At 45.7% G+C, this 57671-nt stretch carries 50 protein-coding genes and 3 pseudogenes (1 of these 53 running past the window's edge); 34 read left to right on the top strand and 19 right to left on the bottom strand.

Features of this window, described 5'->3' with window-relative positions; translation table 11 throughout:
* Positions 1 to 500 carry the 5' portion of a phospholipid ABC transporter ATP-binding protein MlaF gene (gene mlaF, locus FM037_RS02760; protein WP_144044748.1) on the bottom strand. The gene continues 319 nt to the left of window position 1, outside the view, so only the first 500 of its 819 coding nucleotides appear in the window; its start codon is at positions 498 to 500; its stop codon lies off the left edge, out of view.
* A 181-nt stretch (positions 501 to 681) separates the two neighbouring features.
* Between mlaF and FM037_RS02755 the strand changes: the two genes are divergently transcribed.
* The 13 genes and pseudogenes from FM037_RS02755 to FM037_RS02695 all read left to right on the top strand — a co-directional run bounded on the left by FM037_RS02755 (position 682) and on the right by FM037_RS02695 (position 11372).
* Positions 682 to 1641: a calcium/sodium antiporter gene (locus tag FM037_RS02755; protein ID WP_144044747.1), complete on the top strand. Its 960-nt coding sequence runs from the start codon at positions 682 to 684 to the stop codon at positions 1639 to 1641.
* Positions 1642 to 1679: 38 nt separating this feature from the next.
* Positions 1680 to 2657: a KpsF/GutQ family sugar-phosphate isomerase gene (locus FM037_RS02750; RefSeq protein ID WP_144044746.1), complete on the top strand. Its 978-nt coding sequence runs from the start codon at positions 1680 to 1682 to the stop codon at positions 2655 to 2657.
* Positions 2658 to 3215 carry a 3-deoxy-manno-octulosonate-8-phosphatase KdsC gene (kdsC, locus tag FM037_RS02745; RefSeq protein ID WP_144044745.1) on the top strand — a complete coding sequence of 186 codons (558 nt, stop codon included), beginning with the start codon at positions 2658 to 2660 and terminating at the stop codon, positions 3213 to 3215. It begins immediately after the preceding gene.
* Complete coding sequence (gene lptC, locus FM037_RS02740) at positions 3212 to 3769, top strand: LPS export ABC transporter periplasmic protein LptC (protein ID WP_144044744.1); 558 nt, start codon at positions 3212 to 3214, stop codon at positions 3767 to 3769. Before kdsC ends, lptC begins: the two co-directional genes overlap by 4 nt.
* A 111-nt stretch (positions 3770 to 3880) precedes the next feature.
* Entirely contained in the window at positions 3881 to 4525 is a 645-nt protein-coding gene (gene lptA / locus FM037_RS02735) for a lipopolysaccharide transport periplasmic protein LptA (protein ID WP_144044743.1), read from the top strand.
* Positions 4522 to 5253 carry an LPS export ABC transporter ATP-binding protein gene (gene lptB, locus FM037_RS02730; protein WP_144044742.1) on the top strand — a complete coding sequence of 244 codons (732 nt, stop codon included), beginning with the start codon at positions 4522 to 4524 and terminating at the stop codon, positions 5251 to 5253. Before lptA ends, lptB begins: the two co-directional genes overlap by 4 nt.
* Before the next feature lie 153 nt (positions 5254 to 5406).
* Positions 5407 to 6890, top strand: a pseudogene (locus tag FM037_RS02725) (RNA polymerase factor sigma-54).
* Positions 6891 to 7104: 214 nt separating this feature from the next.
* Positions 7105 to 7392, top strand: coding sequence for a ribosome hibernation promoting factor (hpf, locus tag FM037_RS02720; RefSeq protein ID WP_144044741.1), 288 nt, complete (start codon positions 7105 to 7107; stop codon positions 7390 to 7392).
* Positions 7393 to 7394: 2 nt separating this feature from the next.
* Positions 7395 to 7838: a PTS IIA-like nitrogen regulatory protein PtsN gene (gene ptsN / locus FM037_RS02715; protein ID WP_144044740.1), complete on the top strand. Its 444-nt coding sequence runs from the start codon at positions 7395 to 7397 to the stop codon at positions 7836 to 7838.
* Positions 7835 to 8683: an RNase adapter RapZ gene (rapZ, locus tag FM037_RS02710; RefSeq protein WP_144044739.1), complete on the top strand. Its 849-nt coding sequence runs from the start codon at positions 7835 to 7837 to the stop codon at positions 8681 to 8683. Before ptsN ends, rapZ begins: the two co-directional genes overlap by 4 nt.
* The gene (locus FM037_RS02705; RefSeq protein WP_144044738.1) at positions 8676 to 8951 is read left to right on the top strand and encodes an HPr family phosphocarrier protein; all 276 of its coding nucleotides are present in this window, start codon (positions 8676 to 8678) and stop codon (positions 8949 to 8951) included. The genes rapZ and FM037_RS02705 overlap by 8 nt, the downstream gene beginning before the upstream one ends.
* 99 nt (positions 8952 to 9050) lie before the next feature.
* The gene (gene mgtE / locus FM037_RS02700; RefSeq protein ID WP_144044737.1) at positions 9051 to 10412 is read left to right on the top strand and encodes a magnesium transporter; all 1362 of its coding nucleotides are present in this window, start codon (positions 9051 to 9053) and stop codon (positions 10410 to 10412) included.
* 117 nt (positions 10413 to 10529) lie between these two features.
* Positions 10530 to 11372: a hypothetical protein gene (locus tag FM037_RS02695; protein ID WP_144044736.1), complete on the top strand. Its 843-nt coding sequence runs from the start codon at positions 10530 to 10532 to the stop codon at positions 11370 to 11372.
* 80 nt (positions 11373 to 11452) lie between these two features.
* Here FM037_RS02695 and FM037_RS02690 read toward each other — a convergent pair whose 3' ends face one another.
* A complete protein-coding gene (locus FM037_RS02690; protein ID WP_144048792.1) occupies positions 11453 to 12121 on the bottom strand; it encodes an OmpA family protein in 669 nt (222 codons plus the stop codon).
* Between the two features lie 261 nt (positions 12122 to 12382).
* Between FM037_RS02690 and FM037_RS02685 the strand changes: the two genes are divergently transcribed.
* Both FM037_RS02685 and FM037_RS02680 read left to right on the top strand, forming a co-directional pair.
* A complete protein-coding gene (locus FM037_RS02685; protein WP_144044735.1) occupies positions 12383 to 13096 on the top strand; it encodes a response regulator transcription factor in 714 nt (237 codons plus the stop codon).
* Positions 13074 to 14366, top strand: a complete 1293-nt coding sequence (locus FM037_RS02680) for a sensor histidine kinase (protein WP_144044734.1) — start codon at positions 13074 to 13076, stop codon at positions 14364 to 14366. Before FM037_RS02685 ends, FM037_RS02680 begins: the two co-directional genes overlap by 23 nt.
* A 47-nt stretch (positions 14367 to 14413) precedes the next feature.
* Here FM037_RS02680 and FM037_RS02675 read toward each other — a convergent pair whose 3' ends face one another.
* The 3 genes from FM037_RS02675 to FM037_RS02665 all read right to left on the bottom strand — a co-directional run bounded on the left by FM037_RS02675 (position 14414) and on the right by FM037_RS02665 (position 18436).
* Positions 14414 to 14776, bottom strand: a complete 363-nt coding sequence (locus FM037_RS02675; protein ID WP_144044733.1) for a hypothetical protein — start codon at positions 14774 to 14776, stop codon at positions 14414 to 14416.
* A 385-nt stretch (positions 14777 to 15161) separates the two neighbouring features.
* Positions 15162 to 17345, bottom strand: coding sequence for an OmcA/MtrC family decaheme c-type cytochrome (locus tag FM037_RS02670; protein WP_144044732.1), 2184 nt, complete (start codon positions 17343 to 17345; stop codon positions 15162 to 15164).
* A gap of 281 nt (positions 17346 to 17626) precedes the next feature.
* Positions 17627 to 18436 carry a glycine zipper domain-containing protein gene (locus FM037_RS02665; RefSeq protein WP_227993130.1) on the bottom strand — a complete coding sequence of 270 codons (810 nt, stop codon included), beginning with the start codon at positions 18434 to 18436 and terminating at the stop codon, positions 17627 to 17629.
* A gap of 219 nt (positions 18437 to 18655) precedes the next feature.
* Between FM037_RS02665 and FM037_RS02660 the strand changes: the two genes are divergently transcribed.
* Positions 18656 to 19612 carry a helix-turn-helix domain-containing protein gene (locus FM037_RS02660; RefSeq protein WP_144044730.1) on the top strand — a complete coding sequence of 319 codons (957 nt, stop codon included), beginning with the start codon at positions 18656 to 18658 and terminating at the stop codon, positions 19610 to 19612.
* A gap of 67 nt (positions 19613 to 19679) precedes the next feature.
* Here the strand turns inward: FM037_RS02660 and FM037_RS02655 are convergent, their stop codons facing one another.
* On the bottom strand, positions 19680 to 21044 hold the full coding sequence (locus tag FM037_RS02655; RefSeq protein ID WP_144044729.1) for a DUF4397 domain-containing protein: 1365 nt from the start codon (positions 21042 to 21044) through the stop codon (positions 19680 to 19682).
* A 288-nt stretch (positions 21045 to 21332) separates the two neighbouring features.
* Positions 21333 to 22919, bottom strand: a complete 1587-nt coding sequence (locus tag FM037_RS02650) for an FG-GAP repeat domain-containing protein (RefSeq protein WP_144044728.1) — start codon at positions 22917 to 22919, stop codon at positions 21333 to 21335.
* Between the two features lie 363 nt (positions 22920 to 23282).
* On the opposite strand from FM037_RS02650, the gene FM037_RS02645 reads away from it, so the two are divergent.
* Both FM037_RS02645 and rarD read left to right on the top strand, forming a co-directional pair.
* A complete protein-coding gene (locus FM037_RS02645) occupies positions 23283 to 25169 on the top strand; it encodes a DUF885 domain-containing protein (RefSeq protein WP_144044727.1) in 1887 nt (628 codons plus the stop codon).
* Between the two features lie 227 nt (positions 25170 to 25396).
* Positions 25397 to 26335, top strand: coding sequence for an EamA family transporter RarD (rarD, locus tag FM037_RS02640; protein WP_144044726.1), 939 nt, complete (start codon positions 25397 to 25399; stop codon positions 26333 to 26335).
* Between the two features lie 8 nt (positions 26336 to 26343).
* Here rarD and FM037_RS02635 read toward each other — a convergent pair whose 3' ends face one another.
* Positions 26344 to 26940: a lipase family alpha/beta hydrolase gene (locus FM037_RS02635; RefSeq protein WP_144044725.1), complete on the bottom strand. Its 597-nt coding sequence runs from the start codon at positions 26938 to 26940 to the stop codon at positions 26344 to 26346.
* A 119-nt stretch (positions 26941 to 27059) separates the two neighbouring features.
* On the opposite strand from FM037_RS02635, the gene FM037_RS02630 reads away from it, so the two are divergent.
* Entirely contained in the window at positions 27060 to 28067 is a 1008-nt protein-coding gene (locus FM037_RS02630) for a class I SAM-dependent rRNA methyltransferase (protein ID WP_144044724.1), read from the top strand.
* Positions 28068 to 28471: 404 nt separating this feature from the next.
* Complete coding sequence (locus FM037_RS02625) at positions 28472 to 29296, top strand: phosphatase PAP2 family protein (RefSeq protein WP_144044723.1); 825 nt, start codon at positions 28472 to 28474, stop codon at positions 29294 to 29296.
* A gap of 85 nt (positions 29297 to 29381) precedes the next feature.
* Here FM037_RS02625 and FM037_RS02620 read toward each other — a convergent pair whose 3' ends face one another.
* The 4 genes and pseudogenes from FM037_RS02620 to FM037_RS02605 form a co-directional block, all read right to left on the bottom strand.
* The gene (locus tag FM037_RS02620) at positions 29382 to 30758 is read right to left on the bottom strand and encodes a class II fumarate hydratase (protein ID WP_144044722.1); all 1377 of its coding nucleotides are present in this window, start codon (positions 30756 to 30758) and stop codon (positions 29382 to 29384) included.
* Between the two features lie 212 nt (positions 30759 to 30970).
* Positions 30971 to 31345 carry a hypothetical protein gene (locus FM037_RS02615; protein ID WP_144044721.1) on the bottom strand — a complete coding sequence of 125 codons (375 nt, stop codon included), beginning with the start codon at positions 31343 to 31345 and terminating at the stop codon, positions 30971 to 30973.
* A gap of 171 nt (positions 31346 to 31516) precedes the next feature.
* Positions 31517 to 33444 (bottom strand): annotated as a pseudogene (locus tag FM037_RS30515) (alkyl/aryl-sulfatase).
* A 334-nt stretch (positions 33445 to 33778) separates the two neighbouring features.
* Complete coding sequence (locus FM037_RS02605) at positions 33779 to 34795, bottom strand: AraC family transcriptional regulator (protein ID WP_144044720.1); 1017 nt, start codon at positions 34793 to 34795, stop codon at positions 33779 to 33781.
* A gap of 411 nt (positions 34796 to 35206) precedes the next feature.
* On the opposite strand from FM037_RS02605, the gene FM037_RS02600 reads away from it, so the two are divergent.
* A complete protein-coding gene (locus tag FM037_RS02600; RefSeq protein WP_144044719.1) occupies positions 35207 to 36379 on the top strand; it encodes an MFS transporter in 1173 nt (390 codons plus the stop codon).
* Between the two features lie 106 nt (positions 36380 to 36485).
* Here the strand turns inward: FM037_RS02600 and FM037_RS02595 are convergent, their stop codons facing one another.
* The 5 genes from FM037_RS02595 to FM037_RS02575 form a co-directional block, all read right to left on the bottom strand.
* Complete coding sequence (locus tag FM037_RS02595) at positions 36486 to 38123, bottom strand: M56 family metallopeptidase (RefSeq protein WP_144044718.1); 1638 nt, start codon at positions 38121 to 38123, stop codon at positions 36486 to 36488.
* Positions 38123 to 38515: a BlaI/MecI/CopY family transcriptional regulator gene (locus FM037_RS02590; RefSeq protein WP_144044717.1), complete on the bottom strand. Its 393-nt coding sequence runs from the start codon at positions 38513 to 38515 to the stop codon at positions 38123 to 38125. Before FM037_RS02590 ends, FM037_RS02595 begins: the two co-directional genes overlap by 1 nt.
* 241 nt (positions 38516 to 38756) lie before the next feature.
* Complete coding sequence (locus FM037_RS02585) at positions 38757 to 39968, bottom strand: cation:proton antiporter (protein WP_144044716.1); 1212 nt, start codon at positions 39966 to 39968, stop codon at positions 38757 to 38759.
* A 153-nt stretch (positions 39969 to 40121) separates the two neighbouring features.
* On the bottom strand, positions 40122 to 41882 hold the full coding sequence (locus tag FM037_RS02580; protein WP_144044715.1) for a GNAT family N-acyltransferase: 1761 nt from the start codon (positions 41880 to 41882) through the stop codon (positions 40122 to 40124).
* A gap of 12 nt (positions 41883 to 41894) precedes the next feature.
* On the bottom strand, positions 41895 to 42848 hold the full coding sequence (locus FM037_RS02575) for a UDP-2,3-diacylglucosamine diphosphatase (RefSeq protein WP_229381059.1): 954 nt from the start codon (positions 42846 to 42848) through the stop codon (positions 41895 to 41897).
* Between the two features lie 82 nt (positions 42849 to 42930).
* On the opposite strand from FM037_RS02575, the gene FM037_RS02570 reads away from it, so the two are divergent.
* Entirely contained in the window at positions 42931 to 43557 is a 627-nt protein-coding gene (locus tag FM037_RS02570; protein WP_144044714.1) for a DUF1326 domain-containing protein, read from the top strand.
* Between the two features lie 115 nt (positions 43558 to 43672).
* Complete coding sequence (locus FM037_RS02565) at positions 43673 to 44413, top strand: DUF2182 domain-containing protein (RefSeq protein ID WP_221937455.1); 741 nt, start codon at positions 43673 to 43675, stop codon at positions 44411 to 44413.
* A gap of 3 nt (positions 44414 to 44416) precedes the next feature.
* Here the strand turns inward: FM037_RS02565 and FM037_RS02560 are convergent, their stop codons facing one another.
* Entirely contained in the window at positions 44417 to 44902 is a 486-nt protein-coding gene (locus FM037_RS02560; protein WP_144044713.1) for a MarR family winged helix-turn-helix transcriptional regulator, read from the bottom strand.
* A gap of 228 nt (positions 44903 to 45130) precedes the next feature.
* On the opposite strand from FM037_RS02560, the pseudogene FM037_RS02555 reads away from it, so the two are divergent.
* A pseudogene (locus FM037_RS02555) lies at positions 45131 to 46044 on the top strand (DMT family transporter).
* Positions 46045 to 46133: 89 nt separating this feature from the next.
* Here the strand turns inward: FM037_RS02555 and ppnP are convergent.
* Entirely contained in the window at positions 46134 to 46415 is a 282-nt protein-coding gene (ppnP, locus tag FM037_RS02550) for a pyrimidine/purine nucleoside phosphorylase (RefSeq protein ID WP_144044712.1), read from the bottom strand.
* 572 nt (positions 46416 to 46987) lie between these two features.
* Here ppnP and FM037_RS02545 point away from each other — a divergent pair.
* From FM037_RS02545 to FM037_RS02500, 10 genes are all read left to right on the top strand, one after another.
* A complete protein-coding gene (locus tag FM037_RS02545) occupies positions 46988 to 47638 on the top strand; it encodes a c-type cytochrome (RefSeq protein WP_144044711.1) in 651 nt (216 codons plus the stop codon).
* A gap of 10 nt (positions 47639 to 47648) precedes the next feature.
* Positions 47649 to 50357 (top strand): molybdopterin-dependent oxidoreductase, encoded by a 2709-nt coding sequence (locus FM037_RS02540; protein ID WP_144044710.1) that lies wholly within the window; start codon positions 47649 to 47651, stop codon positions 50355 to 50357.
* Positions 50358 to 50435: 78 nt separating this feature from the next.
* A complete protein-coding gene (locus tag FM037_RS02535; protein WP_144044709.1) occupies positions 50436 to 51041 on the top strand; it encodes a 4Fe-4S dicluster domain-containing protein in 606 nt (201 codons plus the stop codon).
* Positions 51038 to 52099: a 4Fe-4S binding protein gene (locus FM037_RS02530; RefSeq protein ID WP_221937454.1), complete on the top strand. Its 1062-nt coding sequence runs from the start codon at positions 51038 to 51040 to the stop codon at positions 52097 to 52099. Before FM037_RS02535 ends, FM037_RS02530 begins: the two co-directional genes overlap by 4 nt.
* A 61-nt stretch (positions 52100 to 52160) precedes the next feature.
* A complete protein-coding gene (locus FM037_RS02525; RefSeq protein WP_221937453.1) occupies positions 52161 to 52778 on the top strand; it encodes a hypothetical protein in 618 nt (205 codons plus the stop codon).
* Positions 52775 to 54316: a 4Fe-4S binding protein gene (locus tag FM037_RS02520; RefSeq protein ID WP_144044708.1), complete on the top strand. Its 1542-nt coding sequence runs from the start codon at positions 52775 to 52777 to the stop codon at positions 54314 to 54316. Before FM037_RS02525 ends, FM037_RS02520 begins: the two co-directional genes overlap by 4 nt.
* Before the next feature lie 3 nt (positions 54317 to 54319).
* Positions 54320 to 55039, top strand: coding sequence for a 4Fe-4S dicluster domain-containing protein (locus FM037_RS02515; protein WP_144044707.1), 720 nt, complete (start codon positions 54320 to 54322; stop codon positions 55037 to 55039).
* A 23-nt stretch (positions 55040 to 55062) separates the two neighbouring features.
* A complete protein-coding gene (locus FM037_RS02510; protein ID WP_185976944.1) occupies positions 55063 to 55659 on the top strand; it encodes a bacteriohemerythrin in 597 nt (198 codons plus the stop codon).
* On the top strand, positions 55640 to 56317 hold the full coding sequence (locus tag FM037_RS02505) for a NapC/NirT family cytochrome c (protein WP_229381058.1): 678 nt from the start codon (positions 55640 to 55642) through the stop codon (positions 56315 to 56317). The genes FM037_RS02510 and FM037_RS02505 overlap by 20 nt, the downstream gene beginning before the upstream one ends.
* A 996-nt stretch (positions 56318 to 57313) precedes the next feature.
* Positions 57314 to 57577, top strand: a complete 264-nt coding sequence (locus FM037_RS02500; protein WP_185976943.1) for a hypothetical protein — start codon at positions 57314 to 57316, stop codon at positions 57575 to 57577.
* Positions 57578 to 57671 lie beyond the last annotated feature (94 nt).

The following is a 57671-nucleotide window of genomic DNA, read 5'->3' as shown; positions in this document are numbered from 1 at the left end:
GGCTCGAGCGCAATCGCTCTGGCAAGCGCCACCCGACGCTGCATCCCCCCGGAAAGCTCGCTAGGCATCATTTTAGCTGCGCCCCGTAAACCAACCGCTTCTAGTTTCATCAATACGATGCGGGTGATAATCTCTTCGGCGAGTCCTGAATGCTCACGCAGAGCGAATGCCACATTGTCGAACACATTCATGTCGGTAAACAGGGCCCCACTTTGGAATAGCATGCTCATTCGCTTACGCAGTGTAAATAACTCCTTGCGGCTGCATCTATGCACATCTTTGCCATCGAACAATACCGAACCTGAGTCAGGAATTAGCTGGCCGCCAATCAACTTAAGCAAGGTCGTCTTACCTATTCCACTCGGGCCCATGATGGCCGTGATCTTACCTTTGGGAATAGATAGGCTAATATCATCAAAAATGACGTGGTCACCGCGACTAAATTTTAAGTTGCGGATCTCGACCAATGAGTTGGGTTTTGGTGACACTTCTATGTTCATACCGCATCCATTTACGTACAAGCACCAGGGGAAGGCAGACGAGTCTGACAGAAACTGAGCAGCAAATTGTACGTAATTGCGCTAATAGGCACAACTGAATCGACACTATCTTGCCTCAATACTTTCATTTTCATTCAAATCCAGCGAAAATGCTCGTTGACTCATTTTAGAATTGAATTAAATGTTATTTAATATCTTCATGCTTATTGCAGGATTGGGCGTTTTAGTCTGGAGCGCCGACAAATTTGTCTATGGTGCGGCGGCTTTTGCCCGCAACCTCGGACTCCCACCGATGTTGATCGGATTGACCATAGTGGCAATGGGCAGCTCAGCTCCCGAAATGTTCGTCGCGGCCACCGCATCCATGGAAGGCATGACAGATACGGCCATCGGCAACGTATTGGGCTCAAATATCGCCAACATCACCTTGATATTGGGTATCACAGCGCTATTAGGGGCCATTTCAGTACGCTCCCAAACCCTGATGCGAGAAATACCTTTGATGTTGGCCGCCACAGCAATCGCGGGGTATTTTCTCTATGATGGCCTGCTGACACGCATGGAAGGCGTCATGTTAATGGGGCTTTTCTTCATCCTCATGGGTTACCTTATCTGGCATGGCTTAACCAACAAGCAAGCTGACACACTCGAAGATGAAGCCGATGAGGAAATACCGACTGGAGTTCCGACTCACAAGGCGGTTCTCTGGTTAGTCGTGGGTATTATTTTACTACCTCTGTCTGCCGACTGGATGGTTCAGGGTGCGGTAGGTATCGCCAAAGCCTATCATTTATCGGATCTGGTCATAGGCTTGACCATCATAGCCATAGGCACCAGCCTACCTGAGCTTGCAGCTTGTGTTGCCGGCGTGCTGAAAAAAGAAGACGATCTGGCCATTGGCAATATTGTCGGTTCAAATTTGTTCAATATTCTCGCCGTACTCGCCCTCCCCGCGTTAATTGCGCCAGGGGAAGTCGACGCGGCGGCCAGTACCCGGGATTTCTATATGGTAATGGCCACAAGCAGCGCCCTTGCCGTACTCATTTTACTGAGTGGCCGTGCAAGAGCATTAAAGCCTTGGCATGGAGGCGTGTTACTGTTGACCTTTATCTCGTATCAACTAGTCCTTTTTCTTGCTTAACAAGACTTACATCAGACTGAATAAACAGAGAGATCAAAATGCTAGATGTAAATAAATTACGCCAATGGGGCAAAAACGTTATCGATGTCGAGCGAAAAGCTCTCGATAACTTATACCAGTATGTAGATTCAGCTGAGTTTGCTACAGCGTGTAAATTGATCTTTGAGTGCACCGGCAAGGTCATCGTCATGGGGATGGGCAAGTCTGGCCATATAGGCAATAAAATTTCAGCCACCTTTGCCAGCACAGGCACCCCCGCATTTTTTGTGCATCCAGGTGAAGCCAGTCATGGCGATCTCGGTGTGCTCAGTGAGAACGATATCATCTTAGCCATCTCCAATTCGGGAGAAGCCTCAGAAATCTTAACCTTGATGCCGGTCATTAAACGTATGGGCCTGCCTATTATAGCGGTAACGGGTAAGCCAAAATCCACCATGGCTAAACATGCTATCGTGCATCTGTGCATCGAAGTACCCGAAGAAGCTTGCCCCCTAGGGCTTGCTCCCACATCCAGCACCACGGCGACCTTAGTCATGGGCGATGCACTCGCCGTAGCACTGTTACAAGCGAGGGGGTTTACCAAAGATGATTTCGCCCTGTCACACCCAGGTGGTATGTTAGGCCGGAAATTACTGCTCAAAGTCAGTGATGTCATGCATAAAGGTCATGACCTGCCTCTGGTAAGGCAGAATATCTGCGTCACAGATGCCCTCTATGAAATATCGAACAAAGGCCTGGGCATGACGGCGGTTACCGATGATTCCAACAAGTTAGTGGGTATTTTTACCGACGGCGATCTACGCCGGGTCATAGATGCCCAAGTCAACCTGAGAGAAACATCAATCTCAGATGTGATGAGTAAAGGCTGCATCACCATCTCTGAAGGAATTTTGGCCGCCGAAGCACTAAAAGTGATGGACGAAAACGATATCAATGGTCTCATCATAGTAGATGATAACAACACCCCAATAGGTGCATTAAACATGCTCGACATGGTTAAGGCAGGAGTAATATAAATGAATGAATCCCATCAGAGTTTTTATGGTCCTGTAGCTGACAAGGTTTGGCAGAAGGCTAAGCAGATAAAACTACTCATCTGTGATGTAGATGGCGTGTTTTCCGACGGTCTGGTCTATATGAGTAATGCCGGTGAAGAACTAAAGACCTTCCACACCCGAGACGGATACGGAGTGAGATCTCTACTCACCAGTGATATCCCCGTGGCGATCATCACTGGACGTAAGTCTCAGATAGTTGAAGACCGTATGACAGCACTAGGCATCAAGCATATATACCAAGGTGTAGACAACAAATTAGAGCCATATCAAGCGCTACTCTCCTTGTATGATGTGACCCCTGAGCAGGTGGCTTATATAGGCGATGATATGGTTGACCTGCCAGTCATGAAACAGGTTGGGCTTTCAGTCTGTGTCGCCGATGGTCACCCCTATGTAAAACAAGCTGCCGACTTCGTCACTAGCATCCAAGGCGGACATGGTGCCTTACGAGAGTTAACGGATCTCATACTTCTCAGCCAAAAGAAATTCGATACCGCACACGGTATGAGTATATGAATAGAGTGACTCTGGCCATCATAGCTTTCTTCGGCACGGCCTTGCTGCTTTATTGGCAGGTGCAATCCAAGAAAAGCGATGAAGAGGTGGCTATCGATGTCAGTTTAAGACCAGATTATATTGCCGATAACCTACGTAGTGTCGATTATAATGACAAGGGGTTAGTCAACAGCCGAGTCACAGCTACCCATATGGAGCACTTTGATGAGGCCAATATGACCTATTTCACTCAGCCCATATACCTAATCTATCCCGACGGAGGCCAAGCTAAATGGCGCCTTCAATCGACGATGGGGACACTCAATAAGAAATCAGGCAAAGTCGTTCTCGAGAACAATGTTATTATCGATTCCATAAGCCCTGAAGAACCGATTCAAACCATGAAAACCAGTTACTTGGAATTAGATCTCAATACCATGGTCATGACCTCAGATCGTGAGGTTTACATCACAGGTACTGATTTTATTATCCAAGGTGTGGGTTTGTTCGGTGATCTTAACGCCCAAAAAGTACAATTATTGAGTAAGGTTAAAGGGATATATGAGGTCAATTAGCTTGGCTTTTTGCTAGCCCAAAGCCATATTTTAGAAAAACAGACTCAGACCAACAATACCTATGATCCATATGTGTTGTGAACAAGACAAGTACGCCATTTGAAGGACGATATGAACAAACATAACTTAATCATCGCTGCTCTACTGTGTATCACAAGTTTTAGTGGCATGACAAAGCAAGATGATCTCATGCAAGAAGTTAAGATCTCGGCAGCGAGTCAGGAAGCCGATATCAAGAATAATCAGATGATCTTTCATGGTCCAGTGGAAGTGACTCAGGGATCGATCAAGATTTTAGCCGACGAACTCAGAGCCTCCTCTAAAGAAGATGGCGGCGGAAAAACACTTGTCGCCATCGGAAATCCCGCGACATACTCCCAGATAATGGAAGATGGACGCCCGGCTTCTGCCAGTGCCAAAGAAATTAGGTATGAGCTATCGAGCAGAACCTTAACCTTGGTAGGTAATGCCACGCTGGAGCAAGATGGTAGCCGAGTAACAGGTAATATGATTCGCTACAACATAGCTAAGCAACAGTTGATAGCAGAAAGCAAAGGCAATGATAGGGTTATCACCATTATTCAGCCAGAAAGCTATCAGGATACCAGTCAAGATAAGGCCAAAGAACAAGAGCCAGCTACGGAGCCGCTGCCGACTCAATTACCAGAAGTCGAGCCAGCTGAAACGAACAATCAAACCAGCAAGCAAGATATTATACCTACTCAGTTACCAGTCATAGGGCAGGAGAAACAATGAGCCAGATGACGCTAAAGGCAGTCAACCTTGCCAAGAGTTATAAGAATAGAGCCGTAGTTCAAGATGTCAGTATCACAGTCAAAACCGGACAGATAGTCGGTCTGTTAGGCCCTAATGGCGCGGGAAAAACCACCACTTTCTACATGATCGTAGGCTTAGTACAGAGTGATAAAGGTAGGATCTTAATCGATGATGATGATCTGACCTTAGATCCTATGCACTTGAGGGCAAGAAAAGGCATAGGTTACCTACCTCAAGAGGCGAGCATCTTTAGGAAGTTATCGGTTAGGGATAACATAATGGCGGTACTACAGACACGTTCAGATATAGATAACAACACCCGGGAAGAACAACTCGAGAGCCTTCTGGAAGAGTTTCATATTACCCATATTCGTGACAGCCAAGGCATGGCACTCTCGGGCGGTGAACGCAGACGCGTCGAGATAGCCAGAGCCTTGGCAGCTAACCCTAAGTTTATTCTCCTCGATGAGCCCTTTGCAGGGGTGGATCCTATTTCGGTTATCGACATTAAAAAAATCATCGAGCAGCTTAAGAGTCGCGGCTTAGGTGTACTGATCACTGACCATAATGTGCGTGAAACTTTAGACGTATGTGAGCGAGCTTACATAGTCAGTCACGGAAATTTAATCGCTGAAGGTACACCCGCCGAGATCTTGGACAATAAGCAAGTACGAGCTGTGTACTTAGGTGAACAATTCAAGCTATAGTTAATCAAGAGACTCATTCTTAACGCGCATTAAGGGATGAGTATTTATCGACACTCGGCTTACTCAGCCTAAGGTCCAGGGGCTCAGAGAAACCCCAAACAAGTCAAAGCAGGCTTTCTCATTTTATAATTACAATGAAGGGAATAGCGGTAAATGAAAGCGTCACTCCAGCTTAAAATGGGTCAGCAGTTAACCATGACACCACAACTGCAGCAGGCTATACGTCTATTGCAACTATCGTCGCTGGAACTGCAACAAGAAATCCAACAAGCGTTAGACTCCAACCCCCTTCTCGAACTAGATGAAGAACAGGTTGACCCCCAGTCAATGGTGAAGATAAGACCATAGACGCAGAAGACTTTAACGCCACGGGTGATGGCGAAGGTGATGGTCCAATCGACAGCTCTGCGGTTGAAACCTCAGAGGCAATAACCCAAGATTCCATGCCAGAAGAGCTCCCCATGGACACCACTTGGGATGAAGTCTATACCGCGTCTCCGAACTCGAGTTCTGGTGCCATGCGCGACGATGATATGCCCTTCCAAGGCGAGACCAGCGAAGGTTTGTATGAGCATCTCGAATGGCAGAAGAACCTGACACCGTTTTCTGATAATGATCTCGCCATAGCGACCGCCATCATAGATGCCATTGATGAGAGGGGCTATCTCACCCAAAGTGTTGAAGATATTCTCGAGGCCATGGGTGATCCAGAAATTGAACAGGATGAAGTTGAAGCCGTCCTCAAACGTATCCAACACTTCGATCCTATCGGCATAGCAGCCAGGGACCTCAGCGAATGTCTCTTGATTCAACTGGCACAATACGCAGATACAACCCCCCACATAGATAATGCCAGGCTCCTTATCAAAGATCATCTGGATCTGATCGCAGGACGTGATTTCCGCCAGTTAATGCGTAAGACTAAGCTTAAGGAAGATGATCTCAGAGTCGCCATTGAGTTAATCCAAACGCTTAATCCCCGCCCAGGACTCGCCATTACTCCAGGTAAAGATGAGTATGTCATCCCAGATGTCACTGTGACCAAGAAGAAAGGTCGTTGGATGGTTGAGTTAAATCCAGACAATATGCCGAAGATCAACGTCAACCAACATTATGCATCCATGGTGAAAAGTACCAAGAATCAATCAGATAGTCAGTTTATTCGTGGTCACCTGCAAGAGGCTAAGTGGTTTATCAAGAGCTTAGAGAGCCGCAACGAGACCTTACTGAAAGTCTCAAACTGCATAGTTAAATTCCAACAGGGCTTCTTCGAATTCGGTGAAGAAGCCATGAAACCTATGGTATTGAACGACATAGCCGAAGCCGTAGAGATGCACGAATCCACCATATCCCGTGTCACCACACAAAAATATATGCATACCCCGAGGGGCATATTTGAGCTGAAATACTTTTTCTCCAGCCATGTGGGGACCGATGATGGCGGCGAGTGTTCATCTACCGCCATTCGTGCTTTCATAAAGAAGCTGGTTGCAGCCGAAAATCAACAGAAACCACTCAGCGACAGTAAGATGGCTTTGCTATTAGCAGAGCAGGGAATTCAGGTCGCGAGGCGCACCATAGCTAAGTATCGTGAAGCCATGTTGATTCCACCATCGAATCAACGTAAGAGTTTATAAAGAAGGAAGTAAGGTCGTCACCTAAATAGAAAAATCTACTTAGCCACGACCTGATTAGCGCTCATGTTGAGCGCTAATCACCAGAAGCAGCCTGTAGTCGATAACCCTTAGGCTCAACTCCTGGTATAACAGGGAATTATGTTGTGAGTTAAATCCCGAAAGATTTTTCTACAACCTACCTAAGAGTTAAATTGGACACTGGAGGAGTATTTCTATGCAAATAAACCTAACTGGACACCATATAGAGATCACTACATCGCTAAGGCAATATGTCGAAGAAAAGTTCACTAAGCTTGAACGACATTTCGATCAGATCAATAATGTACACGTTATTTTAAATGTTCAGAAAATGCAGCAAAAAGCCGAAGCTAAACTCCACCTTGCCGGTGGTGAGGTTTTTGCTATGTCAGAGAACGCTGACATGTACGCCGCTATCGACTCCCTGATTGATAAGCTCGACCGTCAGGTTATTAAACACAAAGAGAAGCTAACAAAGCATTAATAATGGAATTAAGCACCATCCTGCAGCCGGAATGTACAACTTGCGCCACTCCGGGCAGTAAGAAAAAGGTACTGGAACTCATCAGCGATCTTGCCGCTGTCCAGTACCCAACCCTATCTTCACAAGAGATTTTTGAAAGTCTCTTGGCGAGGGAAAAAATGGGAAGCACAGGTATAGGTAATGGTATTGCGATTCCTCATGGTAGGTTGAGCAATATAAGTCAACCGGTTGCTGTATTAATCAAGTGCGAAGAGCCTATCTCCTTCGACGCCATTGATAAGCAACCTGTAGATATACTATTTGCACTTTTAGTCCCTGCGGATCAATGTGAGCAGCACTTGAGTACTCTGTCATCCATGGCTGAGAAACTCAATAACAAGCATATTGTGAAACAGTTACGAAAAACTCAAGATGAGTCAGAACTCTATCAGGTGATAACACAATGAAACTGGTGATGGTGTCCGGTCGTTCCGGTTCGGGAAAATCTGTCGTACTCAGGGTCTTAGAAGATCTTGGCTACTACTGTGTCGATAACCTTCCTCTGCCACTAATGGATACCTTGCTCGAACAACTCAAAGGCAGTACAGAACTCGTAGCCATTAGTGTCGACGTGCGTAATATATCAGAGCAAGACAAAGAGCTAGAGAAGCAGTTTGCTAACCTCCCCGAAGGCACAGAATTACTCAGTTTCTTCTTGAACTCGAGCGATGAGGTACTGCTGAAACGTTACAGTGAAACCCGAAGATTACACCCACTATCCCGCACTAAGACGTCTCTTAAAGAGGCGATAGAGCATGAAAGAGAACTGCTCGAACCCGTGTCTAAGATGGTCGATCATTACATAGACACATCAAACCTCAATATCTACGACCTGAGTGACAAGATCCGTGAAATTCTCCTAGGCAGTATCGATAAAGAGTTGGTCATTAACTTCGAATCTTTTGGCTTCAAATACGGGATGCCAGCCGAGGCAGACTTCATGTTTGACGTTCGTTTCTTGCCAAACCCCCATTGGGAACCGGAGCTAAGATCCATGACAGGGCTAGATGAGCCGGTTCAACTTTTTTTGAGCCAACAACCCACAGTCAATAAATTTATCTGGCAAATAGAAAACTTACTGGCAACCTGGTTACCTCATCTTGAAAGAAATAACCGTAGCTACCTTACCATCGCCATAGGTTGTACTGGCGGACAACATAGATCTGTTTATGTCACAGAGCAATTAGCTAAGCTATTTAGTAACAGTAAGCATAAGATTCAGGCGCGTCATCGCGAATTGAGTAATGACTAAATTAGAACGCCAGGTCACCATATGTAATAAACTCGGCCTCCATGCCCGAGCCGCAACTAAACTCGCCATCCTGGCGTCCGAGTTTGACGCCGAGATAACCATAGTGCAGGGAAAGAAGGAGGCCTCTGCTGCCAGTGTGTTAGGCTTATTGATGCTAGAAACTGGCATGGGAAAAACCATCACACTGCTCGGTGAAGGTCAGGATGCCGATGCTGCGCTAGATGCAATATGTGCACTTGTCGATGCAAAATTCGATGAAGCAAGTTAACCCTAACCTTTTACTCTCACTATATTCGCCCTTTCTTTTACAAATTAGCTAACCCTAATCTAAAGCAAACTATCAAACACAACCAAAGGAGGGTCCACTATGCCGAAAGAAGTGCTAGACAGTGAAACAACCGATCAACGTCTAAATCAGCTTACCCAAGCCCTTGGTAATGGTATGTTTGTTCATGTCAGAAACATGCTCCATGATATGGCAGCATCGGATGTGGCCTTTATTTTAGAATCATCTCCGCCAAGAACGCGTCAGGTCTTATGGCAACTTATCGATCTGGATCATACCGGGGAGATCTTAGACGAGTTAGGGGAGGAACTAAAAGATAGCCTCATCAAACAGATGACACCAGAGCGAGTCGCGAAAGCCGCGGAAGGCATGGATACCGACGATCTTGCCTATATCCTGCGTAGTTTGCCCGACAGTGTCTTCAATAAAGTACTCCAGTCCATGAGCAGCCAAGATAGGACGAGAGTCGAGCAGGCGCTATCTTACCCGGACGACACCGCTGGCAGTATCATGAATACCGATACCGTCACCCTACGTCCCGACGTCAACATAGATGTGATACTGCGTTACCTTAGAATTCGTGGAAAGCTACCGGAAGCGACTGACACCCTCTATGTCGTCGATAAACGTGATAATTTACTCGGCGGTGTGCGGATTTCAGATCTGCTCACCTGCAACCCGGACGCATCAGTCAGAGACATTATGGCCTCGGATCTAGAAGGTATTCCTGTTGGCATGAATGACAGCGAAGTCGCACAACTATTTGAACGACACGATTGGATCTCGGCACCTGTTATCGGCGAAGATAATCAGCTGCTTGGCAGGATCACCATAGATGATGTCGTTGATATCATCAGGGAAGATGCCGAGCACTCCATGATGGGCATGGCGGGTATGGATGAAGATAGCGATACCTTTGGCCCGGTCTTAAAGAGTACTTTACAGCGCTCTCTATGGCTGACCATCAACCTATTTGCCGCGCTCTTGGCAGCGTCTGTCAGTAATATGTTTGAAGGCACGCTGGAGCAATTTGCCACCATAGCGATTCTTATGACCATAGTGCCGAGCATGGGAGGCGTCGCCGGTAATCAGACCTTAGCCCTGGTGATTCGAGGAATTGCACTGGGCCAGATAGGACAGAGTAACTCTCGTTGGCTGATAGGCAAGGAGTTGGCCATCGGTTTCCTCAATGGCTTGTTATGGTCAGTATTGGTATTCGCAGCCGTGTGGCTCTGGAAAGGTGATATAGCCTTAGGTGCACTCATAGGCGGAGCCATGCTAATCAATATGACAGTGGCAGGGTTTGCCGGTGCAAGTATTCCATTACTACTTAAAAAAATGAACATCGACCCGGCCCTCGCCGGTGGCATGGTGTTAACCACAGTCACTGATGTGATTGGTTTGTTCGCCTTCCTCGGACTGGCCACCTTCTTCCTGCTGTGATCTAATAAAAAACCGGTAACAAGTATTAGCCCCTAAAAGGGGCTTAAGCAAGGCCTCCAGTCCAGCAGTCTTGCCTTTTAACGCTATACTTGTAAAAAGCACTCTGCGGGCCCTTGTTTGAAACCTTTTAACCCACTCATACTTATCCCAATAATCCTGTGTATCATATTGAGCATAGGCATTAGTGAGATCTACCTACATAGACTCGCTCAGCTTAACCAATGTAAAGAGATCAGTTTAGAACTCTCCATAAAAAAGCTCAGCCTTCGCCGTCATGAGAAAGATTTCTTTTTTAGGAAGCAGGATAAATACTTAAAGAAGTGGCAACAAACACTCAAGGAGCTAAAGAGAGAGTTTGCTCTCTCAAATACGTGTTTCTCGATATGGGACATACAGACAGATCTCATTACACAGATGAAGCTTAATTTAAAAAGTTATGAAGCAAATTTCATCGTACTCACTTCCGAACTAGACAAGTCAGACAAACAATCTTTGAGTATGTTGAATAGTTTGATGGCCCTACAAGAAAGATTAGAGAAACTCGCCAAGATTGAGGATAATAATGTTTATGCTCAGACATTAGCGATACGCCAACACTTGTTCGAATATATCACCTCGAAACAAGCCATATCACTGCAACTCTTGGGTAATAATGTCATGGCAATCAGTCAATGGCAAGATGTGTCCAAAAAGCTCAAACTAGAGCTTGAGGGATACCTGAAAAAGGTCAATACACTGAAGCAGTTTATTGAAAGCCATCAGTATTCCCATGAAGCCGGGACCATGGGACAGATGCGCTCTGATATACATAAAATAGAAGAGATTCTTCCAAAACTAACCCAAGCGATAGATGTAAAAATCAGTAACCACCATACCATCAGGTGGGTTATTTACCTTGTTATTCTGTTATTGATATATGTGACTTACCGTATTATTAATCGAATGCAGATTAATAGATGAACCTAGTGTCCAACATTGGCACTCAAGAAGAGAAAAGGCTTCCCAAGGGAAGCCTTTTTAGAAACTGTAATAAACAAGAATTAACTTTGAGGCAATGGACTCAAGATAATCTCCACACGGCGGTTCTGCGCCCTGCCTTCTGCCGAAGAATTACTCGCAATAGGTCTAGCTTCACCTATGCCTTCAGACTTTACTCTGGCATATTCCACTTTCTGAGCCACAAGATAATTACCCACTTCAATGGCGCGAATTTTCGATAAACGCAGGTTGTATGACTCAGAACCTGAACTGTCCGTATAACCCAATATATTGAGTTGAGTTTGATCATACTCTTTAGCCACTAAGGCCACGCTATTAAGCACCTTTTTAGCTCCAGAATTGAGATGAACCTCATCGACTCCGAAGGTGACTTCATTCGGCATATTCAGCACAATATTGTCACCGGAGCGAGTCACACTCACTCCTGTTGACTTAAGTTGCTTCCTCAATTCGGCTTCTTGGGTATCCATGTAATAACCAATACCACCACCTAAAGCCGCCCCCGAGGCTGCACCGATCAGGGCTCCCTTACCACGATCGCTCTTGCTCGAAGATACAACTCCGATAGCAGCGCCCGCAATCGCGCCGATAAGGGCACCATTGGTGGCTTTGGCGTTTTGACTTTCGTTAGTATAGGGATTTGTCGTCTGGCAACCTGCAACTAAGATACTAGTAGCAAGAACTGCAACACTCAGTGCTGACTTATTAATTTTTTTGATCACATAGAACTCCAGAATATCTTGATAAGTTTACACTCAAGATATACAACAGGGTAAATACAGTTTACATTTTGTAAATTGAATGATGTTCAGTATATAAACTCCTTATGAATAAACAAATGTTCATCGGCTAACCGTTCATTATTTCAGCTTAATATTTATTCATGATGCATCGAGTTGTTACCAAGTCGACATTTTTTACACATTTAAATGAGATAATTCTCGACTCTAAAAAACAATAGGTAAGGTACATTGAGGTCAAAACTATTAATCGTTGAAGATAATCAAGATGTCGCAGGCATTCTTGCCGATTATTTTGAAGTGCAAGGAACAGAAGTCGATTTCGCGACCAATGGCGAGCTCGGATTTAAGCTCGCTCTTGAGTCCAACTTCGACGCCATCATACTGGATCTAATGCTGCCTAAGATGGATGGCCTCAGTGTCGCTAAAGAACTCAGAAAGCAAGGCTGTACCACTCCGATCCTCATGTTAACGGCCCTCGATGATAAGCAAGATCTGCTCAACGGATTTGAATCAGGGGCTGACGACTATCTAGCCAAACCTTTCGACTTAGATGTACTCAATGCCCGAGTCACAGCATTGATCAAACGCCAGCAAGGAAGAGTAGCCTTAGGCATATTAAAATACGGCAGCCTCGAATTAAACACGGCTGAACATCAAGTCTATCGCAACGGAACTAAGCTCATTCTGACGCCTGCTTGCTATCAAATATTGCAATTATTAATGAAGCGAGCGCCGAACGTGGTCAAACGTGAAGAGCTTATCGAGGAGTTATGGGGTGATATGCCACCGGGTAGCGACATATTACGTAGCCACATGTACCAACTTCGCAATCAATTAGATAAGCCATTTTCTGAGTCAATGCTGGTCACGGTGCCAAAAATAGGCTTTAAACTTCAACAGGAAACGTTAAATAATAGTAATGAAAACCCCTCAACCTCCTAGCTCCACGGCCCAGAGCTTAACCAAGAAATTAAGCCTCTATTTCAATGCCATCGCTCTGCTTATTGGTATATTGGTTTTTGCTCTGAGTCAGGCGGGCCTCTACTGGCTCGAAGATGAGATAAACAAGCGTAACTTACAGCAGACAGCTGATTTTTCTGTCGACCAATTTCAGCAAGGGGCAAGCTCCCCCCTCATCATAGGTCCTAATATTTTAGCCTATGATTCTGTCCAAACGTTACCTAAGCAATTCCAACAACTCAGCCAATACCCCATTGGCTACAATGATGAAATCACCGATGACATAGCCCACGACCTCTTTTTCCATCACTCCAGCTTTATTCTCGAAGGTGAGACTAGACCTCTCTTCTTAACCATGGAAGCAGAAAAAGTCGAACTCAGCTCTGATGAATGGCGATATATCAATTTTGCCTCTCTCGCTATCATGATACTCCTCTATCTGGCATTCGATTTCGCCATTTCAAAATTATCTAAACGTCTGGTGCAGCCTGTCAATCAGCTCAGCCAGCAACTGAAATCCGCCCAAAGAGAAACCAGCTTCTCAGTCCCGGAAGGTTCGGCATTAGAGTTCACAGAGCTATCTAATAGCCTGAATAAATATCGCAATCAAAATGAACTCCTAATAAAACAAGAGCAGTCATTCGCCAAGTATGCCAGCCATGAGCTAAGAACTCCTTTAACCGTTATTCTGGGAGCCACCAAGCTGCTCGACAAGAGTGATAAGCCTGAGTTTCAACTTCGACAGAGAGCAAGAATCGCTAAGGCTACGGCCGACATGCAACACACGATTGAAGCCCTGCTGAGTCTGGTCAAACAGGAACAGACAAGAGAGAATTCCACCAGTAGGAAACTGGTTGAAAAAGAGATAAAGCAGATCTTGGATGAGGTGTCCCCTCTGGCTAAATATAAGCATCTCAAGGTCGAGCTCAAGATATTTGCTGAACCAGACATTCAGCCAAGCCCTCCCGTACTGAGGATGTTATTGATCAACTTGTTACAGAACGCCATCAATGCCAGTGATTCAGGAATTATCACCCTGGAAGTTTGGCAGTCTTGTATCAAAGTCCTAGACCAGGGCCGGGGATTGAATGATTCAGAACAGAGCAAAGACGGTCACGGCTTAGGCCTACTAATCGTAGATGCACTCTGCGAACGCTATGGCTGGCAACTGATGTTAACGTCTGGAGAAGAATCAGGTTGCATTGCTAAGCTGACCTTTCCCAATACCAGTGAGACAAGGGCTAGTGATTAGCCCATCTCATCTAGTTTATGATTAAAGTTAGCTATTAGTTGGCGACGCTATCTCATCACCTTAGTCTGTAATTTTTGAGCATGAATCAGCTCTCGATCAAACACGCCGGTACTGACGGCGTGAAGTAATTTTAATTTCATCTCTTCTACTTTAAGCCTAGGTACGCGTAGCCTGCTGCAGCCAGGATGTATCTGCTCCATGGCTAGCACTTTCTTACCAAGCTTTAAGGTTAAAATCCGAAAGTTATCATCATCATCTTTTGCATCATGCACTTTAGCGCGCGCCCTGCACTCCTCTAGTGTCAACTCCCATATCCGTTTTCTGACTTTATTTCCGATACCATTATTTACCATGGCATACTCCTGAAAACAGTCAAGCGAGCTCACAGCACCTTTGGCATTACTCATCATTATCCCCCTGCATTGAATAATTGATTGTTAGCCATCTTGATTTTTGTTGTTTTATTTATAAATAGATAAATTAATATCTGCTTAGATAGTTATATTATTTTTGCTAGATACTTGTCTACACCATTAATTTTCTTGTGTGACCAAGCTCAACACAGGAATAAACAAATAGTGATCTGCAACAATTAATCATCTAACAACAGCTACATATTCTCATAGCGATACCCTAGCTCGTAGCCAGGATTCTGTATTGAACATGCATAGCATGCAGTATAAAAAAGTAAGAAATAAAAAAAGGCACCCTAAGGTGCCTTTGACTTTGCAGGAAAACATTCTGGAGCTTAAACCCCTAGAGCTAACCTTGATGGCCTCTCTAGGAACTTAATCATTACAGAGTAAAACCATGGTGCTCCATAACCTTCTCTGGGCTGTGACAAGTGGCACAAGCTTCTTTTGCGTCTTTGGCATTACCAGCGTCATTCACATCAACAATATGGTCGGCATCTTTATTAGCACCAAAGTAACCACCGTTGCTTCTGATATGAGACATAGCAGCATCAGACAAGTACTTCTGATGACAACTTATGCAGGCTGCCGCATCAGAAGAGGCGTACCAAGTTTCAACCACTTCATCAGCAGCAGGGCTTTGAGTGCTTGGAATTGTATGAGCTTGACCCGCATTACGGCCTAACTCGAAACCATACTTAAGACCACCATAACCCTCTACAGCTGAGTGACACGTTGTACAATCTGTCTTCAGAATAGTACCGCTACCACCGTGGCCATTATCATGTCCCTTAGCTTTGTGGGCCTTGTACATAAAGCTTGTAGATTTAAGTAGTGCTACGCCATTGCTGGCTTCACCATTACCTTTAAGGCTCTTATCGTTAGTATGACAAGCCATACAGTTCACACCATTAGAATCATGATAGAACTCAAAGCTATGACAACCATGACAAGATGCAGTATCGACAATCGAACGACGCTCGCCTACTACAGCCTCAGCATTGTCTAACACGCTGCGATAAGCGGGTGTTTGTACATAAGCTGGATAAGCATTTTCAGCATCACATGCTGCACGCCTATCAGTACCTTCTTCAAAACACACTTTTAATACTGATAACACTTCAAGTGAACGCGTTGTAATATCGGCAGGGAAGTTAATAGTGACTGCAACACTTACTGTGTTATCGGCATTCCAAGTCGCTTTAGTTTCATCTTTAATATCGATGCGGCGCTTGCTATATGGTGCTTGATTATAATCGGGATAATCTTTCTCTACATCCCAGCTTACTACCATGTACGGCTTGCTATAGCCTTCTTTATAGATTTCATCTTTAGCAACTAGCTCACCATTGGCATCCATAACCTTCATATCAAACTTAATCAAGTTAGCAGCGTCGATAGTCACATTACTGACTTCAACACTGTATTCTTTAGCAGCTTGATAAGGCTTGGCAGCTTCTGAATGCACTTCAACACTATGACAATCGGTACAGGTAAACTCAGGGTTCTTATCTGACTTATGCTGAGCCGGAGAGTCTGTGTGACAACCTGTACACGCGTTGGCATTTGCGTTGGCAAGCCATAGATCTTTATCGGCTAACTCTTCATCTTGAACATGACAAACTGCACAGTCCATAAATGGCTTAGTTGGGAAAGCCGGGTAATCGAATGCATGGTCGCCACCGTAACCCGCTATGGTATAAGGCATAGGCACAACATTGCCCTCTGTATCTTTACCTTCACGCTCAGGCCCCATATGAATCGCATGTATCATATGACCTAGTTCGACTGAAACTGCATTAGGATCTGAAACTATGCCGTTATGACAAGATTGGCAGTTCTCCAGATCGAGACGACGACCACCATGAGCCTTTAAACTATCTGGCTGATGACAGGTATAACATGTCTCAAGAGTAACCAGCTCACGAGTCTCAACACCTTCAGTGGCATTGGTTGCAGGGATCCAGTCATAGTGTGCGTTTTCTGCCAGCTCATGACCCGAGGCATATTCAAACTGCATCTCAATGGCAATGCGTTGAGTCAGCGCAGGAGAAAATTCCACACCAGCGGGATCGACAGCAGTCGTTAGATTAGTGTCGAAAGTGTAGGTATAAGTACCGTCTTTATGATCGACCAGACATTCGGCACAGTTTTTTAACTGCTCAAAACCTTGTTCAAACGTTGTTCCTGCGCCATTTGTTGTCTCATTTAACAATGAAATCCACTGTTTTAGCTCTGAGCCTTCATTGGTTTTCAATTGAGCTAATGAGAAGCGGAAATCATGGAACTCATTCTCTGCACTTAAGCCGTGCAAACCTACGCCTTGCTTATTTTCTAGGTCGAAATCAACTGTGATAATGCCATCGGCATAAGTTGCGTTACTGATATTGGCAACGGCTTCAGCGGCCATATCGATATGAAGACCTGATTGACCAGGCTCACCACCGCCACCTGGTTGTCCATCTTCACCATTTTTACCATCTTCGCCGTCACTACAACCGACTACTCCCATAGTCATTGCTGCTGCAAGCAGTAACCAGAGTTTACTTTTTTTAGTATTTAACATTGCTCATCATCTCCGTGGAGTTGTTCAATATAATTATTTTGTGAACACTCGGAGGTTACTCCTAAAGGAGTACTGTTGAGTTGAGCCGCGTCAAAGAAAGATTAACAACTCATTCACCAATGATTTATTAATTTAACACTAGGGGTATTTAAAAAAGTTCAATAGAGATCATCAAGAAAGTCATCTGTAAAACATGTCATAAATTATTCCTACAATCATTTAAAACACAAAATCATCAAAGGCTTAAAAAGGGAGCCATTAACTCCCTTTTTCGCCGCATATTAACCTTGACGAGTAAAACGATATGATTGTATCAGCTGTTCTTCACCTTTAACTTGGGTAAAGGTGTCGACTAAGAACACGTCTTTTCCGGCAAACCTTAACTCTAAACGCATATTGTTTCTTTCGTCACCATTTAACGTCTGGCCTTGTACGTCCACTGGATAGTAGCTATATCTTTGGTTTGTCACATTTAACTCACCGGAGAAACGCATCAGCTCATTATTGCTAAAGTCTGTTTCCAGACTATAGCCATCACTTGGAGTGTAGGCTAGTTGCACTTTGCCATTCAGGTTGTGTGGCTCACCATTAACCTGAAGTTCATCGAAATGCAGTTCGACGGCCGTCGTTTTTGCTAAGCTCCCCCTCGCCATACCACTTGCTTCGATGCGATCCCCTTGTGCATCTAATGCCCAAATATCAACACGCCAGTTACCGTTAAAACTATCTAGTTTATCCCAGTTTTGTGGCACCATTGACGCAGTACCAGCCGTCATAGGTGCGCTGGCTAAACCATTAATATTGATGTTCTTAGTGCCATTTTCATTGCGATAGTCTTCTCTGTCATTATGATAATCTGCAGCTGCTCCTGCAGCTGCACCCGTTGCCGCACCAAGCATAGCGCCTTTTGCCGCTAAGCTTGCATCCCCCATAGCCGCGCCCATGACTAAGCCAATTAAAGCACCACCAGCAGCTCCTGTTTTTAAGCCGCGATTCTGATCACGTTCACCGTCTTCATCACTGGTACTGGCACAACCGCTCAATGCTGCAAAGCACAATGCTGCTAGTAAGGTCTTTTTCATGTTGGTCATAGTGTATTTCTCGACATAAAGCGGTACATTGGTACCCATAAGATAGTGTGATTATTTAACCAGATAGCATGCCCTAACATCAGGGCAGGCGTTAAGAAAAAAAACTGCCTAATGCCTAGAGGTTTTCTCTCTGTTGGGTCAGCGAGCGTTCAGATTTAATCGATTGTGACTTAACGAAATTAATACCGATTGGTATAACTTGTGGTTTAAAGAGGAACAATGAACCAGAGACAATACAAGGGCATAGACGAATACTTGTTCCAGAAACGTACTCAACAAGATCTGTCTCAAGAGGGGCTCGCACTGGCACTCCAGCAGTTTGACCCACTATTTTCTGAACTTGACTCCCTCACGATCAGCCGTTGGGAACGAGGCAGAGTCAGTCCCAATATTCGCAGACAAGTGGCACTTATGGAGTTTTTTGGCGATGAACCACACTTGTTACTCGCTAATCCTGATTTTGAGTTGAAACAACTGCCCTCCATGTCAGCATTTCAACAGATGTTAGAGCAGCAAACGAATTACAATCACGTCATGGGTGCCCATCCTTATATTCCTCAAGATGAACTTAACTTTGAAAAATTAAATAAGCGGAGCGATAATCTATTACAAAAATTACGCTGGGTATGTAATGCCCACAATAATTTAACTAGGCAGCGAGAATCTTGGGATGCGGAGTCTTTAGCTCAACTGGTTTTATTTCCTTCTACCGAAGTGATCTTCTACCAGATAGATGACATTTTAATGGGACACTCCCTTTATATACGCATCGATGAAGACACATTATCCGCTCTACTCAGCGGTAAGATGCAAGAAACCCAACTAAGCACTGACGATCTCATCGAGAAGGACAAACCTGCTTGCCTATATATGTTAAGTGCATATATCGGCGGACGCCATGTGGCCGAAGACTCTTTGCTACACATGTTATTTACCTTACTTGAAAACCCACTCAATTTGTCATTGGGCTATAAGGCCCGCAGTGATATTGGCATCAAGTTAATGGATTTTTTGTCCGGCAAACGTGTTGGGCAAGGAGAGGTACTTAAGGAGCGACTCGATGGCGCTAAATATCTAGGAAAACGCTATAGCTATATTTCATTTTATCTTCCAAGAGCAGACCTTCTAGCCAGCCCGCTGATGCTAAATGTAATGCGCAAACAAGGAAGAAGTTAAAAGAGTACTTTTAGAAGCATAAGTACTCTTTATCGATTAAGTTAGCTGTTGATGACTATGACTCTATTCAATGAATAGCCAACTTAAAGCCTAAGGGTTGCGTGTCATCGGCATACAATACTAAGGTATATTGACTCGCTTCGAAACCGAAGTTCTCAGACTGATACAACAAGGTCAAATCGCCATTATCATCTTCATACACCACGCTCACCTCATAATCACCTGTGGCTAAGTCCAGTGATTTAATTTCGGTAAAATCTATCCCTTCAATGTAATACTCTGCCGACTCGATCGTTTCACTTTGAGACACAAAATAGATATTGAGATCATCATATTCATGAGCAAGATTAGCGAAGCTTACCTCACTCTCATAGGCTCTGGGTCTCAAGTCATGTAATAAGGTTAACCCTTTGATTTTCTCGTCTGCATCTTGGTACAACAACATGGACTTGGTCTCATCTTGGTTAAATGTCACCAAGAGGTTATTTGCTAGCACCGCTTGAGATTCAACCTGAATTATCGTCACGCCATAGTCATCGAAATCAACCAATTGAAACTCTGTACTCTGACCAAGTTCGATGTCCTTTATCGCTATATCATTGCCATTGTTCGTAACCAGAACCTCTACCGTTCCCTGTTCCTTCAAACCATTAAACAGACGAAACTCGGCTGCTGCGTCGATATTGGCATGGTTATCAGCTCCCGAAGTCGAATCCACATTGTCTATGGTGATATTAGGAGTCCCCGGCCCAAAACTGTCCCTAATAATGAGTTTGTAGACAGTTTCAGCAGTTAACGAGAGTGATGCCGTAGTATAAACAGGCTCTAACGAGCCAGTGCCCGTCAGATAGATAACGTAATCTCCAGTATCTAAGGTCACACCTAAGGTACTTCCCTTGTAGCTCAAACTGTCGAGAAGGGTGGCATCAATGAACTCTCGTCCATCGACCCCGATATAAACATCGTAAGCACCAGCATCCATAGCGGTGTGGGCCACAAGAACCTGCATCTTGCTATAATCTACATCTTCATCGTCATTCAGCTCATCCATCTCTGTGGTCAAATAGCTAACATCCAAAAACTCAGGCGAGTGATAGTCTCCCACTAGCATAAACAGATGATGCTCACCATAATTTAGATTAAGTGTCTCCTGATATTTAACCAAGTCTTCACCAATCTCATCTTCACCAGTAATTTCAAGTTCAACCTCCCCGGTAACATAAGCATATTTAGGCATGGCATTGGCGTATTCCACAGCCGTGTACTGATAATCATCCAATGACAAGCTTAAGCTAGTGCTGTTAGCCGATGCATTATAAAACTGAATATAGCTCTCATCTGTGGAACTCTCTTCATCATCAGAACTACAAGCTGTAGTCCCGATAAGCAAACCAGAAAATAGAACAGCATATCCCAATAGTTGTTTCTTCAAAACTCACTCCCTTTGATATTAATTTGTTATAGCCATTTACATGGCTGTTACTTACGACAACAAAAGAAGGTCAAGAAACGTCAAGCTAGGTAATTAAAAATAATGCTCCCTATAGTTTTGTAAGTTATTGCATACAAAAGTAAACGAACAAAAAAACGGCGCCAAAATGGCACCGTTTTTTTAGCGAGAAAGAGAATATGTTAATGAACAAAAGAAACCTTACTCTCAATGTTAATCAGGCTTAGCTCAGTCTTGCCCTGCTCAATAAATCATAAAGTAGTAACATCTCTATCCAGCTAAAATCACCTTAAATTTACTTTGTAGTGATTCATCATCTTGCTGACCGTACTTGATCAGCAGGTCATCCTTACCATCACCATTGAGGTCTTCGCTAGATACCATGCCACCGTCTTGAGGCAGCTGAACTCGGATTTTTTCACTCCTCTTAACAAAAAGCCTGTCACTGTCACTGCCTAGAAAAATCTGCAAGGTATCATCCCCGTCTGACAACAACAGATCTTGTAGCCCATCACCATTAATATCCGCCAGCTTGACCACAGGGGTGCCACTTTGACCCGAGGTGAGGCTGAAGCTTAACTCCACCTCTTTACTGATATTGGCATCATCGGAGAACTGGCTATTTTCATCCATCTTAAATAGATACACATCCTGATCGATACTGCCCGAAATCAAGGCGCCGATGATCTGCGATAAGCCGATGTCGAAACCCGCCACCAACACCTCATCTTTTTTATCGCCGTCGATATCGATAAATTCTAACCCCGTTAAGGTGCCATCGGCTCGAATCACGCTATTGGGCTTCTTCGGAAACGTCAGCTGTCCCTTGATGTTTTCACCCAGATAAATCTCATAATCATTAACCCTATCCAGTACACCTGAGCTCTTGGTGTAACGCACCACCATATCGGTCAAGCCATCGTTATTGATATCTTTGAGCTGCTCCACTTTACGGTAAATCAAATCACTCTGATCTAACTGCTCACCGAAAGCATCTCGCTTGTTCCACCAATCCAAACCGCTGATAGCCAGACGAACCGAGCTGTATTTAGCGATAGGATTGAAATGTCCCGACTCCTCTTGTCTATACACCTCTAGTTCCCCCTCCCCTATCTTGACGACATCCGGTTTACCATCGAGATTGATGTCGGCACTATAGATTTTTGACTGAGTGTAGCGGACACCATCGTTATAGAGTCTGACTTGAGGCTTAATCGGCAGTGGCTGTCTGTGATAACTGCCATCGGTTTGTGCGATAAAAAGCTCTACCTGATCGAAGTCGCTAATGATGATGTCATCCAGGCCGTCATCGTTAAGATCACGAATAAAATCACTGTCACTAATGTAGTCGGGGCTATGCTTGAGCGACATTGAGTTGATATCGGCAACAATTTGAAAGGGGTTTAACTTATCGCTGGGAACGAATCTAATTAAATGCTTACTCGATAAAAACATCAATTGCTGCATTTCATTAGCTGACGAGCCCTCGTTATCACGTCGGGTCAAATCGAAGCTGGCAAGCTCACGAGGAAGTTTAACTTTTAAAGACTCGGTATACTTGCCCTTCGCCTTATCGAAAGCAAAAACGGCTAACCACTTCTGCCCGAAATCATCCACTCCGAAGGTAACTAGCTCTTTGCCACTATTCGCTAGCAAATTAGCCGGCAATATGGGATGAGTCAGCTTGAAGCTGGTTTCAACGCTGTGGGACTCGAGTGTTACAGCTGAATTTTGAGAAGCCGCATTAGCGCCAACCGATGCCAGAGCCAGCATAGGCAAGAGCAATACAGGTAATGCATGTACGGGGGACGCCGCAAGCATTGATAAAAAAGGTGAACCGTTTCTGATTTTTTCCATTTGCAACTAACTCCAATCTCGCAATAAGCGCCTGACTTAATCTTTCAAATCGCGCTAAAACCTATGGACTTAATCTATCGACTCTGAAAAAAAAAGAAAGTTCAGTTAATCAGATGTTACAAACTAATGGGGCAGGAGCCTAATTAGATACAATTTTCGCTGAAACTGACCTGAATATAGACATGCTCAGATTCACTCATTGCGCCGTTATGAGCATGATAACTATCATCGAACAGTGAAATATCAAGATTCCCACTTGGCCAACTGCAGAGGATGTCACAATATTTTTTAACCAATGTCGACCACCAAAAATCAGGGTATAGTTCACAAAAATATAAAAAACGTGATAAATAAGGGTAATCCATGTTTAGTAAAAGTCTTATCAGCCTAAGTGTTTTAGTGGCCTTATTTGGATGCACTAATGAACGGACTGAATCTGCAAACAATACGACGGTAACCGCTGCCCAAATAGCACAAACAACTAAGGTCGACACAGATAAACGAGCGAGTATTGACGCTAGAGTGGCTCAGTTCACTCAAGACTTCATCAAGTCTCAGCCAGCATTAGCCACCTCGTTAAATCTCGGTTCTGACATGGCGGGAGACTTTCAACGCCGGCTCCCCGATTACTCTCCGACTGGCATGAAAACCTTGCAACAAAAAATGCTGCACGCGGCATCACAGCTAGCCAGTATAGATACCCAAAATCTATCCGATAACGACAAACGTCACGTAATCGTTAACCAAGTAATCGCTAATTACTACGCCGGAGATGCTCAATTTAACGCAGGTTATATCGATACCTGGGCCGGACATCTGCCTTACATCGTCAACCAAATTAATGGGCCACTGATCGACATTCCTGCCATCTTAACCGATCAGCAACCCATCTCAGACTTAGGCGATGCTGAAGATTATCTGCGCCGCTTAAATGCCTTAGCTGAAATGACTAATCAGGTTAGGGCCAAAGTGGAAGCCGATGCCGCTAACGGTGTCATTCTTCCTAAGCCACTATTTGCCAACACACTTAAGTTCCTCGCCAACTTTACGGCACAACCTGCTATTGAACACAGCCTGGTCACTAGCTTCCAAGAAAAGCTCAATGCCACAGATAAAGTTGATGCAGAGCACACAGAAGCTTTCATTGCACAAGCCAGTAAACTCGTCGATGAGAAGATTTATCCCGCTTACCGTGATGTTAGCTCTCTGATGACCAGCTTAGCGCGCAAAGCACCGACTGACGTGGGAATTTGGGCCCAGCCCAATGGTGAGTCTTTCTACCAACATGGTATCACCTACCTGGCTGACTCTGATTTGAGTGCCGACGAGATCCATCAACTGGGCGTCGAAGAAGTTAACCGCATCACCAGCGAGATGGACAGCATCTTAAAAGCTAACGGCTATAACAAGGAAAGTGTTGGCGAGCGCATGATCCAGCTCAGCACTGAGCCACGCTTCCTATACGAGAACTCAGATGCTGGCCGTCAGCAATTGCTCAAGGATCTCAGCAAAGATATCGATCTGGTGATGACTAAGGCGCCGCAGTTATTCTCGACTTTGCCTCCACAAGAGGTGATCGTTAAGCGTGTTCCTGTTGAGACTGAGGCTGGGGCTGCTGGTGGCTCCTATATACCACCAGCGCTCGATGCTAGTCGACCCGGCGTCTTCTTTATTAACCTTAAAGATATGACTTCTATCTCCAAATACGGTCTCAAGACGCTCACTTATCATGAAGCAGTCCCGGGACATCATTTTCAGATAGCCCTTAACATGTTACAAACTGACATTGGCTTGATGCGTCAGAACGCTTCATTCAATGCCTATATCGAAGGCTGGGCCCTTTATTCTGAGTTGCTTGCCTTTGAGATGGGCATGTATGAAAACGATCCTTGGGGTAACTTGGGCCGTCTCAAAGCCGAGGCTTATCGCGCCGCGAGACTCGTAGTCGATACCGGACTTCATCATAAAAAGTGGACTCGCCAGCAGGCCATAGAATATTTTGCCGAGGCGACAGGGTCCACCCAAAAAGAGGTGACTTCTGCCATCGACCGCTATATCGCCTGGCCGGGTCAAGCCCTAGGCTACAAGCTTGGCATGTTGAAGCTAGTCAAGCTCAGAGCCAAAGCGCAACAGACTCTTGGGGACAAGTTTGATATCCGTGCCTTCCATGATCTCATCTTACTGCCAGGCGCCAGACCTATGTCAGTGGTTCAGTCAGATGTAGAGCAATGGATAGAGGCTCAGATATAGGGGGATGAGTCGTAATTAATCTAGCCCCTATCGCTAGGCCGAACCTTCGACCTAGCGATAGGGGCCTACCTTAATTTACTGTCATCGAGACAAAAAATTTTCCTTGATATATCCAAGCGTATTGATAGTATCGGCCACCTCTATATACCAAATATCACTTGCTCATCCGATAGCATTCCATAAGCATATTTTTCTTATCGTCCTCTGTCATTTTTGGATTATGTAAAATGCCACACACTAGCCGTACCACATTTCAGGGTAATGCCCTTGCCGCTTTCGCTTTCTTGCTTTGGGGCTTGATGCCACTGTATTTTCAGATGTTACCTGGGGCCGATACCAATGAACTACAAGCCTTTAGGATCACATTCTCGGTGCCCTTTATGCTGCTGGTTATTCTTGTCATGGGTAAGAAACTCCCCTCTTTGGCGGCACTCAAGGCCGACAAGCGTTCGGTAGCACTATGCGGACTCGCGGCAGTGATCATGTGTGTATCTTGGTATAACTTTACCTGGGCTATCACCCATGGGCAGGTGCTAGCCGCTAGCTTAGGATTTTTCATCAATCCCTTGTTCGCTATCGCCCTCGGCGTAATGTTTCTAGGGGATAAGCTGTCCAGAGCTCAGAGCCTAGCCGTCATTTTAGGAAGCTGTGGTATCGGCTACATGGTATACAGCTATGGAGAGCTGCCCTGGAGTTCTCTGCTTATGGGAGGATGCTTCGCTCTCTATGGTTTATGTAAGAAATTTATCCGTTTCGATTCGTTAACTTCGGTAACTCTGGAGTCAGCCCTCTTGATGCCTTTCGCCCTAAGTTATCTCTTTTGGCTAGGGATCACAGATCAGAGCATGGCTCTGGCTCAGTTCTCAATCTCTGACACAGATACCTGGTCACAACTGCTGCTCTACATGGGCGCAGCACCTATCACCTTAATGCCGCTTATCTTTTTTGCCCTTGCCATCAGCCGTACCAGCTTGTCTATGATAGGCCTGATGCAATATATCGAGCCTAGCATGCACTTTCTGCTCGCTGTGATACTGTTTAACGAGTATTTCGATCAAGTCAAAGCGATCAGTTTCGCCTTGATCTGGACGGGCCTTTTACTCTGCACACTCGAAGCCTTACCAGCACTGAGACAGAAACGAACTAACTTGAAGCTAGGAAGCTAGGAACACAGTTACTCATTCAATCTAGCGAGAATTTCGTTAGTGATCTTACTGCTGAAGACCATAGAAAGATGCAAAGCGACGAAGAATTTCTTATTCTCAGCCAACTCCCAATGTGAACTGGTACTCGGCACTATCGTGTAGTCGATAGATGTTCTGTAGGAATAGAGCTTAAGCCCATCGAGCCGGTCTGTAGATTCATCTAAGGACTTGAGCAGCTCACTATCGGGCCTAAGCTGTTTCATCGCTTTCGATGGGTAAGGGAGATAGGCCATGTAGCTGCCACTATGGGGAGTAGAGATGGTAAATAAATGGCTAGATCGTGAACATCCTTCGAGATGCTGCAGGTAATATCTAGCGACTATTCCCCCCATACTGAAGCCGATAAGCACTAAAGTTTGATTCTCACCGTATCGATTATCTATCTGCTCCTTTAGGTTATTGGCGGCATACTCGACGCCATGACTTCCATCAAACGGCTTTAGCGTTGGAGTGAAGCACTCGAATCCCTGAGACTCAAATTGTCTCCTCATCCAGTTCATCACAGATCCCGTATTGAAAATACCATGCACTAAAACCAGTTTTGGCTTTCTCTGTGTTGTGGTCATAGGCCTGTACATCTCACCTTTTATCATGTCTAACGCCGATTTTGGCGTTCAATTTTGCTATCATTGCGCGGCAACGACTACCTAGTATCAATATTAGCCATTTAAACGAGTTATTTACCATGTCTATCTCCGAATTATTAGCCACAGCTCTAAAAAAGCGTCAAGACTTGCTTACCCAAGCTAAAATAAACAACACAGATTGTTATCGGGTATTTCATGGCACCGTCGAAGGTATAAATGGCTTGAACATAGATAGATACGGCGAAGCCTGGTTAATTCAAAGCTTTCATCAGACATTGAATGCAGATGAGCTCAAAGAGATTAGTGACTCCCTGACTCGAATCGAAGACCTGCCCATTACCTACAACGACCGCTCCGATAAAAATTCACGCGTGATGAATCAGCTAGATGTCATTAGCCAAGACTTTGCTGACCTAGATCAGGTCATACATGAGAATGGCATCAAGTTCACCTCTAAGCTCAGACATGAGGGGCAAGATCCCTTGCTGTTTCTGGATATGCGAGCGGGTCGTGAATTCGTCAAGGCAAACAGCCTGAATAAAACCGTACTCAACCTGTTTTCATATACCTGCGGCATAGGCACTGCTGCCGCGGTAGGCGGAGCCACTCGCGTGATGAATGTGGATTTCTCATCGTTTGCATTAACTGCAGGTAAAAAGAATGCCGAGCTCAATGATGTCAGCGATGTGTGTGAGTTTGTTCAGAGTGATGCCTTCCCGGCGCTGCGCCAGCTAGCCGGACTTAACGTCGGTGGACGTCGTAACCAGAAGCTACCTAAATACCCTAAATTGCCGATGACTCAATTTGATCTGGTGTTTCTCGACCCACCTAGATTCGCCAAGAGCCCTTTCGGTACTGTCGATCTTATCAATGACTACCAGAGCCTGTTTAAGCCTGCGCTACTGACAACGAAATCGGGCGGCACCATAGTCTGCTGTAACAATGTGGCTAAAGTTGAAAGAGAAGCCTGGTTCAATGCTCTGGTTCGCTGTGTCGAAAAGCAGGGCCGCTTAGTTACCAGGCATACCTGGCTAGAGTGTCATCATGACTTCCCGTCATTTGATGGTAATCACCCACTTAAGATGGTCTCTCTGGTCATAAGTTAACAGTCTTAATCTTTTCTAGTCACTAGTGTAAAAATAGAATTCATTGCACTAGTGACATAAGCTAACAATACGACATACTCTATATTTTCTCCGCCTGTTTTCGCCTTAATAAATATTAACTTTGGCATTTAACTCAAACGCTGGAGCTTCTCGCCCTTCACTCCACAAATGTAACGTTCGCGATACATTAACTTCATTGACATTGCATCCTCAGTGTTTGAATATGAGGTCGTTTTAAAAGATCATTTTTAAAACAAAACGTTCAATGACTGAAACGGATTTCAACATATGACAGATAATTCCATGTCTATGTTAACAATTTGCTTCAGGCCTACATTTCTCGCAAGAGTCCGGTCGAACCTGTCGCTTTAAACTAAAAATACTAAAAATAAGAGTATCAGTTTATGTTACCGACCCTCGAACTCAGTCGAATAGTGGCTGTAAAGCAGCCACTAGACTCAGGGATTAACAGCAGCTTCCTATCAGTTTTACTGCTGTTATTTGTCTTCCATATTCTCACCTTGAATACGCAAACTAATTTAGAGACCTTCAACTGGTTCAATGAACTTGGCGCTAGCCTACCTAGCTGGTTACTACTCAGTGTGACCGACCTAGGCGACGGCATTACCGCCGGAGCCTTAATCTTAATTTGTCTCACTTATAAGCCCCAGTGGCTATATCGAGTCCTAGTCACCACACTGCTCTGTGCATTATGCGTGCACTTTTTTAAACAATATTTCGATGCCCCCAGGCCTGCTGCCGTACTCGAAGTCATCAATATAATAGGCAAGGCTCGCTATGAGCATGCATTCCCATCGGGACACACAACGACAGCCTTCGCATTAGCCGGAATCATCTGGCTATTAGCCGACAAACTATGGTGTAAACTAAGCGTATTGATACTGGCAGTTGCGGTGGGGATTTCTCGTATTGCGGTGGGAGCACACTGGCCAGAAGACATCGCCTTTGGCGCGATATTGGGCTGGTTATTGGCTTACCTGGCTTGCAGTGCAGTGCCATTATCGGCACTCAAACTCAAGCATCAATATTGGATTATCTTTGCCCTCTCCATGATAGTGCTAGTGAGTGAATTAAAGAATTTAGGTGAAGATCCTTTCTCTGTGCTCCTGTTTAACCGCTACCTAATCATCACAGCCCTTATCTCACTGACCGTCTACATGTGCAGCAAGTTTCAGCGGGATGATAAGCCAAACCCCAAAAATGCCTAAGCAATACCGGTTGGCATTAACCCACTGAAGGGAGAGCCAGCTCTCCCTTAGATATCTACTCCCATTATTCTTTGAATTAAAGGGATTAAAGCCCACCTAAGGTGAGTTTGGCTGGGTCTAAAAGCTTCTCAAGCTCCTCACGAGAAATGTCGGTTTCCTCCTCGGCGACATCCAGTACGGCTCGACCTTCTTTGTAAGACTTCTTAGCAATTTCAGCGGCCTTAGCATAGCCAATAATTGGATTTAGCGCGGTCACTAGAATGGGATTTCGAGCTAAGGCTTTCTGCAATTGCGCCTCGTTAACCTTGAATGTCGCTATGGCCTTATCCGCCAATAGATAACTGACATTGGCCAGCAAGCTTATGCTCGAAAGTAAGTTATCGGCAATCATGGGCAACATAACATTTAATTCAAAATTACCCGCCTGACCACCCACTGTAATCGCGCTATCGTTACCTATTACCTGAGCCGCGACCATAGTGGCCGCCTCAGGGATCACGGGATTGACTTTGCCCGGCATGATAGATGATCCGGGTTGTAGTGCTTGCAGCTCGATCTCCCCCAACCCGGCTAAGGGTCCCGAATTCATCCAACGTAGGTCGTTAGCTATCTTCATCATAGATACGGCCACAGTTTTCAGCTGTCCCGACAATGAAACTGCAATGTCTTGTGTGCCAATATGGCTGAAAAAATTACTCGCCGGAGTAAACGTGAGGCCGGTGGCCTCACTGAGCTGATGGTTAAACTCCGCGGCAAAATCTGCATGGGCATTAATCCCGGTGCCCACAGCTGTCCCTCCCTGAGCCAGGCTCTGTAATCTCGGCTTAATCCCATCGATCAGGTCAATATTTAGCTCTATTTGGCTCGCCCAACTCAGCAGACTCTGACTCATACGCACAGGCATGGCATCCATAAGATGAGTTCGACCCGTCTTGATATGATGATCGACTTCAGCGGCTTTGTGCTTAATCACCTTCAACAGATGTTCCAGTGCCGGTAATAAACGATTCTCCAGCTCCATGGCGGCACTGATATGAATACAGGAAGGGATGATATCGTTACTGCTCTGACCATAATTAACATGATCATTAGCACCTACTGTTTGATTAGCAATTCTAGACGCCAGAGTGGCTAATACCTCGTTAGCATTCATGTTCGAGCTAGTACCCGAGCCGGTTTGAAACACATCAACCGGAAAATGCTGCATCATGGCCTTATCATCGAGTAGTTGAGACACTGCATCTGAGATACCATCAGCCATATCTTGTGGCAGCAAGGCTAGCTTTGCATTAGCCTGAGCAGCAGCCGATTTAGCCAGAAGTAAAGCACGAATAAATGCCTCAGGCATTCTCTTGCCACTGATGGGAAAGTTATTCACCGCTCGTTGTGTTTGGGCTCCATATAGCGCCGAAGCTGGCACCTCTAGCTCTCCCATGCTGTCTCTTTCAATACGTGTAGTCATGATCTTCCTTTCCATTATTACTTACTAATTAATTCAATCAGTGCGCCAAACCTGCTTTGAAAAACTGGCTAGTGGCTCTCAGCTCATAGAAAAGCTTCTCAAGTTCCTGCTTCTGAACATCAACCTAGAAAGTGCACTAAGCGGCTTATAGATGTTATCCAGACACCCATAAACTAACCAATGTCCTTTCTTAGCGAACTAAGTAATCAAATTCAGTGCGCTAAACCAGATTTGAAAAACTGGCTCGTCACTCTCAGTTCATAGAACAGCTTCTCGAGTTCCTGCTTTTGAGAGTCACTATCCACGAGTCTCGACAAAGCACTTAAGGGCTTATAGATATTGTCTAAACACCACAACCGCCAATGTCCTTCGAGCATGTCATCAGCTAAAGTATCGAGCAATAATCGATACTCTGCCACATGGAGGGACCAGGCAGCATGTTTACAGGCTCCCATAAGGGCTAACTCCATGGAAAACCAGATCAACACCAGGCTAGGATTATCGACCTCTTCGCCGTGGCGTATCTTATGACGAAGCACATTGATCGCAGGATCTTGACTATCGAACTGTGGAAAACATTGGCACATACAAACCACTTGATGAGAATGACAATTAATATCATTAAGCGTTTTTATGCTAAATATGTCAATCGTATTTACTCTGCGAGGCTCAAACTATGAAAAGAGTGGTAAATGATAAGCGGTTAGCAGTCAGATAGAAGCAGTTCCTAGTTGAACCTAGGAACTGCTTGGCCTAATTTAAGGTGTAACGATATCGAACACGCCCTTAGGCTTATCTAGTAGCCTAAAGAAACTCACCAGATCCAACTTGCTACCCTCAATATTGAGATCATCGGAGAACATGAGATCCGATGCCCCGGCATTACCTATGATCAAATCGATGAAGAGCTCGTGACTGATATTTAACGTCGCATCGGCATCGGGATTCTTATCCCCTCGTTTATGATGTAGCACCGAATTGTTCAGCTCCAATACATAGTTTTCACCGAGATCGATGAAGTTTATGTTGAGCAAATAATGTTTACCGAATGCCTCGGGGCCGATCACACGCGATGCCATAGATTGCAGGAAGTTCTCTATCGGCGAGCGCAGCAATATCTGCTTCATAGAGACCAGGTCTATGCCCTTATCCGGAGCGCCGTGGCGTAATTCAAATGCAGCTGATAGGTACACATCACGCCAGGCGGCAGACTCGGCCTGATAACCAAGTTGATCGTAGCTCTTGGCCAGTAATTCTTTAGCCGATGTATTAGCCCCATCAGCAAAGACCAGACGATTGAGCAGCTCGGCGGCCCAACGATATTCTCCGGCTGCGAAGGCTGTCTTGCCATGAATTAACACGGCATCGGCGCCTCCCATCAATTCAACATATTTATGCGCCGATTGAGAGTCAGGCAAAGGATCTAAGTTAGCCGGATTAGCATCATACCAGCCAAGGTATGCCTGATAGACCGCCTTAGCATTATGCTTAGCGGTACCGTAATACCCCGACTGGCGAAGGTATTCGCCAGAGAAGGTGGCATCTCAATCTCTTCGGCTATTTCAGCCGGAGTCAGACCCTGGTTGAGCATGCGCACAGATTGATCGTGGATGTATTTATAGGTGTCTCTCTGCTTACCTAAGAAATCGGCTATGGCATCCTCGCCCCATATAGGCCAATGATGACTGCCAAAGTAGACCTTGGCCTCTTTCTGGTTTGTGAGCGCCTCATCAATTGAACGGCTCCACTCGAGTGCGTCCCTGACCTTAGCGCCCCGTAAGGTATAGAGGTTATGCATGGTCTTAGAGACAAGCTCCGCACCGCAATAGGCCTGATGCTCAGGCAAGTAGAAGGTAAATTCAGAGGGGGCCTCTGTGCCCGATACGATCTGAAACTCAAACTTCACGCCATCGATTATCTTAGTCTCATCGGCTGCTACTGTGATGGTTGGAGCCAGAATACTGAACGTACCGAATGCGGGCTCTTTACCTAACCCAGAATCTATATGACCCCGGGGAGATCTGGGTAATCGCTTGCCATACATATACATGGCGCGGCGGCTCATGGCTGTCCCGGCCATGACATTTTCGCTGGTGGCCTCATGCATAAAACCGCCTGGTGCAACTATGTCTATATCCCCTATAACAGTAAGTTCCGAATCATCCAGCAAGCCCAAAGCCCCACCAAAATGATCCATATGGCTATGGGTGAAAATAATGCCTGAGACAGGCTTCTTGCCTAGCTGCTTATTTACGAAAGCCAGTGCAGCCTTCGCCGTTTCCACCGTGGTCAGGGGGTCAACGATAATCCAGCCAGTTTTTCCGGCGATCACTGTCATGTTAGCCAAGTCGAAGCCACGGACTTGATATACCCCAGGAGTCACTTCAAATAAACCATGAATGTTATTCAGACTCGCCTGTCGCCATAGACTCGGATTAACGCTGGCCGGAGCATCCCCCTGAATAAAATCGTAAGCGGGCCTGTCCCAGATATTTTTCCCCTGTGCGTCGACCACCTTTAAATCCGGCAGTTTAGCGATAAATCCTCGATTCGCATCGGTGAAGTCTTGCTTGTCCTGAAAAGGCAGCTGAGTCAGCAATACAGAGTTTGCCTCTAGAGTATGGCGAGTCGCGGGCGTAAAACCATAGGCATCCACCACATCAGGGGCAACGGGTGTAGCAGCCATACCTGCTCGCTCACCAACCTTAGGCTGACAGGCTAGCAGCAACAAGGCACTGGATAAGAGCAATGTACGGCTAAGCTTGGTTCGATTTAATCTAATTCCAAAAGGGTGAAAACCTTGCTTTAGGCTCTGCTTGGAAATATGTTTGGCAAGCTGCTTGAGAAAAGGCCGCTGACCGTTATCCATTTTATTATGATTATTCAACATGGGTACTCACTCTGGCATTAACAACTAGAGCTAACCTATTACACTAATACAACATAATGGTTATCATTTTCGGCCAATATAAACATGTGTTTATATTGGCTCGGGTTGAATTTAAAAATGGTGAGCTTGGCTAGGGCTTGCTTCGGTGACGAAAATCGGCTGGACCTGTGCCATGCCAGCGATGAAAAGCACGGGAAAAATTGGTTAAGCTGGTATAACCGAGTTTATCTGAGAGCAAGGTGATCGAAAGTTCAGTATTCAGCAAATAATGATAGGCCAGCTCCCTGCGCTTTTGTTGCAGCAAGTCTCGAAAACTGGTCCCTTCCTCCTTCAACTTACGCCTCAAGGTTCGCTCGCTAATATTATAAACTTGCGCGACCTTCTGCGCCCTAGGCTCTCCCGACACCAACATGGCATGAATCGCCTGGCTGGCTTTCTCCTGCCACTTAAGGGCCTGCATCTTATCTAAGTAATTCCTCACTTTAGTCTCATTTTGAGCCGCGAGTTTTGGATTACCCATGACAGTGGATTGCTCCAACATGCTTCTGTCCATCCACAAACAGTTCTCTTGCTTATCGAAAGAGATAGGACAGGAAAAACAATTTTGCCAGGGACTCAAATTTTTAGGTTCGGCTCGCATCAACTCAACACTCAATACAAACTTTCCATGACCTAAAATCAGTTCACCGTGATGCACTAAGGTAGTAAAAAATGCATCTATCGACATAGGACTGATATCGACTCCGGGCAATGGGGTAATAGTGAAACCCAGGCGATCAGGGGTTCTCTGCAACTTGATGCTGGCAGAGTTACTCACCAGGGCTGAATAATTTGGCAGTGCTTCAAATGCTTGTGCAAGTGTCACCGAGGTCATCATCAACAAGCCAAGGGAGCGAAAATGCATGGGATAAGCATACTGGCCCACAGTCAGGCCGAATGCCTCTGACTCAGTTGCCTGCTCGGCCAGATGCCACAGCCGAGTCATGCGTTCAATGGCGATTCTGGAGTCGGGGGCTGATTCGACTTCATTGAGACATAAGCCCGCATTGTCAAATACAGCGTAAGCATCGACACCGGATGCACTCAAGGCTCTGGATACTGCGATGGCCCAGGCTGAAATCGTACTATATTTCAATTTATCTGGCATATGAGTCTGCATAGGCTTAGTCGATATTGAGGCCATTTTCAGGTATAAATCACAACAGATTTTATAAGTTACCCCTAGTAATATCACAAGCCTTGCGTAAAGCGCATTCCATTTTTAACCAATACCATCTGTAAATATAGTTAGCCTCCGAAATAACTTCCTGCGTTATACACATTTTTATGACGGGAATAACCAATAGAGTACTTCTAGCCATCTTCTTATTCAGAATTTAACACGACTACCCCCTAATAAATTAAACTAACAAACTGATATAAATGCATTTAATTAGCATTAAAAACATTTAATCTTGCCAACAATAATTCCGCTTTACTTCACTATAAAAAGTTCTAAAATCCGTCTCCCGATTTAGTCATTTAACCAAAAGTTAATTCTGTTCACTAGGAGATAAAGGTGGATACTACCGCCGTTCATGATTCAAAAAATAGCACCTTAGTTCCGGTCCTGGGTCTGTCATTTTTTGCTGTCGCCTCTGGCTTCTTAATGAGCCTGATCCCGCTGTCTTTGACTTCGTTTGGACTGGATCACACCTTAGTCCCTTGGCTCGCTAGCATCTTCTATTTAGGATTACTCATTGGCGCCACCAGCGTCGAGAAAGTCATTAGTAAAATTGGCCACAGGGTCGCTTTTATCGTATTTCTCTGCCTCTTGATTGCCAGCATCATCACTATGTTACTGCTGCCCATCGAGCCAGTTTGGCTAGGGGCAAGATTTATCGCGGGTATGGCAGTGGCCGGGGTCTTTGTAGTGGTAGAATCCTGGCTATTAATGGCGGATAGCGCCAAAGCCAGAGCCAAACGCTTAGGCCTATATATGACCTCACTCTATGGTGGTAGTGCGCTGGGGCAATTGGCTATAAGTCCATTAGGCACCGACGGGATAACACCTTTCCTCTATGTGATTGGCTTGTTGATGTTGGCCGTATTGCCGCCTCTACTGATTAAATCGGGACAGCCTGAAAAGAAAGCCCAAGAAAAGATGCGCGTTAGCGAAATAAAGAAGTTGAACCGCCCGGCAATCATAGGCTGCTTAATTTCAGGCTTACTGCTTGGCCCGATTTATGGACTTATGCCTTCGTATATTTCGGCTCAGGCAGCTCAGACTCAATACACAGGTGTTTTAATGGCCTCTATCGTCTTGGGAGGCATGTTAATACAGCCTTTGGTGAGCTATCTCTCCACAAGAGTAAGCAAGAGCTTGTTGATGGCCATGTTCAGTTTGTTAGGTACACTTGCGGTTGTGGGCTTACTTGAATCTCAATCCCTGCTGTTAATTGGAGTCAGTTATCTGGTTTTAGGCGCAGCTAGCTTCGCTCTCTACCCTATAGCGATTACCCTTGCTTGCGATGCACTGCCTATGACTAAAATCGTATCGGCGACTGAGATCATGTTACTCAGCTACAGCGTAGGCTCAGTTGTAGGGCCTCTTTTAGCCACTAAGCTAACGCAGAGCAGTAATGGCATACTCTATTATCTTGGCGCCATCATGCTGACAACCTGCCTGTATATGCTCATCAAAAGCATAGAGAAACTAGAGTCAGGACATAAATCTGTGGCGGGTTTATAACCCCCTATTACTGGGTTATATAAGTAAAACTAAAAAAGCGCTGAGCTATCAGCGCTTTCTTTCTAATTAGAACCTAGTGTAGCACTTCAAAAATGATAGTTTCCCACTACATAGCACCTTGCGCTTCAGCCCCTTCACTGGCTAAGTAATCACGGATTTTCTGGCTCGATGCCTGATTATAGGGACTACGATATTCAGGGCCTCGCATCTCATTCACTTTAACGCCTAAGTTTACATCTGCCTTGTGACTAACAAGAAACTTCACCATATCTAAGTGACCACGGCGACTGGCATTGATAAGCGCAGTCTCATCACCTTGAACAATGGCATCGATCTTAGCGCCATGATCCAGCAATAACTCGGCAATGTCCTGCTCGTTCCTGGCGGCTGCTATGATCAGCGGATTACCGTCACCTCGGGACGCTTGATTAGGATTGGCTCCTAATTCAATAAGCTTCTCTACCATAGCAAAGTTACCCTTTCTCACCGCCACGATAAGTGCTGTACCATCACCAAACAGCGGCGTATTAATATCGGCGCCATCATTGATTAGAGACTCAATCACGCTAATCCTGTTCCCTTGTACCGCGGCGACCAGCAGCTCTGCGTCGTCTTGATTCATGGCATCTGTGGCGATATGACTGGCCTGCTCCACCAGTGACCCCTCTAAACCCACCTTAGCAAATGGGGCGCTCTGCAATACCACAGTCGAAGTGAGCACAACCAGAGAAAGGCCAAGTAGCGAACCTAATTTTTTACCACGTAAATGTGAACTGTTTTCCATGTCTAATATTCCTTCTATGCGTATGAAAAGTTGCTTCTTTTTATTGAACATTGAGACGCCATGCACCAGAGGATTATGTTCTAATCCCACTTTGACGCTATTGAGCAGAGACTGAGCATAGGACGAACTATCGCCAGTTTGGCGCGCGGCAAATTCGTCACATGCCAGCTCTCGATTGAGATTGATCTGTTTATTAAAAATCGACAGCAAGGGGTTCCACCAAAATAGGCAGGTGATCAGCCTTTGCAGCAGAGAAAACCAGATATCGCTACGTTTTATATGACCAAGCTCATGATAAAGAATATTCTCAATATCTTGAGCCTCAAGCTCCTCTAAAAGCTTGGCTGGAAATAAGATCACAGGCTCCATATAGCCCACTACCATAGGGCCGGTAATATCATAAGACTTGAGTAACTTTGTCTTGCCCAGCTGTGGATAATCCTTCAGGTATCTAGCCGTTGGCACACGGATCCCTCTTCCAATCAAGCCTTGTGTGCTGCTCCATGCGATGACTAAGCCTATCAAGCGCTTTACCGTGCCAAAAGCCATGATGACCAGTAACAGCACTAACAAATATGCCAATACTTGAGTATCTTTTTGACGAGTATTCGCAGCATCTGAATCTTGAATTAATCCGCTTCTTCTTACTTCCTGCTTGTTTTGACTCCGAGTGTTCAGGCTAACTTGGCCATGCTTATTTTCACTGACTTCTATTGAGCCAATCGTCACGGCTGTTGATTGAGGGATGAACACACTGCTGAGCACAGGCAGCAGTATAGATAACACGAGTCCATGCATCCAAAGACTGGATTTAATCTCAGCACCTAGCCTGTTAACTAAACGGGTAAACATCGCTAATACGGTCAGTATCAACAGACTTTGCCATAGATGAGCGACGACGATTTCACTCAGATAATGAAATAGCTCGGCAATCACGGAGGCATAGGTCGAGTTAGCCATCACGCCCCCTTGTCCTGCTTACTCTTGTCTATCTTATCTTGCAGGGTTTGCAGGGTATCGAGATCGATATCATTCTCTTCGAGCAGATGCTGAGCCAGTACATCTGGCGAACCACCGAAAAACTGTTTTAAAACATTCTTCAATGCATCGCTTCTGGCCGAGGCTTTATTCTTCAACGGAAAATAGATGAAAGCCCTGCCCTCTTTACGATAATCTACATGACCCTTCTCATGTAAAATCTTAAACATGGTCTGCACTGTGGTGTGGGCGACGACTTTCGATTTTAACAATTCATCGGTGATATTACGTACCGATGCTTCTTTAACGCGCCAGAGGATCTCCATGATCTCCTGCTCTGAATCGGTCAATACAGCTTGCTTCTTTCTCGCCATGGTTCCATCCGATGATTTGTGAGTAACCTGAACTAGGCTAAACGTTAGAACTAACGAATTAGTTTTAAGGCTAACAAAGCATCAGATTAGTATCAACTAATTAATTAGTTTTTAATATTTCAAATTGTTTCACACATTATTCATTATTTTTAAAACTGTTTTTTATTAGTCATATAAGCATAAAAAGGGAGCAGTGAATCGCTCCCTTAAACTTGTTAGATCTAGATTGTCTGATAGAAAGCTAATTATCTTCCCGATGAGACTTGGCATACCAAGTTGCGAAGGGTTGCGCCGTCAATCCATGGGCAAAGATACTCATCAATACGGTCACGGTGACTACGGCATAGACTGTCTCAAAGCCCTCTATCGATCCCATCTCATGGGCCACGATCAATACATAAAGGATAGATGCGATGCCTCTGGGCCCGAACCAGGCGATAAAGAACATGGTCGACAGATCCAACTTAGCACCGATTAAGCTGATGATAACCGGCAGCATGCGCAGCACAGTCAGACTTAAGAAGGCATAGAGGACAACGTCTAAACTGATATGAGCCAAGGTGATAGGCACAAACGCGAGTCCAAACAGAAAGAAACTCACTAGGACAAATAACTCGCCTTCGGTCTCGGCAAAATCTTCGATATGCTGCCTTGTTGTCTCACAGGTATTACCGGCATAAAGCCCGGCAAAGAAGGCGGCGATGAAGCCATTACCCGACAGAGACTCCGCCAGATAAAACGACAATATGGCTAATGCTATAGGGATCAGATTCTGATAATTTGACTCCATCCAATTGCGTTTAACCGCCTTGACCGTGAGTATTGTGCCCAGATAACCTACGGCGCCGCCAACCAAGGCACCAAAGATGATCTGCTCGAACACATAGGCGACCCAAGAGCTATCTTCGGCCTGAGTCAGGCCACTGCTGATCATGGCCACCACAGTTAATACTAAAGGGAAGACGATACCATCGTTTAAGCCACTCTCCACATTGATGCTGGAGCGTATCTTCTTCGGCACTTTAGGATCAGACACCACCGCCTTACCCAATGCCGCATCCGTCGGCGTGAGCAATAAGGCTAGCAGAATAAGATAGATCAGGGGTTCATCGGGAAAAATCAGAGTCGCGACATAAATACCGGCAAGAATAGTGATTGGCAGACCGATAAACAGCAGCCTGGCGGGGATCTTCCAGGACTTTCGTAACAAGTTAAGATCCAGCAGGGCCGCATCGGCAAAGAGCACAAGCACCAGAGCAATTTCGACGATAATCGTCACAAACTCGGCATTGACCTCCACCTGAGTAATATTAAAACCGAAGGGCGAGAGCAATAGCCCGAACCCGGTAAACATCATGGGGCCAGAGATATTTTTCCGCGATAATGCCTTAGAGATATAGCCATAGAACAGCACAACCAATGCAATAACTAAAATGACTATATGTTCGTCCATGCTCAATCCCTGAAAGTTAGTTTTTGTTTATTTTTCACCGCTATAGAGGATAAACTAACAAACTCTCCCCCATTAGCTAACTTTGACTGGGCCGATCATAAGCTGAAGACTGCCGATAAAAGGACACTCGATAACTGATGCCGATTGGTATAATTACCTAACGATAATCACATCTTCCGAATTCATATTCAGTTCTGGCCGGTGACAATCCAGATAGCGGCTACGCTTCTTAAGCTTAAGTTGTTGCAGATCCACCAGAACCAGGCCGTCGATACAATCACCAAATTCTGCATCGATACCAAAATCCAGAAATTGCACCCCGCCGGGATCGCACAGATCGCCATATTGCTTATAGAGCGTCGGAACCGCGGTATCCATGCTGGCCAAGGTTTGCTTTAACACCTTGAAGCCTTGGCTATAATCCAGCCCATCGAACCATTGCGCTAATTGAGATTCCCGTTCCTTGGTAAAGGTATAAGGTGAATTCGAGCGAACCAAGTCGACACAGCCCTGAAATTGAGTCTGATAGAAATACACCAGCATCTCTTTTGCCTGCTCAGGTAACTGGTCACTGATGGAAACCGGACCAAACAGATAACGGATCTCGGGATGTTTGCTTAAATAGGCCCCAATCCCCATCCAGAGATAATCCAGACTGCGTTTGCCCCAATACTTTGGCTGTACGAAGCTACGTCCCATCTCCAACCCTTGCTCAAAAAAAGGATTAAATTCATCGGTGTATTGAAACAAAGATTGGCTATACAGACTCTTTTTACCTATTAGCTCGTGGACCTGTGTAGCACTGGCAAACCGATAAGATCCCACCAACTCTAACGCCTCCCTGTCCCAGAGGATGATATGTTGATAATAAGCGTCATATTTATCGGTATCACGCCGCTGACCACAGCCTTCACCAACCGCCCTAAATGCCACTTCCCTGAGTCGCGCCACTTCACGCATGATGGGATTAGACCCCGAGTGCCGATAGAGAAATATCTGTTTATTGTCACTGGTCTCCCCCAGTAACTCGCAGGCCTTGAGTGCTTGCTGTAATTCACTTCTAGACTCAGGATGAGCGATAGCGTTTTGCGTGGTGAATAAGGGGCTAAGGTTCTTGCCGATACGGTAAAGGTGACTCTTCAGTAGTTTGACCTTAGTCTTCAGCGGGAAATCTTTGCTGCTCACGACCTCTTTGGGGATCAATTGCCCTATTCGGACAGGCATGGTGCGTTTGGCCTGCTTAAACATCTCTTTGACCAATAACAAGCTGGCCAATGGTTTGTAGATCATAGAAGCACCGTAAAATGCTGCCGAATTTTTAGCATCCACATAGATTGGCAACAGAGGCGAGTTACAGGCCTTAGCAATTTTCAGAAAGCCGCTATGCCAGTGCAAGTCCGTTACTCCATAGGGCCTGAGGCGGGACACTTCTCCCGAGGGAAAAATTAACACTACTCCCTCTCCACGCAGATGTTGATGGATATTTTCCAGATGTTCTTTTGGGGTTCCCCCAGTCATATTTCGTACCGGCAGTAGGATTGAATGCAGAGGTTCCAGCGCCATCAAGAGCTCATTGGCGACGACCTTGATATCGGGTCTCACCTTGCTGATGAGCTTGATCAAGGCCAGAGCATCGAGAGAGCCGATGGGATGATTGGCATAAATCACCACCCGCCCTTCACAGGGTATATTCTCAATTTCACTGCTGGGCACCGAGTAATTAAAATTAAAATTCGTTAAGATCTGCTCAACAAAATCGACGCCTTTGAGATAGGCATACTCGGCAGCAATGTCATTGCACTCTTTCTCATTGAGTAGGTATCTCAGCATGGCCTTAGTCGGAGCCGCCAGCCAAGGCGTTTGATTCAGCTTAGGTAAGTTTTTTTCAACCATATTATCGACGGTAAAGATCATCCTTGCACCTCTTTAAGCAACCTGTTGCTTTAATGATTTAGGCTTACGTTTTAATGAGATTGATGCGATAACCAATGAGCACTTTGCCTGCTCATCCCACTTATGTAGCTGTAACTCACCCAGCTCCGACTCGGCGATAAAGGTGCAGTTTTCCACCCAATCGCCATCGTTGGCGTAGAAGATTTTGCCCTGTTGAGACAGTTCAGGCTGATGAATATGGCCGCATATCACCCCATCGACCCGCTTATCTTGGGCATAGCAGACAACCGCCGCACGAAACAGACCGATCGCCTGCTGCGCCTTATTGACTCTGAGCTTGATATAACTAGCCAATGACCAATAGGGGTAACCCAGATGAGTACGAACCCTGTGCAGCTGCCTGTTGAGTAACAGCAAGAGATCGTAGAGTCGATCTCCAAGCTTGGTTAACGCCTTACCTACACAGACCTGAGAATCGAACTGATCTCCATGTAGCATCAAAATTTTTTGGCCACCGAGTGTGGTATGGATATGCTCTTTAGCAATGGACACGTCCCACAGATGAAAACCGGCATAAGCTTTGAACTCTTCATCATGATTGCCCGGCACATAGATGATCTTAGTGCCATTTCTGGCCATGATGAACAACTGCTGTAACACCTGATTATGGGACTCGGGCCAATACATCCGCCGCTTCATCGCCCAGATATCTATGATATCGCCGACCAGATAAAGGGACTCAGTTTGAGTCTGCCTGAGTAATTGCAACAAATATTCGGCCTTACAATCCTTACTACCAAGGTGGATATCTGATAGCCAGAGGGCATTGAAACTGTGTTTTAACAGCGAACCTGGCCTGCTCTTAGATTGAGGTTGACATTGATTGCCGATTATCGAGCTTGTCGACATAGCGTGATCACCATTGTCATTATGTTTACCCACAGGGTAGGGGGAGAAGTTGACTCCCCCATGAAGAAAATGTTGCAAATTCGTGACTAACCGTTAGATTCGCTCGTCTAAAAATGTCTGAACTATACTCAATATCTGGCTTTACCTTTAGGAGATCGCTATGTCAGATGAACAAAACTGGGCTCTGTCTATGCATCAGATAGAATGTTGTAATTGTAGCCACGGCTGCGGATGTCAATTTGCCGGCTTTCCCGACAGCGACACGGGGGGATGCCAGGCCTTAATCGGCTTTTATGTTAAATCCGGACGGTTCAACCAGATTGATCTTACAGGAATTAAAGTCGTACTGGCCGCCTCTTGGCCTAAGGCTATCCATGAAGGCGATGGTACAGGGATTATCTTTATCGACGCCGCCGCTTCAACCGAACAGGTAGACGCTATCGTCACTATCTTCTCAGGCTCCGCCGGCGGCATGCCATTCGAAGCATTAGCCGGCACATTTTCCACCTTTGTCGGCCCCCAAATACATGCCATCACCATGGATACTGATGACAATAGAGCCGGCTTTTCCATCGAAAATGTAATGAACGTGCGGCATATACCACTCGTCGATCCCATGACGGGAAATGACAAGCAAGTGAGGATCAGCTTTCCTGACGGTGGCTTCTTCTGGAATGAAGGGATAATAGGCACCACAGAGTCCATGAGCCTTAAACATGATGCTCTCTCATTTGAACATGTGGGACGCTTCGCCGCTAAGGCTGAAGTCAACTGGAGCAATAGCTAATACCAATTGGTATAAGATTAAAGCCATTGTATATACAAGTACTCAAGAGCCAGAGCTAGACTGATTTTTCTGGCCGAGCGCCAATTAAGTCAGCTTAAAAAACGAGTAAGAAAAGATGAAAATAAAACGAGTCACTTACGCTAAAGGCGGCTTGCTACTTGGCATCTTTATTCTCATCGGCATGTCTTGGTACTACATGGCAGCACTCATGTCGATGAATATGCAGCCCATCGCATACTGGAGCGGCCTGGATATCCTTATGCTATTCATCATGTGGAGTATCATGATGGCGGGGATGATGCTGCCCTCGGCACTGCCGGTGATCTTATTGGTTGAGCAGATAAATGAAAACAGACGATCACGGCAAGCTAGCTATAGCTCAACATTTTATTTCATTGGCGGTTATCTGCTGACCTGGACCTTCTATAGTCTAGCGATCACAGGTGTTCAGTACTGGCTACATACCCTCTCAATACTCATGCCTATGATGCACAGTGGCCAAGTCTGGTTCACCAGCCTGCTACTTTTTCTAGCTGGGGCTTACCAGTGGCTGCCGATAAAGCAGAGCTGTCTCAAACACTGTCGCTCTCCCTTAAGCCTAATCACGACTCACTGGCGTGAGGGTAATTTGAATGCCATTAAGATGGGCTTTAGCCATGGGCAATACTGTCTTGGTTGCTGCTGGGTATTGATGGCACTCTTATTTGTACTCGGGGTCATGGACCTATTCTGGATCTCGATATTAACCTTAGTGGTGCTCATTGAGAAACTAGCACCTAAAGGAGATATTTTCGGCAAGCTTCTCGGGCTGGTGTTAATCGCCATTTCACTGCTTATACTATTACCAAGTTTTTAGGGTTTAAGACTCATACTGGGCTAGCCAGGTTTTTAATAACCCATTGAGCTCTAGCCTAGCGGACTCCGACAAAGATTCTACTATTGCTTGCTGCAATCGACCATGATCCTCAATCGCCTCATCTATCAATACCACTCCTTGTTGAGTCAGCGCCACCGAGACACTGCGCCTATCCTCCTTGCTATTCACACGTTCAATCAAGCCCTTGGACTCCAACCTGCTTAAACGATTAGTCATGGCACCTGAGGTGAGCATCATGGAATCTATCAGTTCGGACGGGGTCAAACAGTACTCGCCTCCCGAACGCCTTAAGGTCGCGATAACATCAAATTCACCGGGCTTAAGATCATAGGCCTTATGACATTCGGTGACTTGTGATTCTATATGCTTACTCAAGCGCATTAATCTACCGATCAGCTCCATGGGCAAGGTATCTAAATGGGGCTTCTCAGCTCCCCACTGGGCGACGACACGATCTAATCCATCCACGCGTTTTATCCTATTATTGTTATTGTTTATACTGACGTTACTTGGTTTATTGAACTAAACATTAGATTAACCAGTAAAACATATTTTACCTTAATGAAAAGATACTTCATGCGAAGGTACTTTACAAATTGTAAAATGAAGCGCAGACTACAAACTATCTTCACATGAAGATAGTTTGTTTTTGAATGAGCTTAAACCTAAGCTTAAAGATGATTTTGAGACTGTTTTATGAATATATTACTCGCGATGATCCCAGCATTTTTCTGGGGGACCACCTATGCCGTGACCCAGTTTAGCCTACCGGATTGGCCCCCACTATTACTGGGAGCACTCAGGGCACTTCCGACCGGACTCATCTTGCTAGCGATTAAGCCTAACTTACCTAGGCGAAGTGATTGGGGCATCTTGTTCAAGTTAGGAAGCATCAATATCGCCGCCTTCTTCAGCCTGATATTCGTGATGGCACTCACCTTACCCTCGGCAATTTCCGGTGTCGGCATGATATCTGTACCTGTATTTGCCATGCTCTATCACTGGATTGTGAGCAAGCGCCGACCCAAGGCTATACAAGCCTTCTTCGGTTTCTTGTTAATCGTGTTAGCCTGGCTCTTATTCGATCCGGGCTCAATAAGCCTTAATCCTATCGGCATGCTCGCCATGCTCGGCGCGATCATCTGTATCGTAGTGGGAAGTAGCATCACAAAAGCACTGGGAAGCCGTATCCAGTGGTGGAGCGTGTTGACATGGCAACTGATCTTAGGAGGGAGCATATTGGCGGTGGCAGCTGGGATCCACGCCCTTATCTCCCCGATGTCTATGTTGAGGTATTACATAGTTTCAACCTAACTCATGGCTTAGGCCTACTGTGGATAGCACTGCTCAATACTGCCCTAGGCTACATAATGTATGTCTGGTTACTGCAGAGAATGACTGTGGTCGATTTTACTTTCGGTGGTATTGCCAATCCGGTTGCGGGGATAATCACAGGAATGTTGCTCTTGGGAGAGATGTTTACGCCCCACCAATATGCCTTGATGGGCAGCATGATTTTATGCTCTCTTATGCCACAGGTCATAGGACTTATACGCAATAGATCGGCGCTAAATAAAGAGAAACAAGCAAGTGTGATAAGTGATAAGTGATAAGTGATAAGTGATAAAAACAGGCTAGCTGCTTTAGGCTAGCCTGTATATACAAGTTAAATAACTCTTGTAAGCATCAGCCCTTAAAATCAGCCATACAAGCAGAGATAAGCTGTTTGAGTCTCAACTTTCACCTGGAATTTAGCGTCACCAGCCACATCAAATTGAGTTCCGGCTTTAAAAGTCTGCCAGCTATCGCTATCCGGCAATAAAACGGTCAATGCGCCTGAAACTACGACCATGACTTCTGGTGCAGCTGTAGCAAATTCATAATCGCCAGGCTCCATCACACCGACAGATGCCGGTTTATCCTCTCCCTGAAAACCGATAGACTTTACCTTGCCTTCAAAATACTCATTTACTGCTAGCATCTACAACTCCATTAAAAACTCTCTAAGCATGCAAAGCACCCTAGCACGTGAATATAAATTCAACCACAATGAAAATTAATTCATGAAAGTAATTATTGAAAGTTTGATGGTTCGATAAAAAATAACCCGAAAAACCAGTAAATCATCATCTTCAGGCCAGTATAAAAGTAATTTAGTCATATTCCAGCTAAGTCATGGGTATCGTCATCATTCATGACCTCACGACTCATATATTCATATTCTCCTCAAATTAGCCTGCTACCAAGTGAGCCTTAAAGTCATCTACCACTAATTAAATAGATTGTTATTTGACCACCATCACAATAGCAAGAAATTCTTGATCCACATCAACCCAGCTTTAAGTTCCTGCTGATCTGCCATAAAAGCAATAGACACTAATTCGATAGGTGTATTAGGTTAAATAAAGAGTGAGCAACATTTTATTAACAGGACGGTAAAAGTCGAAGTTAAACACGACTTTCCAGTAGGCGATTGATTATTATCGTTTATTTACCATGAATTGCTAATGAAAATCAAAAAGTATGAATAATATGATTATTTCGGAGTGTTATATGACAAGAGTTAGAAAGCTATCTTCTCTGTCTGCAATCCTATTTCTCAGCATTTTATGCAATGTGAATGTGAGCGCAAACAGTCAAAAACTTATCGATCAAGGCGAGATGCTATACAAGCAAAACTGTGTTTTTTGCCATCAAGCTGACGCAATTGGAAAAACCGGCTTTGCCCCCTCGCTCTCCAACCCTGAGTTGTTGGCAATTGCATCGGATAAATACTTGGCATCCACCATCCGAGACGGCCGTATTGGTACCGCTATGGGTCCTTATGCCCATCTTGGCAAAGAGAAAATTGTCGCGATTGTAGCCTACCTCAGAAGCCATGAAACCCTTCCACACCGCTCAGCCGAAGTCGATAAGCAGCGTTCAGCGCAGGGCGATGCCCGCAAAGGGGAGCTTTGGTATCACGATATCTGCTCTACCTGTCACGGCCCCAAGGGTGACGGTTATTTAGCGGGGTCATCGGGCACCGCCATTGGTAAACCGGGTTTCCTTAACAAGGCGAGTGACGGCTTTATCCGTGAAACCATCAAATACGGCCGCTCCAATACCCGCATGTTGCCCTTCTACGGTTCTGCTGGACTGGCCAATCTAGATGAGCAAGAGATTGAAGACATTATCACCTATCTGCGCACCCTAAATAAGTAAGGAATTTGAGATGAAACGAAGTAAGGAAAACAATGTATCACGCCGAAATTTCCTAAAGGGTAGTGGTTTTATTGCAACAACTGCAGCAGGTGGCGGATTATTTGTCGCGAGCAACCCAGAACTTGAAGCCGCACCAGCAACTGCAGCACCTAAGAAAAGAACCACAGCATTAGCCCAATGTCCCTACTGCGGAGTCGGTTGTGGCACCATTATTCAGGCTGAGGATGGCAAAATTGTCTCAATGCGTCCCGACAAGGACCACCCAACCAACTACGGACTGCAGTGTATCAAAGGCTTAACGGCTGCAGAGCCTATGTATGTTGACCGTATGGAGGGAGACCCCTACGTACGTAAGGATGTCTGGGCAGAATGGCAAAAGCCTAATCACGGTAATATCGAATATATCAGTAACACCAAAGGTTCATTCGACGAAGAGCATTTTATCCGGGTTCCATACCATGACGCCTCAGATATGGTGGCGCGTAAAGTCGTTCACTTCGCTAAGAAATATTCGGGTAACTCTATCTCTCTTTATGGTTCTGGCCAGCTCACCATGGAGGGGCAATATCTAGAGAACCTCTTTATGAAGGGCGTTTTGGGATCAAATACCATCGAAGCCAACGCACGTATGTGCATGACCTCAGCGGTAACGGGCTACTTTGCCACCTTAGGCTCTGATACACCGCCGCTGGCATATGACGATATCGAGATGTCCGATATGGTGATGCATTTTGGTCATAATGCCCGTGAGTCACACCCTATTATCTTCTGGCGTATCGCTGACTATAAGAAGAAAAATGATATCCCGACAGTAGTGGTCGACCCACGTGAAACGGGTACCAGCAAGGGCTATGAGGATATTAACAGCAAGAATCATGTTCATGTGCCAATTCTTAATGGTGATATCAGCTTCCTAAACTCGATTGCCCATGTGCTACTTAAAGAGCATAAAGATGTGATCGATTGGGATTTTCTCAAGGCGCACGTTAATGGCTGGGAGGAATATGTCGAAGGGGTGCAGAATGACTACAGCCCAGAGCAAGTTCAAGACAGAATGGGCGGCGTTAATCACGATGTAAACCCAGAGAAGATCCGCCAAGTGGCGCAGATGTTTGCCGATGCAACTCGCAAACGTTTGGCCCGTGGTAAGGGTAAGCAAGATGGTAAAGGTACTGGTGGCGTGATCATCATGTGGGGGATTGGCTATAACCAGCATATCCACGGTCAGCACAATGTTATCTCAATCATCAACCTACTCACCTTAACCGGCAACCTCGCTAAGCCCGGATGTGGCCCCTTCTCGATGACGGGTCAGCCCAATGCGATGGGCGAGCGTTTCACCGGTGGCTTAACCGGCCGTCTGCCTTTTAACGAAGGGTTAAGTAATCTTAAGCACCGTAAACATATGGCTAAGATGTGGCGCATCCCGGAGAAAAACCTCGATAATGCCGCCAACTCCCCTAATCCAGGTTTTGCGGTGGGTATGATGGAGCGGGCACTTAAGGACGACCTTAAGGCGATGTTCCTGGTCTACGCCACCCATATCGATCTTCCCGATCAATACAATTTAGTCCGGCCTGCATTGCTGAAAACCTTCAACGTGGTGCAGGAGATCTATCGTCATGCACCCAATAACCTCTACGCCGATGTGATATTTCCGGCTTGTACTTGGGGTGAAGTCAACGGTGTCTACATCAGCTCAGAGCGTCGTATCAATATCACCGAAAAGGCGGCACAAGGTCCTAAGGGCTGTCGTCCAGATATGGATATGGTCATCGACAAGGGTAAGGAGATCGCTGACCTGCTGGGCATGGATGGCGACGCTATCTTCCCCTACAAGCGGGGTGAAGATGGTGAGTATGACGCCGAGGAGGTGTTTAGAGATGTCTGCCGTGCATCGGTAGGCACCGATGCCGATCTTACCGGGATCCTGGAGCGTGAAAAACTCGATGGTATTAGCCCCTACGAGCAACTGAAAACCCTGCGCGGTATTCAGTGGCCAGCGCCTAACTATGACTCAGCCAAAAATGGCGGCACTAAGCGCCGCTATATGATGCAGGAGGGCCAGTGGGAGAATCGTCCATACGGCTACTTCCGTACCAAAGATGGCAAGGTCAACATGAAGCTGTGTAAGCAGGACTACAGTCAACGTAAAGAGATCACCAAGAAGTTGATGGAGTTTGGGGTGAAGAAAGATCACTACACCATAGATAACCAAGATCTGATCATCAAGGCACGCGATATGGGATTAACGCCCGATCTTCCCGATGAGGAGTTCAGAGGAATTCCCTGGAAGGAAGTTCCAAACGACAAATACCCCTATTGGATGGGTCTAGGTGTTGTTTATGAGCATTTTCATACCGCGAAATCTAATCGTAGCCCCACCACACGACGTCTAGTGCCTGAGATGTATGTGGAGATGCATAGTGAAGATGCTAAAGATCTTGGCATTAAAGATGGCGAGTGGGTGCGCGTCGTGACCAGACGAGGTTCACTCGAGGCGCGTGCTCAGGTTGGCGGCACCGACAGCATAGTTAAACCCGCACGTAACAGTGTGCCAAGAGGCTATATGTTTGGCCCGTGGAACCTCTCTGTTGCTGACAGTGCCGACCCTAAAAAGAACAAGTGGCTGGCAAATGGTATCTCCAACCGTTGCTGGGATCCGGTATCTGGGCAGGTGGACTTTAAGAAGTTGGCAGCAAGGATTGAGAAGATCTAGCCAATAGACCTAAGAGCTAGCACTAGCCTTACAGGTCGAGTGCTAGCTCTTTCTAATAATCATTAAAGTGGTAGTAATTTGAATAGACGTCATTTTATTAAACAACTGAGTGTACTTACCGCTGTTGGAGTCACGCTTAAAACCTCACTGGTCAACGCGGCCTTCAAGGTTAAGCAGTTTACCCAACGCTATGTTCGTCCACCGGGTTCATTGGCTGAAGATGACTTTATCAGTCAGTGTATACGCTGTAATCAGTGCGCCGAGATCTGCCCCAATAACTGTATCAAATTCTTCGGCAGTGAAAATGGCATTGCGTCCCATGGCACCCCTTATATCAGCCCAAGAGAGAAAGCCTGCATCTTGTGTATGAAGTGTGGTGATGTCTGCCCAAGTGGTGCAATTCAACCGGTTAAACGCGAACTCACCCCAATAATCGAACAGGTCAACATGGGCATAGCCCGTGTCGATAAACAGCTATGCCTCTCTTGGCAGGGGAAATCTTGCGGCGTCTGTTACCGCGCCTGCCCTCTACAAGATAAAGCAATTATCGTGGGCTTTATGGAGCAGCCAGAGGTGCTCGATGCCTGCGTAGGCTGTGGACTATGCGAGAGCAGCTGTATTCAGATCCCTCAAGCTATCAAGATCATCCCCAGCCACACCTTAGATCAACTTAGGAGCTCATGATGGATAAGGAGTTTACCCAAGCGGGTCTAAACAAAGGTAAACCGATAACAAGCAGCAAACCATTCGCACTGTGGAAACACCTCAATAAGTTGCGCTGGTTTTCACTCTCGGTGGTATTTTTAATGCTGATCTTGATCCCGCTGCTCAGCATCTACCAGCATTACGTCGCAGCGCAGGGATATAACCACCTGTTGCCATCGCAAACCTTGCTTTATGACACCATGGAGTTTATCTCATCCCCGTTTGTCGATGAGCCTGAGCATGATCTCGATGCCATTAAAGGGACGACTTGGTCGGGGCAGCTATTTGGCGTCAAGCTCACCGATCCCTTAGCCGTGGTCGGACAGATTGCAGCAAGCCTCAAGATCTATTGGCCCTTATTACTCACGGCACTTATTCCCCTATTAGCCACCCTGCTGTTTGGACGCTTTTTCTGTGGCTGGATCTGTCCAGCCACCTTTATCTATGAGCTCAACTCCAACCTATCAATTTACCTCAGCCGCTTTGGTATCAATAACAACAGACGCTTTCACAAGAGTATTAAATACCTAGTACTGGGTCTGGGCATAGGGATATCGGCATACACAGGCACACTCGCCTTCGCCAGCATCTATCCACCAGCAGTACTGGGCAGAGAGCTGTACTTCTCTATCGCATTATCAGGTTTCGGCGCCGGTACCCTGTTTTTTATCCTCACTCTGCTGTTTGACACCTTTGTCAGCCGCCGCGGGATCTGTCGTTACCTCTGCCCAGGTGGCGCGCTCTACTCACTGCTTGGACGATACAGAATAGTCAGAGTAAAGCGCTTAGTTGAGCCCTGCAATGACTGTAACAAGTGTAATTCGGTATGTGAGTTTGGCTTAGATCCGATGCGGGACAGTTTTGGCGCCGAGTGCAATAACTGCACCGCCTGTATCTCTGTTTGCCCTAAGCATGCAATGAGCCTGACGCTGTCAATTTCAGATACCCCCAACCAAGGCCCGGGCCACCAAAGCCGACAGTATCGCCAGCAAAAGATAGCCAATAGCGAAACGATTTCAGTTAAAAATATCGACTAGTGAGGATCAGCTTAGTGATTGTCATCCTAGCGAATGATTAAAATTAATGAGTAGTAAATAGATGATAAAAATAACAAGTAAAACAACACCAATATTATCGGGATTGCTACTGTGTGCTCTGGCACTATTTAGCGCATTAACTCATGCGCATCACGTACTGGGTCGTCCCTCATATAGCCTTAATGAGGACTCTAATACACCACCGAGCATGGCGATTGAGACTCAGATAGGCGAGTACTTTATCACCTATATGGTATTTCCCGCTTTCCCTAAACCCAACGAGCCAGGTCGAGTCAATATATACGCCACACGGATAGATAATGGCGAGATGCTCGACCAAACGATCACCTTCACCGTGCGTGACGATACCTTTTGGGGTGAGAGCATAGGCATCGGCGACGGCGCAAAACCTGAGGTGATAGGCCAGCAGAATATTGATGATGGTGTATATCGCCAAGGCTTCCTCTTTAAGAGTCGCGGCAGTTACATCATTCGTGCCTACTTTGAAGATAATGGTGAGCCCTACGAGATAGATTTTCCTCTGCAAGTGGGGGCTGCAAGCCCTGTCGGTCCTATTGGCGCTGCTGTGGGCTTTATCTTCTTTCTCCTACTGATGATCAATATTGTGCAACGTAAGCGGATTGCTCGCACTAAGATCCAACAGGGACAAACCGTATGATAATGACCCACCCTGGACTCCCCCTCTACTGGGCTTATGCTATCGGCATTATGATGCTGTTATTGGGTCTATTAACCATGGCTATCAAAGCACCGACAACGAGTGCTAGCCGCAGCATATCTTTAGCTAAATTGCCGCTTATTGGTGACCTGTTTCGTTTTCTTGCCAAGTATACCTGGCCACTTTTACTGCTAAAGATTATCTTTGCCGCACTGTTTATCACCGTCATCACCGCAGGTTTGTGGGGCACGCCGATTGTTGAGCGCAACTTAGCCACCACACTCACTTGGAACTTATGGTGGACGGGAATTATTATTGCTATCGTGTTTAGCGGCTCTGCTTGGTGCGCACTCTGCCCCTGGGACAATATCGCCAGCTGGTTAGTCAATCACAGCATCTGGCGCCGCTCCAGCTCACAGAGTCGACTGCAGCTAAAAGTACCCAATATGTTACGCAGTGTCTGGCCTGCAAGCCTGTTATTTATCGGTTTCACCTGGTTAGAGCTAGGAATTGGTATTGTCGCCAGCCCCTACGCTACAGCCATGCTGGCACTATTGATGCTTATTTTAGCCACCACCACGCTGGCACTGTTTGAGGGTAAGGCCTTCTGCCGTTACATGTGTCCGGTAGGAAGAACCGTTGGCGCATACTCGCAACTCGCCCCTATCGCCCTTAGGCCGATAGATAGTGAGATCTGCCGTAACTGTAAAACCTTGGAGTGTTTCCATGGCAGTGACAAAATAGCGCCCTGCCCAACGAAGATAGTCATGGGGCGATTGCAGGAGAACACCTACTGCACCTCATGCGGTAACTGCACCCAAAGCTGCCCCTCAAGCAATGTCAGCTGGCAATTGAGGTCCCCAAGCAGTGAAGCGATAAAAGAGGCTAAGCCTCACATGGATGAGGCCTTTTTCTTGCTAATCCTGTTATCTCTCACCCTCTTTCATGGCTTAACCATGCTTGACTACTGGGAGGGCTACTTAAGCGAGATGGCACAACTGATTAATGACAGTGGCCAGCTGATTATCAGCTTCTCTATCGGCTTAGGCGTCACCCTGATCTTGCCTATCTTTATCTATTGCCTCTGCATAGGCCTGACCCAAGGATTACTGAAGAAAAGGCTTGGTGCAATGGTGACTAAACTCAGCTTTAACAAGCTATTTTCTGGCTTTGCCTTTATCTCCCTTCCGCTGGCATTTAGTTATCACATTGCTCATAACCTCACCCATTTTGTTCGTGAAAGCAGCGACTGGTTATCACTGGTGACGAATCCATTGGGCACGGGGGCTGAGCCATTGAGTATGATGGAGAAGCATACGCGTCATATGGAGATGATGGTCTCAGAAAATACCCTATTTATCATGCAGGGAATCATTATAGCCATAGGATTTGTTATCGCGACTCAGGTGATACGCCATCGAGGTCACCGCTTATTTGCAGCCCAAGGCATCACACTTCTGCCCATGATCCTATTCGCTGCGCTTGTTACTGGGTTTAACCTGTGGATGTTAGTGCAACCGATGACGATGAGAATGTAGCCGATGAGCGATCAGAGTAAAACACAGTTAATGGATCGTCGCAGCTTTTTCAAATCTAGCTTCAGTAAGATCGCTGATATAGGCTCCGAGCATGCCCTGAAAAAAGTCGAGCACAATGCCAAAGGTTGGATACGCCCTCCCTTTGCCATCAATGAACTCGACTTCCTACTCAACTGTAGCCGCTGCGGCGAGTGTATCAAGGCTTGCCCACACCAAGTAATCTTTGAGCTGCCACTTCATCGTGGCACTGTAGCAGTTGCAACCCCAGCGATGGATATCCCCAACAAAGCATGCGAGCTCTGCTGTGATTGGCCCTGTGTCACGGTATGTAAAGACAAGGCGCTAGCTTTTCCTGCAAAGCAACCAGAGCTGGAGAGGGCTGAGCCCCCTATTGTTGAAGGTGCATTCCCAGACGAACAGGCAGATCCAGCAACACATATTGAATCGTTTCCCGCCGCCAATCAATGTCCACCTATGGCCATAGCAAGAGTTAATACTGACCTATGTATGCCCTATTCTGGCCCAGAATGTGGTGCTTGCTTTGGTAGCTGCCCTATTGAGAACACCTTAACTTGGCACAATGAGAAACCCAGCATCAAGGTGGATACTTGTGTGGGTTGCGGTCAATGTGTACAAGCCTGCATCACTATGCCGAAGGCAATTGAGGTGGGTCATTTCGGTCCAGCCGATAGCCAATCTACTGAAACAGGGCAGATATCATGAGCATGATAAGTAGGACTATTAACATGTTTCTTCTGTCAATTCTGATCATGGCGCTACTTATCATTGTCATCCTAAGTTTCATGCTGGGCTTTGGTCACCCACTGCCCTGGATTGTCATTGGCGTCTTGGTCACTATCGGTATTATTCATGACAAGTTGCTTAAGAAAAAACAACTGGTATGGCAAGACAGCATGGCTACAGGCATAGCGCTTATTGACCATGACCATAAGCGACTCATCATGCTGACCAATATATTTCAAGAGGCCACTGAATTTAATATTTCAGAGCGCAAGGTACAGTTAGCACTAGATGAAGTGATCCGTTACACCAAATACCACTTTAATCGTGAAGAGCAGTTGATGGCGCTCAATCAGTACCCTGGATTAAAGGAGCACCAGCTTCAACATCAACAGATGATCGATGAAATAGAGTTATATATGAAGGAGTACCGCAGCGATCCCGATGTTGCACTCGATCATATTCTCCAATTCCTACAATCTTGGTTAATGAACCATATCAAAGGCAACGATCGGCAATATATCCCCTACCTGACCATCACCAAGCTTGATGACGATGCTGAGCTCCATAAACCAAGGATTGATGATGCTAAGCCTCTATAGGAAGATACTCAACAGAAAGATAATCTTCGGCAGCACTGTGGGAGTCGCTGTCTTCTTTATGTTTATTGGCGTGATCTATTGGGGTGCCTTCAATACCGTACTGGAGGAGACTAACAAAATGAGCTTCTGTATCAGCTGCCACGAGATGAAAGATAACATCTATCCGGAATATCAGCAGACGGTTCACTATCAAAATCGTACCGGAGTTCGCGCTACATGCCCTGACTGCCATGTCCCAAAGGAGTGGGAGTACATGATGGTCAGAAAAATTAACGCATCAAGAGAGCTATTTCATAAACTGATAGGCTCTATCGACACCACTGAGAAGTTTACCGCAAAGCGTAAAGTGCTGGCAGAAAGAGTATGGGCAAGTATGAAGCAGACAAACTCGAGGGAGTGCCGTAATTGTCATAACTTTGATGCAATGGATATCACGGCTCAACAGAGTCGCAGCGGTCTGGTTCATCAGCATGCACAGAAACGAGATAAGACCTGTATCGATTGCCACAAGGGCATAGCTCATCAACTTCCTGAGGGAGTAATAGCCTACAAAGGCGGCAGCGATGAGGACCATAACTATTATGAATCTCAGCAGTTACAATGCTATCAATGCCATCAAGATATGCCAAAAATAAAGGAGGAAGACTGGGGATTTTGAACCATTTGTACCCCAAAGTTAGCTAGCCTTCGAATGAAGGCTTAATACATTTTCTGTTTTTAGCTTCTGGCTGAGTTGATATTGGGGAGTGTGTTTGAAGATCGTTCCTTCATGGTTATCTATCGCCTGCAGCGTGCTTAAGTGCAGATACTTCTACGAAACGCCGTCAATCCGTCCATGGAGGCTCTACCAAAACATCCTTGTTTTGGAAGCTCGTAGCCGCATCTACACCTGGCTGATTCACAAGAAAGGTTTCTCTTCGATTTGGGTTTTATTGGTTGAGCAGCTAACTCAGAAATGCCCCAAAGTTAGTTAGCCTTCGAATGAAGACTGATTACATTTTTTGTTCGATTCACTTGGCTTAATTCGTATTGGGATTTGTGATTGAAGGTCGTACCTTCAATGTAACCAAACGCCTGTCCGGCGAGGAATGTGCAGCTACTTCTGCGGCGCGCTGTGAATATATCCCTATACGCTCTGCGGCTTCATCCTTGAAGCCGAAGTCCGCAGCCGCACCTACACTCGGTTATTTCTCTCTTCGATTGTGGTTATGGCTAGTGTTCCGTAACTCACTTATGCCCGTGCGACGTGAAGTCGTATGAAGCGCTGTTCACCGCTTTTGAGTGAACCATCTGTATCACCAGATGACCCTATGGCTCTGAATAAAGTAGCGAGCCAGACAATGTAACGAAATTTGGTTTTATACCGAATGGGAACAGAATCGTGAGAGGACGTTCTTCCTGATAACCACAAGTCGGGTAAGTGCTAGGGAGTCAGTATGATGAACATATGTGAATCCATGTAAGGTGCGTTATATGAGAAGCAGCGGAAGTGGTTTATACGCTGTGGCCAAAATGGCAACGAGAGTAGGAAAGAGATTGGGCAATGCTCTTTCGTGGTTGTAAAGCTCTCCGCACTAGAGTGGGCATCTAACCTGACATTGCGCGACATACGGAACACGGTAAGCCTGTATCACTCCCATTGGGAAAGTTATCTGTGAAGATAGCCGATAGTGGTGCAGGTAAAGGAGGCTGGAGAAAGCCAAAGCTGCATTGTAATGATGCAGATACAGACCTTGTGTCTGGCACAAAAGTGAGCCCACTTCCAGCTGGTCTCCCGTTGCAAGAAAGTTTGAAGAACTTTGTTGATGGAGAAACGCAAATGATGACTTCAAATGAAGTTAGTGCCTCTCCTTGCTTGCTCAATGACAATCCTTCGATAGGAAAGTCACAGAGCAGAAAGTATCAAAGCTTCAAGTGAGTATTGCAAAGGTAACCCCTGTGGTTACCGGGTAACATAGTACGCCTTAGTGGAGGCTTGAGCCGTATGCAGTGAAAGTTGCACGTACGGTTCT

The organism is Shewanella psychropiezotolerans, from assembly GCF_007197555.1.
In the GTDB taxonomy this organism is placed as follows: Bacteria; Pseudomonadota; Gammaproteobacteria; order Enterobacterales; family Shewanellaceae; genus Shewanella; species Shewanella psychropiezotolerans.
Note: the sequence above shows the minus strand (reverse complement) of the source record. Positions and strands in the feature narration are given on the sequence as shown.

Excerpts from the sequence above, each read along its gene's own strand:
- FM037_RS02755 (WP_144044747.1), top strand. The coding sequence starts at position 682 with ATGTTATTTAATATCTTCATGCTTATTGCAGGATTGGGCGTTTTAGTC.
- FM037_RS02750 (WP_144044746.1), top strand. The coding sequence starts at position 1,680 with ATGCTAGATGTAAATAAATTACGCCAATGGGGCAAAAACGTTATCGAT.
- kdsC (WP_144044745.1), top strand. The coding sequence starts at position 2,658 with ATGAATGAATCCCATCAGAGTTTTTATGGTCCTGTAGCTGACAAGGTT.
- lptC (WP_144044744.1), top strand. The coding sequence starts at position 3,212 with ATGAATAGAGTGACTCTGGCCATCATAGCTTTCTTCGGCACGGCCTTG.
- lptA (WP_144044743.1), top strand. The coding sequence starts at position 3,881 with ATGAACAAACATAACTTAATCATCGCTGCTCTACTGTGTATCACAAGT.
- lptB (WP_144044742.1), top strand. The coding sequence starts at position 4,522 with ATGAGCCAGATGACGCTAAAGGCAGTCAACCTTGCCAAGAGTTATAAG.
- hpf (WP_144044741.1), top strand. The coding sequence starts at position 7,105 with ATGCAAATAAACCTAACTGGACACCATATAGAGATCACTACATCGCTA.
- ptsN (WP_144044740.1), top strand. The coding sequence starts at position 7,395 with ATGGAATTAAGCACCATCCTGCAGCCGGAATGTACAACTTGCGCCACT.
- rapZ (WP_144044739.1), top strand. The coding sequence starts at position 7,835 with ATGAAACTGGTGATGGTGTCCGGTCGTTCCGGTTCGGGAAAATCTGTC.
- FM037_RS02705 (WP_144044738.1), top strand. The coding sequence starts at position 8,676 with ATGACTAAATTAGAACGCCAGGTCACCATATGTAATAAACTCGGCCTC.
- mgtE (WP_144044737.1), top strand. The coding sequence starts at position 9,051 with ATGCCGAAAGAAGTGCTAGACAGTGAAACAACCGATCAACGTCTAAAT.
- FM037_RS02680 (WP_144044734.1), top strand. The coding sequence starts at position 13,074 with ATGAAAACCCCTCAACCTCCTAGCTCCACGGCCCAGAGCTTAACCAAG.
- FM037_RS02675 (WP_144044733.1), bottom strand. The coding sequence starts at position 14,776 with ATGATGAGTAATGCCAAAGGTGCTGTGAGCTCGCTTGACTGTTTTCAG.
- FM037_RS02670 (WP_144044732.1), bottom strand. The coding sequence starts at position 17,345 with ATGTTAAATACTAAAAAAAGTAAACTCTGGTTACTGCTTGCAGCAGCA.
- FM037_RS02665 (WP_227993130.1), bottom strand. The coding sequence starts at position 18,436 with ATGACCAACATGAAAAAGACCTTACTAGCAGCATTGTGCTTTGCAGCA.
- FM037_RS02660 (WP_144044730.1), top strand. The coding sequence starts at position 18,656 with ATGAACCAGAGACAATACAAGGGCATAGACGAATACTTGTTCCAGAAA.
- FM037_RS02650 (WP_144044728.1), bottom strand. The coding sequence starts at position 22,919 with ATGGAAAAAATCAGAAACGGTTCACCTTTTTTATCAATGCTTGCGGCG.
- FM037_RS02645 (WP_144044727.1), top strand. The coding sequence starts at position 23,283 with ATGTTTAGTAAAAGTCTTATCAGCCTAAGTGTTTTAGTGGCCTTATTT.
- rarD (WP_144044726.1), top strand. The coding sequence starts at position 25,397 with ATGCCACACACTAGCCGTACCACATTTCAGGGTAATGCCCTTGCCGCT.
- FM037_RS02635 (WP_144044725.1), bottom strand. The coding sequence starts at position 26,940 with ATGACCACAACACAGAGAAAGCCAAAACTGGTTTTAGTGCATGGTATT.
- FM037_RS02630 (WP_144044724.1), top strand. The coding sequence starts at position 27,060 with ATGTCTATCTCCGAATTATTAGCCACAGCTCTAAAAAAGCGTCAAGAC.
- FM037_RS02625 (WP_144044723.1), top strand. The coding sequence starts at position 28,472 with ATGTTACCGACCCTCGAACTCAGTCGAATAGTGGCTGTAAAGCAGCCA.
- FM037_RS02620 (WP_144044722.1), bottom strand. The coding sequence starts at position 30,758 with ATGACTACACGTATTGAAAGAGACAGCATGGGAGAGCTAGAGGTGCCA.
- FM037_RS02615 (WP_144044721.1), bottom strand. The coding sequence starts at position 31,345 with ATGTGCCAATGTTTTCCACAGTTCGATAGTCAAGATCCTGCGATCAAT.
- FM037_RS02605 (WP_144044720.1), bottom strand. The coding sequence starts at position 34,795 with ATGCCAGATAAATTGAAATATAGTACGATTTCAGCCTGGGCCATCGCA.
- FM037_RS02595 (WP_144044718.1), bottom strand. The coding sequence starts at position 38,123 with ATGGCTAACTCGACCTATGCCTCCGTGATTGCCGAGCTATTTCATTAT.
- FM037_RS02590 (WP_144044717.1), bottom strand. The coding sequence starts at position 38,515 with ATGGCGAGAAAGAAGCAAGCTGTATTGACCGATTCAGAGCAGGAGATC.
- FM037_RS02585 (WP_144044716.1), bottom strand. The coding sequence starts at position 39,968 with ATGGACGAACATATAGTCATTTTAGTTATTGCATTGGTTGTGCTGTTC.
- FM037_RS02580 (WP_144044715.1), bottom strand. The coding sequence starts at position 41,882 with ATGATCTTTACCGTCGATAATATGGTTGAAAAAAACTTACCTAAGCTG.
- FM037_RS02570 (WP_144044714.1), top strand. The coding sequence starts at position 42,931 with ATGTCAGATGAACAAAACTGGGCTCTGTCTATGCATCAGATAGAATGT.
- FM037_RS02565 (WP_221937455.1), top strand. The coding sequence starts at position 43,673 with ATGAAAATAAAACGAGTCACTTACGCTAAAGGCGGCTTGCTACTTGGC.
- ppnP (WP_144044712.1), bottom strand. The coding sequence starts at position 46,415 with ATGCTAGCAGTAAATGAGTATTTTGAAGGCAAGGTAAAGTCTATCGGT.
- FM037_RS02545 (WP_144044711.1), top strand. The coding sequence starts at position 46,988 with ATGACAAGAGTTAGAAAGCTATCTTCTCTGTCTGCAATCCTATTTCTC.
- FM037_RS02540 (WP_144044710.1), top strand. The coding sequence starts at position 47,649 with ATGAAACGAAGTAAGGAAAACAATGTATCACGCCGAAATTTCCTAAAG.
- FM037_RS02530 (WP_221937454.1), top strand. The coding sequence starts at position 51,038 with ATGATGGATAAGGAGTTTACCCAAGCGGGTCTAAACAAAGGTAAACCG.
- FM037_RS02525 (WP_221937453.1), top strand. The coding sequence starts at position 52,161 with ATGATAAAAATAACAAGTAAAACAACACCAATATTATCGGGATTGCTA.
- FM037_RS02520 (WP_144044708.1), top strand. The coding sequence starts at position 52,775 with ATGATAATGACCCACCCTGGACTCCCCCTCTACTGGGCTTATGCTATC.
- FM037_RS02515 (WP_144044707.1), top strand. The coding sequence starts at position 54,320 with ATGAGCGATCAGAGTAAAACACAGTTAATGGATCGTCGCAGCTTTTTC.
- FM037_RS02510 (WP_185976944.1), top strand. The coding sequence starts at position 55,063 with ATGTTTCTTCTGTCAATTCTGATCATGGCGCTACTTATCATTGTCATC.
- FM037_RS02505 (WP_229381058.1), top strand. The coding sequence starts at position 55,640 with ATGATGCTAAGCCTCTATAGGAAGATACTCAACAGAAAGATAATCTTC.